Origin of the sequence: Paenibacillus vandeheii (assembly GCF_030433635.1) — a bacterium.
GTDB classification, from domain to species: Bacteria; Bacillota; Bacilli; order Paenibacillales; family Paenibacillaceae; genus Paenibacillus; species Paenibacillus vandeheii.
This window is the reverse complement of sequence record NZ_JAROCD010000016.1, coordinates 57672-115342: the sequence shown is the minus strand read 5'-3', so window position 1 is coordinate 115342 and position 57671 is coordinate 57672. Positions and strand designations below refer to the sequence as shown.

The window sequence follows — 57671 nt, the reverse complement described above, 5'->3', positions numbered from 1 at the left end:
AAGCTTCCACAAGCACTTTCCTAATAGCTCCCTTACCCGTCCAACCATCGATAAATTGAATCGGTGCACCCACTCCATGCTGTTGCCAAATATATAGAATGGCGTTCTCATCAATTCCTTTTCCTCGGATAATGGAAATACTGTAATGAGGCATATCCACGTTATATTTCATGGAAATGTAACGTTTGACCAGAATGCCAATTGGCGTTCCGGCTCGAGCGAGTGAGACCAGAACGGTATCCAAGCCCCTCTTGCGCACGATCATCTCTGCTACCGTGGCGGCAGCTATAGCTACCTTCTCCGCCGACTGGGCTAAAGTGTCGTGAAATAACTCAATATATTCATCCGTAGGGTGATACTCAACGGGTAGCATTTCCGAGTAATGCACACCCGACTGAATGGCGTGTTCACGCTCCCCGGTCTCTTTTTCCAAATGAATGTTACTTAAATCCTTTAGCAAGAAAACAACATCGGATGGGTCATAACTGCCCAGTGGCTCAGGTGGTTTAATCTTGCCCTTGATCATGCTTTTAATTGTAGATAGATTCATAGCTTGTCTTCTCAGTCCTCCTGTGGAGCACCGCAGTACACCACGTAAATTTGCTTGCATCCGAGTTGTGACAATACATCCAGCATGGGCTGCATGCGTTCTTCAGACATAAGTCGTTCCATCAGTACAAAAATCTCATCATATTGCCCTGGTGTTACATTGTAGATATAATTCCGGACAGTCGGATCTTCTGGAGAAGCGTATCCTTCACCTGCAGTAACCGCATATCCCGGACGATTCGCCGTATGGATTGGACTTCTAGTTGTGGACTGGTACATGACCCCGTCGCCCATCTCAGCTGCAATTCGCATTGGAATATGCATAAATTCCCCTGTACCCATGACAAGGGTTCGCTGGCCTTTCCTTTCCCCCCGCAAAATGGCTGCGATCCTAGAAATACCGGTACCCAGAACAGAATTATGACCTGAATGAATTCCGAATCGTCCTGTATACCGAAGATAAGGAGTCGACCAACGATTCCCCTCCGAATCCGCAGATACAGCGGCCCATGGCTCCAGTTCACCTGCTACTGACATAACACTTATCAACGATGTGGGTTCATTTACTAGTTTCTCTGTAGAAGCATTGATGGATGGTTCACCCATTACCTTAATTTTACCTTTTAACAAACTTAATGGAGTGATTGTTATTCCAAGTTCATTTTCCAGTGCAGAGAATCTCTGCTCATCTGCATCTGTGCGCCAATCTAACAAAGAAGCTATATAGTATTGTTTACGTGGATAAGTGCGCTGGATATCACGAATAATGTTCAATGTTGTATTGCCCGTTGTGATCTCATCATCAACAAGGACAAGAGGTCCACCTTCTGCGAGTGATCTGGAGTCCAATGCGTAGCAACGATGAGACATGGCATGAGAATGCTCTTCCTCGAATTGAATATCAGGCTCAATGTCAAGCAAGTACTCTCTTGTGGAATGAATATACGTTGCATGCTCAGCGAACAATTCGTACATGCTGTGTCCCAGAGCGGTAGCTGTCTCGGCGAAACCAACGAATTTCACCTCTTCAGGCAAAGGCATCTCAACATTCATTAAATACTCATAAGCCTCACGGGCTTGATCCGGATCTATCAATCCGCTAACCATTCGTTGTTTCCATACCGAAATACGCTTGTCTTCTCCGTGACTTAGATCTTCAAACAGAAGAACTGCTAGGGCAGCCCCGCTTAATAGCGAGGTATATGGATTGACGGCTATATGCTTGCCAAGCAACTTACTAACAAAGAGAAATGATCTTTTTTTATTCAAACGGGCCGCCATGGAGAACAGATTCTCCAATGGGATCTCCAGAGGATTGTGCGTGGCCTCAATAGTGACATTGAACTGATCAAGAATAGGAAACGTAAGTTTGTTCGTGTTTGGGCAGGAGCCCGACAAAATGCTGCTGTTCATGTAACACCCCATATATTTGTGATCGGATTAAAATTCGTTTAGCCCAACTCAAGTGCGGCTTGATCTCGTTCATTTTGTTGGTATACGTGCTCTTGAAAACGCCTAGACTCCCGTCGTTACGGGCTACAATACCCTGTGCATCCATGAATTCTTCATGAGTGACGACATACATCGCCTGAACGGGCTTGATATGTGTCGGATGAATGATTGTTTTTCCCACAATGCCGTTCTCCTTGTCCATCATGACTTCACGCATTAGTCCATCCATGGAGTTCGTAATATATTTCATTCTGAGATTCCGACCCGTCTTACCCAGTGATTCCTCGAATGGCGTTTGTCTTAATTGTGGCTTGAATACTCGTTCACGTTGGCTAAAATATTCCCAGACCGGACCGGATATCACATATCCATTGTCTACGCGTCCATACAAATTGATGATGTCGGATATGCAGTCACGTATGGTTGCAATATCATAAATGGTAAGTTCCGGACTTCTCCTCAGTCCAAAGAGGCTTGAGAAATCCGTCGCTCCGATCCGAATGTTCAACACATAATGTGCATACTCATCCACAATCTGTTTCAACAAGAGCAGTGTATCCCAGCGTGTCTCTCGGTAAATCACTTCCGCCGTCTCCAAAATTGGCATGGCGTATAGGATCGGATGTGCGCTATCTTTCTGTTGATTATAATCGTGAACAAGCTGCAAATAAGCACGTCCATTTTCACAGTCGAACTTTGGCAACGCAACACCTGTCAACAAGGACATTCGTTCACCTAATATTTCAAAAAGATGTTCCAACTGCTTCGGGGATCTCACCCGGACAAAAAGCAAGGGCAATCTGTTCGAAGACAACATTCCCGTCTCCATGTACTCTGCTACAAGTGTAAGTTGCTGGACCAGACATTGTTCCGCAAATTCGACTTGCTCATCTCCTACAGCATCTTCCAGATCAATAATGATGGTTGTGAGTCCTTCATGTTTACCGTTCATAATATCGTCTGCAATATGCGGACGGGTGGCTGGCATGTACAAAGCAGCCCCAACAGCGTATGCCAGTATTTCTTTGGAGGTCCGATGACTAAACGATACGGGCGAAGAAAAAAACAGTGCTTCTTCCTCCTCTGAATTCAAAAAACTAAAATATTTCAGGTTATTCTCCTCCTTGCACTTCTGACTTAAAGTCAGTCTGCATCATGAAATGAATGCTGTCGGGGTATAAAAACCAATCCCTCCGAAATGCGGAGGGATTGGTGGCAAATGTGACAAAATGATTAGGCTTGACCTTTGTTTTCTTTCTTTCTTCTCGCTGAACTGATAAGCATGGCTCCAGCAAATACAGCAATTAGTAATGAGAAGAAGATAACGTTTGAGATATGGAATCCAAAAGCACTCAGCATCATTTTCACAGAAATAATAGCAATAAGGATAAATGCTGCTTTTTCCAGTTCAGGAAACTTGTCAATGAGTTTAAGGAAAATCTGTGCGACACCACGCATCATGAGCACCCCGATAATACCTCCGAGGAAAAGCACCCAAATCTGCTCACTAATACCAAATGCGGCAATAACACTGTCAATGCTGAAGGCAATATCCATCAACTCGACCATAAGAACGGTTTTCCAGAAGGAATATTGCTTACCTTCCTGATTCTCCTCTGCCTGAGACTTGAATAGTCCTTTGTAGGCGATATACAAGAGATATAGTGCCCCGAGCACTTTGATCAAGGTGATCTTGACGAGGAACGTCCCCAGCCCGATGGCAATAAACCTGAAAATATAAGCTCCTAAAATACCATAAAACAACGCCCGCTTCTGCTGTTCTTTAGGCAAATGTTTAACCATAACAGCCAGTACCAAAGCATTATCTGCAGATAGAAGCCCTTCCAGCAAGATCAAGCTGCCAATAATCCCCCAACTTACAGGGTCAGAGAGTGTAGCCACAATCTCAGTCCAAGAGAAAAAATGACCATAGTTCTCGCTAATACTTTTGAAAAAATCGCTTAACATGAAAAGGCAGCCTCCGCTAACTCAAATTGTTATTGTTATTTACTGCCGGCAGTCCAGCGCATCCCCCACCTATGGGCTTCATCCAGAGCTCGATGTCCTTTATAGAACTGGACAATTCTCTCGATACTGAACGTCTCATCATTCACATTTTGGAACATAGCAATCCCACACATCCCCAAGGAACTGCCGTATTCATTCATGCGGACGATAATGTCAGGACCGTCTTTCTGGTTAATCGTTACGACTCCATCAGCCTGTGACCAATTCGTAACGCCCTCATAAATGTAAGTGAACACGAGTATACGCTTGATATCAGAAATACGTTCACCATTAATGCGCAGATTCTCTCCGGTCCTCACTGACCCCGTCCGGTCGTCCCCGTCCAGAGCAATGTACGGATATCGGTTCAGGGACCCGAACGATTCTCCCAGGGCCTGTATTACACCTTTACTACCGTCTTTCATTTCAAACAAGCAACCGAGATCCAGATCCACACTCTTGTTCCGCCCGAATAATCCTCGGCTGGTCTGTTGATTCCAATTGAGATTAATTAAAATCTCCCCGAGTCCGCCAGAATTTTTCTTCAGGTTGATCGTGTCGCCCTTTTTCTTCAGTTCAATCTTGTTAAGGTTCAGTTCAATCTTGGGTTGAGGCGGCTGAGCAGGTGGAGCTGGAGGCTTCGGTGCGGGCGGCTGAGGTACCGGGGGTGCAGGCTGTGAAGAAGAAGCATCACTCTCTACACTCACTCCAAAATTGCCGCACAATGCATTCAGTCCGCCAGCAAAACCGGAACCCACTGCATTAAACTTCCACTCTCCATTATGTCGGTACAGTTCGCCAATTACGATCGCCGTCTCCACTGTAAATCCACTAGCTAGGTCATATCTCAATGCTTCCTGTCCGCTAGTTGCATTCCCAAAGCGGATATAGGTATGCTGAACCTGCCCAAAGCTTTGGTTTCTGGACTCACCTTCATAAATGGTCAGACTGAACGCAATCTTCTCAATACGCGCAGGGATTTTGCTTAGATCAATATCAAATTGCTTTTTATCGGATTGCTGGGGTGTGTCTTTGTAAGTAATAAATGCTGTTGTCGGCTGGTTATAAAAGATAAAATCTTCATCACCCGATACTTTGCCGCCAACACCAAGAAGGAATGCAGATGTATCAAGTTCAAGAGCTGAGGAGGAATCCCAGCCAATCCCAACCGTAAGACGGGAAAGCCCGGGATTGGTTTTGGTTAGATCCGTCTTCTGCCCTTTGACAACAGTTACAGCCATAAATGATTCACCTTTCTTCTTCGCTTATTGGGCGTCCAATCCGTAGTTTTGGCACAGAGCAGCGAGTCCACCAGCAAAACCGCTACCGATCGCCTGGAACTTCCAATCCGTACCCGAGCGGTAAAATTCACAGAAAACAACAGCTGTCTCAGTCGAGAAGTCTTCTCCCAGGTCATAACGTAAGACCTCTCGCTCATTGGACGCATCTACGACACGAACAAAAGCATTTGACACTTGACCGAAATTCTGTGCGCGCGCTTCATAATCATAAATAGTTACTGTAATACCAATCCGGGTAATATTTGCAGGGACTTTGCTAAAATCCACAATGATCTGCTCATCATCGCCTTCTCCCTCACCTGTACGGTTATCTCCCGTGTGAGTTAAAGAACCTGCACCACCCGTTGGATTGTTGTAAAAGACAAAATCGTCTGTTCCTTTGGCTTTGCCATCTTCATGAAGCAGAAATGCTGAAGCATCCAAGTCAAAATCGACTCCACCGCTATATTTATTGGTATCCCATCCAAGGCCCACCACAACTCGTGTCAAGCCAGGGTTCGTTTTGGTTAGATCAATACGCTGTCCTTTAGCTAAATTAATTGTCATTTATTCGTCCACCTTTCTTTTTGTTGAAATCCCATTCTCTAATGAAAAGGAAAACCGCCAAATCGACGGCTTTCCTGTCTTTTATATGGTCACAAATTAATGAATTTCTATTGCAGACCGTAGTCACGCGTAAGGCCAACTAAACCGTCCTGATAACCACTACCGATAGCGCTGAATTTCCACTCGCCACTGTGACGATACAACTCCCCAACAACAACGCCTGTTTCAATAGAGAAGTCTTCACCCAGATCGAAACGGATCAGTTCTTCGGAATTGGCTTCGTTTACGATACGTACGTATGCACGGGAGACTTGTCCAAAATTCTGGCTGCGCTCCTGGGCTTCATAAATTGTAATTGTGAAAGCAATTTTCTCGATGTCTGCTGGAACGTTAGGCAGGTCGATTTTCACTTGCTCATCATCACCATCCCCTTCACCCGTACGGTTGTCACCCGTATGCACTACGGAACCATTTTCATTTTGCGGATTATTGAAGAAAATAAAATTCTTTTCTCCGTTAACCTTACCGTCTGCATTCGCACAGAACACGGATACATCCAGGTCAAAATCCTTGCCGCCATCATACTTATTGGTATCCCAGCCCAAACCTACAGTGATTTTGGCCAAACCTGGATTTGTTTTTGTTAAGTCGATCTTCTGACCTTTGGATAGATTGATAGCCATTCGATTCATCTCCGCTTCACTATAAAATTAGATGCAAAATTGCATTTTGAGGAATCACTTACTACGTATAACGACGAGCGAGCTCATCGATATGTACCGCATGAGCACCTTCACCGATTGCAGAGAATTTCCACTCTGCACCATGTCGATACATTTCGCCACAGATGAGGGCTGTCATGCCTGCATAACTGTCGGATAGATTAAACTTGACCAACTCTTGAGAGTTTTTCCCATCCAAAATGCGGATATATGCACGCTCAATCATGCCAAAATCCTGTTTGCGATTCACACAATCATAAATGTTTACAACGATAAGAATTCTATGAACATCGGCAGGTACGGAGGAGAGGTTGATTTTGATTTGCTCATCGTCTCCTTCGCCTTCGCCAGTTAGATTATCTCCTGAATGAACTACAGATCTACACAGACTCTGCTTGTTATGGAAACAGACCAGATTGGTTTCCTTCGTTAAATGACCATGCTCATCCAACAGCAATGCCGAAGCATCACAATCGATATTCGCCTGTTTCTTTCTTCCGAAGAATCCTTTGGAGGCTACAGGATCCCAACCCAAACCGGCGATGACTTGAGTTAATCCTGCTTTACCCTTGGTTAGATCGATTTTCTGTCCCTTGACCAAATTAATACCAGCCACTGATATTCACCTCCTTTCAGCATCAGATGCCTATGATGGTTAAAGACTGAATTCAGCCGGGTTCAATCCAAGAACTGTGCAAATTTCAGCTACGACTCTACGCTCCTGATCATCAAAGTTGCCGTCAGCAGCACCAATGGCACTACACACCCCTACAATGACGCGGCCGACTTCCGGCTTGGACTTAAATTTGGCAATTGCCTTCAAAGCTTCCTGTTTCCCGATCTCGGGCGAAAACTCAAAGTTATTGACATAATGATTGAAACGTTCGATGACAACCGTCATATCAAACACTTTCAATTCCTGACTCAAATTTATGTATCCCGCCATCTTGTTCTTCTCTGAAGCATCGACACTTCCATCTGCAAAAGCAACTAAGGCACAGCCTGCTACTACCGCATCCATAAAATCTTTGTTCTTGAATCGTTTAACCTGGTCCTCAAGGCCTTGTTTGGTTGAGTTAAGCCAGTTTCTGAATGAGCTCATATCCATCCCCCGTTACTAGATTCATTGCTTTTAAAACTAGCAAAATCCAATATTCATCTTTACATCCTAATTCATAGAAAAAAATAGTTAAATTATCCCTTAACTATACTCTATATTTTGTCATTTTTCTACATATAAAAACAAAAATCACTTCAATACCCTTAAGTATGTTTTAAAGGGAGATTCTCTATTATTTAAATTACGTACATTTTATTACAAATTTCGACATGTAAAAAAACACCCTCTTTACATTCCTATGTTTTGAGGTTGTTCTGGGTACAAATATACATTAATTCATGCATTAAACCTTGTATTCGGCATGACAAAAAACGGTTATTCACCTTGACCATACTCGGGGCAAATAACCGCTTTTTTACATATAAGAAATGTGTCAGTTCAGCAATGTTCCTATTCGGTTACGTTAGCAACCAATGCATTCAGGCATACTGCACCCTGTGCACGCACGTTAACCACAATAATTGGCGTATCCAGCATGCCGTGCATCCAGGACATATACTCCTCAACCTTGTCGTTGGGAAGAATCGTCAGAATGACGCCTGCGAATCCACCGCCGTGTATACGACAAGCGCCATCACCCAGCTTTTGCAGATAATTTTCAGTTAATGCCAGCGCGATGCCAATCTCCTGTTCCTTCACCGAACCGCTCTGATATACATTCTGGAGCCACTTCCAGGAAGAGTTGCCCGACGCCGTAATCAGTTTCAGGAAATCAGCAAAACGCCCCTCGCGCAGCGCCTGCACCTGACCATCCACCCGATTGTTTTCCTCCAGGAAATGCAATGCACGCAGCACCGCACGATCCCCTGCTGTTTCACGTACCTGCTTGAGATTGGCGTATATCGCCTCGGCTGTAATTTCGCGGACATATTCGCTGCCCAGCGCCTTAGCAACCGCTCTCATCTCATAAGGAACAGCAGCGTAGTCTTCTGTCAGATCCGCATGGTTCCCACCTGTGTTTACAATAACCAGTGAGTACCCGTTTTGTTGGAAATCCCATTGTACAGGTTGGATGACAGGCTCCGCCGGATTTTCAAAATCAATCGCAATCAGCCCACCATAGGCACAAGCCATCTGATCCAGCAGACCGGACGGTTTATTCCAATAGTTGTTTTCCGCATACTGACCAATCTTGGACATGACCACCACATCTAATCTGCCCTCATTGTAGAAATGATTCAGAATCGTACAGATCAGCATCTCGAACGAAGCCGACGAGCTCAGCCCGGACGCTGAGAACACGTTACTGGAGATGTACGCCTGGAATCCGCCTACTTTGTATCCAAACTCTCCAAATCCAGCAGCCATACCACGAATCAGCGCCGTTGTGCCATCGTCTTCTGTCTTCGGTGCCAGATCTGTGAGATCGATTACATATTTCTGGTCATAGCCTTCCGAATAAAAGGTAATTACCGAATCCGTCGTCGGCGCAGCCACCGCAATCGTATCAAGCGTAATACTGCCCGCCAACACCTTGCCATGGTTATGATCCGTGTGGTTGCCCCCAATTTCGCTACGTCCAGCCGCGCTGAATAACTTGCTGCCCTCTTGCACGCCAAAATACTGTTCAAATGATTCATTGAGCTTCGTATAACGTGCCGTCTGTTCTTCCAGTTGTTGCTGACCATACATTTGGGCAAGCAGCGCTTGGCCTGAAGTGGATTGGATCAGTTCCAGTGGTTGAGTGTTCATTAATAATCCTCCTATGGAAATAAAACATTTATTTTTCTATTGTGGATGATGATCGACGCGGGGAACGGTTCATGCCCGTTTATCTCCCATTATCTCAGCTTCGTTTCGGAAAAGGTAGGGCAGAATTGAAAGTTTGTAAGCGTTTTTTGAAGACATTCTTATTTTTTTATTCAACAGGTTTAACTTCAATCTGATCAACAATAAATTCATTGTCGACTTTATCGAAGGTATACGTGATATTGAAGTCACACACATATGTAGGAGATATACCAATAGAGCCAGGAAGACTTAATTTTATTTTGTGATTATCCAATGTATAAATAACAACACCGCCGAAAGCAAGCTCATCTTGATGGTAGTCTGGTGCTGGATCGAAATCATAATTGAAGTTATACTCTTGCCCTTGTGAATTCACTGTAATCGCTAATGTTCCATCATCATTTTTAGAAACACGCGATTCAATATGCTCAGCAACAATATCCTCATAACGCTGTACTTTAATTTCCGATAAGCTATCGGAGTTAACGACATGAATTTCATAGATATCCAAGCCTGTCCCTCGGCCAACCTGAGTAATTATTATAGCCTCTTCCTTACCATCACCGGTAAGATCGGTATAAAATAACTGCGGCTCCGTTCCCGAATGACGAGAAATGCTCCAATCAAAATCTTTTGCGCGCCCGTTTATATCTAGAGTCACTCTTTCAATTGCATCTTCCGTTTCTTTAACTGCATAAAGTTTTACTTTTTCATCCTCAGAAGATCCGATTAATTTCAATTTTGAGTTTGTCTCTTGTTCTGGCTTCGTTGATACCTGTTTAGTCGGAGACTCGACCCGTTCCTGCTGAACAGCACCTAACGATTCGGTTTGGCATCCTCCAAGAAGAACTACACTCAACAACATTAATGAAGCTATTTCTTTTATCAAATGCATGTCCCCCTCTCATCTAATTAGCTAAAATTAATCCAATGAACTCAACCGAATGGTTACCTTCCTTGTTTCACGATCCTTGGCATCAAACCAGTCTTTAAGTACGCTATATTCACTTGTTTCTAATGCTGCTGTTTCAATCGTGAAATGGTTATTGTCTATCCAATCATAAGAGATGATGGGCCAGATCGGTTTCAACATGAATGCTTCTTCAAAATCAGTTGATGCATATGGGATGATTTCTAATTTTTTGAGATCCACGGAAACAAGGATATGTCTCTTGACCAGACCACCTTCATCATAAGCATACCGAATCAATACCTGCTGATAATCAGAAGAAAGTTTATAATCCTGTAAAATGCCCTCAGGCATTGGCAAGCTATGTGTCCCTCTAGCATCAATTTTCACCAAAAGGGTAGAGCATGCTTTGGTTCCACAGCCATACTTTAGCATCAAATATGTTTCCGAAGAGGGCACCTCCAATACCTCCAATTGTGTACGATCTATTTCAGTTTGGAAGTCCTGTTCGTTCATTAGGTAGCGCTTATACTCTGGGACGTCGTTAAGAGATAATTGTAGGGTTGCTTCTTCATTTATGATTTTAATGGTATTGGGTAATGAAGATGCGTTGTTATGCAAGCCTGTAGAGTTGGAGTCTTCTCTCATTTCCGTCTGATATGCGGAAGATTCCAACCTATCGAACCATATTATAATTACCGCTGAAGTAACGAGTATTACAAACAGTAGCAAAAAGAACCTTTTCTTTTTCATAGCACTCCTCTTTCACGCATGGTTTCGATCCAGAACCAAATGGATTATACTACAAAGATATCCATTTTTGGTGTCGGATCGGTTTCAATGTTGTTTCATGTGAAAACCCATTATTCAGGTTAAGAGGTGCATCTATGAACGTTATTTTAAACAATGAACCAGATAAACGTCGTATAAAAGTAGCCATGCTTATGTATCTCATACTAATGATTTTATTTTATGGCATTTATATTTCCTTTGAATCGGATCGAATAGTTCAATCACAGCAGTGGACTTCTGGTGGTTTCATAAGCGAACAAGGTATTGAGTCAATGAGTCAAATGGGAAGATGGACGTCAATCACTGAATCCCTGTTTCTCGTTCTGTTCGTACTGGTAATGATCATGATGATTACGCGGTATAGAAGAAATGTAAGAAAATTGATCCCTTTTGCCTTATGGATTGTCGCTTTGTTTGTTGGGGGCGGTGCGGTCAGTCTGGTTGGTTCACAAGTGACGTCAATGTCCATTGGCAACCTGGCACAACCCATTATCGTACCTGCGTTTCTATTGGCTGGGTTGTTCATATATGTGTTGTGGGGATTAAAGAAACGTGGATAACGTGCGGGAAGATTAAACTATTCAAAAACCTTTGGCTGTATTCTTCATAGATATCTGGAGTGCAGCCAAAGTTTTTTTTACATCTTACCTTAGAATCGGATCGATTAATGCACTTGATTGTATCGCAAATTCCTCCTTGACTGTTACGTAAGGTCATACTTGATAATGGGCTCAAGTTCACCTAAAGGAGAGATTAATGATGAAGATTACCGCGTTACGCTCAGATAAAATCTATAAAGAGATCATCAAGGCTGCACCTGATGACAAATTGGAGTTATACCGCGAGCACATGATGAGTCCTTTCATGAACAAATGGAACATTCAACAGATTCCATTTCGATCAAGCAAGCCTCACGGCTTCGATGTGATTATGATGAATAATTTTATGAACATCGCTCCCGCAGATATCACGACCGAGATTAACGAATCGTTAGCAGCGATCTCGTCTGAAGCATTTTGGCAACAGTGTCATGAAGCTGTTCGTACAAGTCTATCCACCTTTACAGATCAAGGGATTGAACTGTCGGTCTCCGAATATCTATACACGATTTTATTAGGCGATAAGAACAGCCCTTCACTCACCATGAACGAAGGTATCAGCGGAGATGGTGGAATCCCGGGTTATATTATTGCGAACCTGATCCCCAATAGCTATACTCTACCTCGTATGCAATCGGTGTTGGCCCATGAATGCAATCATAACGTGAGGTATCAACATATCCAGTGGAATCCACAGATTACGCTTGGCGAAATGGTTGTTAGTGAGGGGTTGGCCGAGAGCTTTGCGACATCCCTGTATGGAGAAGAGTTGCTAGGCCCCTGGGTAGCCAAAACGGATATGGAGACTTTGAACAACGTTATCAAGCCGAAAATGAAGGACCAGCTGCATGTCACCGGTTTTGACCAGATTAATCCGTATCTATACGGAGATGAACTTGCCATAATGCAAAATTTCACGCCCGTAGGTATGCCCTATGCGGCTGGCTATGCATGCGGTTATCAATTAATCCAATATTATCTGAACAAAACAGGTATACCGATTACCGAAGCGACCATCACTCCGGCAAGTGTCATCCTTGCTGAAACAAAGGACTTTTGGAATGAAGACACCCTATTTCACCGTTAAAGATATCATTCAGATTACTGGCATCACCAAACGCGCATTACATTATTACGATAAAACCGATCTCTTAAAACCGAGCAAAGTCGAGGACAATGGCTATCGGTATTATGATCAAGAGGCGCTGGGGAATCTGCAAATGATTCTGTTGTTCAAAGAAATGAATTTCTCATTAAAAGACATTGCAGCCATGATGCAACTTTCCAAAGAAGAACAAAAAGATATCCTAAGAGAGCATCGCAGTTCACTCGTTCAACGAAAACAAAAGCTCGAAACCATCATCGACCAGTTGGACGAGTATGTAGATGGAACGGATATCTCTCATCTTCATCTGTTTGACGATTCTTCCATTTTGTCTATCGAAGAGCAGTATCAATCTGAGGCAAAGTTTGTATATGGAGATACCGAGAAATATCAGGAATTCGAAGCTAATGTGAACCAACTGTCTGCTGAAGAACAAGAAAAAGCCTACCAGCAGTTCTCGATCAACATGGAGCAGGTATTTCGGGAGTTAGCGAAGCATCAGGATCTATCTCCTAATTCTGGTGAGGTGCAAGCGTTAGTGGGTGAATGGAAGAGTTGTCTGGAGCAATTTATGAGTTGTGATGCTGAGATTCTGAGGTGTATCGCAGAAGCCTATACGACGGATCGTCGCTATGCGGTTTATTTTGATCAGTTTGGTGATGAGGATTTTTTGAGGTTTTTGTATCAAGCGATTATGGTTTTTGTGGAGGGTGAAGAAGTATAAGTGATGAGTAAGGGGATTCAAATCGTGAATTTGTTCGCCAAGTTAATTTTGGAACGAAATTTTTTTTGTTCCTTCGCTGTCATGACCCCTCCAGCTTCCAGTGTCGAGTCCATTTACCATGATCTCGTTTTCACTATCTGCTTGAGGGGTAACAGCACTGGACTCCCACAATCAAAGACCACACTGTATAGACACTTGATTATCTTCTATTTAGAAATTCTCTTTAAGTGCCTTCTCAAATACTTCATAAAATTTCAATTGCTCTTCTACATAGCTGCTTGCCTTTTTCTGATATTGCGCTTCTGATTGGTATTCCACTTGCTCAACAAAGTTAATTACGATCAATTTGTTTTTATACCTAAGAAAGTACTCATCAATCATGGGTCTATTAAGGTCGTGATACTCTTCAATGACATTCTCATTTCTTGCTTGTGAAATTGTATTTATAGTGATGAAGTCGGAATCTTCTTTGAACTCAACATCATCCAGATAAATGAAGTTGACTTTAGCAATCATGTTAGATTTTTTGGACTTGTAAAGGAGATCGTATTTGGTAGGAACTTCAGAGGTTAATGCATCTGTTTTCTCTTTATCTATAGTTACACTGTCCGGGAAAGATACCGTTCCCGCCGCGATATAGTCATCTGGAGAAATGAGTTTGAACTGTGGCGATGGATCGAAATTTTCTTTAAATGCGTAAAATTGATCTCTGTACTCCGTGTACTTATCTTCATTATTGGTTGTTGAAGTATTACTGCTAGTTAACGGTGGACTTACCGCTGGATTAGTTTGAGTATCACTACTACACCCACCCAGCATACTAGCTGTTAATAACAATGCAGTTAAAATAACTTTGACATTTTTCATTAAGTATCACTCCTACTCCTTTTATGAAAAAGTGGATCTTACGATCCCCTTGGAAAACCTCATTGGATTACTGAGACCAAGACTTCGAATGGATGTCCAAGTCATCTGATGGATAAACTTTTGCATTGATGGTAATGGTATTATATGCCTTTTTGTCCGGATTAGCTGTACTATAGGTATAGTAGGTTAAGCCTCCTCCATTTTGAGTGCCGGCATAAAACATATCAATATACCCCCATTTTTTGGGTGGTACTGTAGCTTTAGTAGAAGCGCCTACAGCTTCATTTGTAGCTCGTGTTTCTTTGTAACCTATGGAATATTCGTTTTTGAGACCACCAAAAATCCCGGCTTTAATCTCCCCACTGAAACTTATGCTACCCGAGAACTCAGATCCAACTGATGCTGATTTTGTTATGCTAACAACTTGTTCAGCTGGAGTAGAGCTTCTTGTATTATCATGGGAGAACGAAACTATTTTTTTGAACTCAGGGACACGAGTTTTATAATTGGGTTTATACGATACAAATTTAGTAACAATAACATCTTGAGTTGTAATAATTTCAGATTCTGGTATACCATTAATGGTTGTTTCGTCTCCAGGATAATAAGTTGCGGTTGAACCATTGTTGGAAATGGAGTCGTTAAGTTCTACTGCTTGTGCTCCTGCAGTAGCTGGAAGAAGTAAAGCCAAAGATAACAAACCACTTAAAATGATTTTTTGTTTCATTACCAAATTACCTCTTTCTTTTGAGTTTTATGAATTAGTTATGTAATACCTGATGTATGAATAATTCTTTTTCCTCCTTTCCTTATAGAATTAACAACTCGACGACTCACAAAGTTACACTATTTATAGAAAATTATTCAATAAATTATACTTTTATGGTTTTTACTTTGTTTAAAAGGTATGATTTTTAAAAAAAAGACCACCTTCCGCAGTGAATGTGGTCCATTGATCAGTATATATAAAATTCACAAATGTGTTCTACTACTGTCCCCGCTCAAAATACGCATGCAACCGATACAGACAAATCTCCTTCGTCCAGCGATATAGCAGCCCCTGTTCCTCCACATCCTGCACCTGCACATTCAGCGAGAACACGCCATCTTCGAACCGTGTCATACTGCCCTTCACCCCGCTCCACTTGGACATGGGCATGTCGATAATCAACTTTTCAATCTCGTTTGCCGTCCTCTCATTCCATTCCCAGAACGGGAGCTTGTCCTTGTCCGAAAAGTCCTTCCGTTTGCGATATTCCTTCTCTGTCAGATACGTATGGAAAAAGCTTACCATCTCCCCCGGCGTGATCGGGTCCATCCAGTGTGCTTCGCCTCGCTCCAGCATGTACAGCAGCACGATCATCTTGTAGCTTTTGTTCATGACCGTCTTCTCCACATCGCGCAGCCACGCCTCCTGCCGGACGTATACCTCGCCCTCATACGAGGACAGCAACTCCGCCCAATACAGAAATCCAACATAGGAGCCAAATTCGCTTCGATACCCGATACTCTTTGAGCGTCCCATCAGATGTAGCTCCACATAAGTCGGAATACGCCCCAGCTCTCGCTTCACATCCAGAAAATCCTGATGCAGCTTCTCGCGGCGCGGCAGCCGTTTGCGGCTTAGCTCCCGAAGCAGGTTCACCACCCGGGTCTCCAGATGAATCCCGCAGTTGTCTGGAACTTCAGGCACAGCCGAATCCCGGTCTCTTGCGGTTCCCTCCAGCTCCCCACGCACATCCAGCAGACTCAGCTTCACATCCGCATTGCGGTAATTCCCGATCAGGTCGATGATGACACAATGCGATTTGCCTTCCGCCAGCCGCAGACCACGCCCCACCTGCTGGGTGAACACCGTAAGTGACTCTGTAGGACGCACAAACAACAACGTATCCACACGCGGAATATCTGTTCCTTCATTGAACAAATCCACTGTAAGCACAATCTCAAGCTCGCCCGCATCAAGCTGCCGGATCGCTTCCTCCCGCGACATCTCCGATGTACGCGAATGCAGACTGAGCACCTTCACCCCCTGACTGCGAAAATACGCAGCCAAATAGTCCGCCTGCCGGATCGACGAGCAAAAGCCAATCGTTCTCGTCTGCTTGTGCCGCAGCCAGGCGGCAAAAATCGTCTCCACATGCTCCTCTTGCAACTGAACAGCCATGAGCTGTTCTTCATCATACTTCGTGCCGATCCAGCAAATCTGCGAATAATCCGTATCGTCGAATACCCCGTAATATTGAAATGGCACCAGCCAACCTCGCCGGATCGCTTCAATAAAATGCATCTGGTAAGCCACATTCCCATCACAGAGCGCATACACATCCTTGCCATCCAGTCGATCCGGGGTTGCCGTAATGCCCAGCAAGAACTTAGGCTGGAAATGCTCAATCACCGACATATACGTCTTCGCCGCCGCATGATGGAATTCGTCCACCACGATCAGATCAAATGCATCCACCGCAAATCCATCCCGGTGCTTCTGCATACTCAGCGTAAAGATCGAAGCATACACACAATCCGCCGCTCCATCCTTGTACTGTCCGTTATATATCCCATGAGTGCGGTCTGGCATGACCCGCTGAAAAGACTTCTTCGCCTGGAACAAAATCTCTTCCCGATGCGCCACAAATAACACCCGCTGGAACCGCTGGGCGAAGAAGGCCGCCAGATACGTTTTGCCAAGCCCGGTCGCCATGACGACCATCGCCTTGTCGTACTGCTCCTCCATCGTGCCATGAAGTGCTTCCAAAGCATCCAACTGCGCAAAGCGCGGTTGAATCGGCACCAGCGACAGCTCGGCGGTTTCTTCCTCTTTGTCCTCCGGTAGACCTGTCCCGAACTCAGCTTCTTCCATCTCCGTGATCCGCTGGATCATCTCCGGGTTCTTCTGGTGATATTTGCGGTACTCTTCCTCATACAGTTCAATCGAATCCGGGTTCACCGGCAAGGTTGTCTCGTGGTAGAAGCTCTGCATGAACTTGTCCAAAGCCATCTGAAACGTATACGGCTCCGCCTCCGCATTCATCGCCAGATTCCATTCATATCCCGTCTTCAGGGCAGTAAACGAGAAGTTCGACGAACCGACGATCAGCAGCCCTTCCCCGTTATCATGATCGAACAGATAGGCTTTTGGGTGAAAAGAAGTGCCCATACTTCGCCACAGCCGTGTCTCAATTCGTGGATCAACCTCACACAACGCCCGCAATCCTTCCGGCTGCGTGATATACAGATAGTCTCCCGCGAGCATCCGCACCTCGGCTCCACGTTCTGCCGCCCGCTTCAAATGCGGGGCAAGCAGCTTCACACCAGACTGCATGATAAAGGACGTCATAATATAAATCCCGGATGCATGCTGCATCCGGGTGATCAGTTCATCGGCCAGGTTGTCCGTAATTAGTTTAACGTTAAGCTTCGTCGACATCGATCAGATACACTCTCTCCTGAAATCCACCGCGTGTCTCAGCCTTGTCGGCCCGCAGCTTATCAAGCTGTGCCGCATTGGCACCGTGTACCTCTGCCAGCGCCCGGATCACTTCGAGCATGTCTGCTAGTTCTTCCAGAGCTTCCTGATCGCTTCCTGCACTCATGTACTCATCCGATTCTTCTTGCAGCTTTGTTCTTAGTTCTTTCTTATATTCCTCCGGGTCTAGAATGCGTGTGCGGCATCCCTTACCGCTGAATGTGATAATATGCGGAATTTTGTCCCGCACTAATTTGTTGTATGTAGGCATGTGGTATAACATCCTTTCTGCTGTGAGGGCCTTCGGGCTATGCGCCAGAATCTCCCTTTTCGCCATTATACCATTTGCTATGGGGAGGGATGGGTTGATTTAATAGAAAATAATTAACAAACACACCAACGGGCACGCCGTCAACAATGCCGCTGTAAAACTGATCTGTGCCGCCACTCGTCCTCCGGTAAACTCTTGCCGTGAAAAGAACATCCAGATCGAGAGGTACGTAGCGCATAGTGGGAATGAAATCTTCCCTCTAAACGTACTCGGTTCCATATAACCATTCATCATGCTTTTACCGATTAGAATTAAAGTAACCAATTCCAATACAGATAATATGAAAAACGCGATAGCAATTACTCTTTTCAAAATGTACACCTACTTTCCAGATACAAAGCAAAGGGCATCCTTAGTATCCTCTGCATCATATATCCTTTATTTGGTTGATGTCATATTGTAAGCGTAACACAGATAAATCAAACATTTAACCCAAATGATCAATTAAAAAAACATCTTACTCTGATGAATCATCGTTCAATCGAGTGGCTAACTCGTACAATATTTCTTCTGTTCGTTGAAGAAGCTTTTCGATGTTGTTCAGTTCTAGTGGCTGGTCATGTGGGTAATCTGCTTGGGAAGACATATGTTGCATAGTGCCGATGAACAAAGCGATATCCAATCCGGGTTCAGTGTCCGTATGCACTAAAGGTAAGATTTCGTTCATGGTGAGTTCCTTGGGTGGATGAACTGAATGATGCTTATAGATATATAACGCTTTGATCATGGAGGCTAGAGCCCAATCACAGAGAATCAGGCAGGCTTTGAACTGATTGTGATTACACATGATGAGGGCAAGTTTCAAATGATACTCAGCATGTTGGTGATAGGCCATTATTGTGGTATGTAGCATATGGTAAGCAGGAGTATGTTTGGACCTAGGCTGTGTGGAGATATCATGGTCTTGCAAACGTGGGGTAAAATCTACTTGGTGATTACAATGTGCTTCGGTTATGGACCAATTTCTTGCCATTGTCATCCCTCCAAAGAGTTAATACCAGTATTATACAATAAATTGATACATATAGTAATCAAATAAATTATTTGTATTCTTCGTTTGGTGTTTACCTTGAGGAAACTTGTCTACACTTTTGAACATAGAGAGGTGAATACCATGAACGAGGACAGAGAAGTTTTGAAGTTAGTCGGAGCCAGAATTCGTGCACTACGTAAAGAAAGAGGGTATTCACAGGAATCCCTCGGAGAAAAAGGTGGATTTCATTTTTCATACATAGGACAGATCGAACGTGGAGAAAAGAACGTTTCTTTGGTGAATTTGGCAAAGATCGCTGAATCTTTGGATGTTAATTTAATTCAATTATTTGCTTATATAGAAGAAGAGTTTGAGGTAACTGAAGATGAGAAACAAATCAAAGAAATTGTACAACTGCTAAGAGATTCTTCTCCTGATAATATTCGTGTAGCCAAAAATGTTATTAAAGGAATATTGATGTGAAAACAGCAAACCCTATCCTTCCATTTATGGAAGGATAGGGTTTATCTCTACTTTGCATAGTCCATGGTGCACATCATCTTGAATTTGCTCTGCTGCATAAATAATTCATCAATTCTTGATCCCTACAGTAAACATAACAACCTTTCATCCCCCGAGACATCAAGATTTTATAAATATTTTTGATAAGTTTTGTTAGTTCCTCATTCTTAAATTTAAGCCCTCGTTTTCCCATTCTATCTTTGTACTCATCATAATCTGAATAAAGTTCCATTTTATCCGAATCATATTTTAGATCATTCCCTATAATTACGCCTACATAATCAAACTCAAGACCTTGAGACGTATGAACACATCCAATCTGATCTATACCACTCTCATGGATAGCCCAAGTACTTGATATTGAACGAGCATTCCAAGGCATAGTAAAACGATGTTCTTCAATAATTACATCCGGAATTTCCCCATTACGATTACCTTCTTTATCAGCTGTCCAATTCCAAGCAAAACCTGCCAACATCCTCGCCTTATACCCCTGATCGTTTTTACCTTTGATTAGATCGTATACTTCGTTAGGCGTGTCTACTAATTTGAATTCAAAAGAATCTTGATCCCAACCATCAAAATTAGCGGTGGGACGAATCTGTAAAGCATCATCAACCCAATTCAAAAATCCTTCTGCTCCAGAACAACGGAACTGTGCTGCTAGTGAATATTCATGCACTTCCGAATCATATAGGGCAGCTAAACGTTTAATCTCGTCTATAGAACCTATATCTTCAGGACGAATACGTTGAAAATCATCTATGAAAAACACATTCACTTTAGATGCCTTTATGATATCTTCGATCTGATTCTCTCCAAGATATTGATATGCTCCTTTGCCTTTTAATCGATGCGCCTTATCCACAACTAGTACGTCATACATATCAGCTGGCTCTTTGTAAAACTGACTTGATCCCGTAAATAACATCTTTGTACGTGTCTTGTTTCTAGCTTGTCGCTGGGTCAAGGTCTCTACCATTACCGTTCGAAATGAAGCATTCGGGGCAATAAATTTCACATTCAATTTATTTTTAAGCAAGCCACCAAGTGCATTCATAGATATTACTGATTTGCCTGTTCCAGGCCCCCCTTGCACAATGATGGTTCGTTTTACATCTGTTTGTTTGGCAAGGCTCATAATGGCCTCATACACAACCTTCTGCTCATCAAGTAAAACAAAATCAGAGTTCCCTTGAAATAACCCATCAATATGATCGATTAACTTCTTGGAAGGACGAATCTTACCGTTCTCAATTAAATAAAGTAAATTAACTCCATTCCCTTGACCCACATGCTTTTTCAGAAAATCTTGAAGTTTAGATGAATCATCAGCTAGAAATAAAGGTGCTTCACGGATAATATCCTGATATTGATTATATTGGAGAGGGTCAGGTTGAACTTTTCTGTAATTATGTAGATATGCACATGAATATCCATTAATGTCTTTGGAATATACGGCCTCATTCATATCACTCAAATATTGTTTGTATGACCATGCTCGATACGAAGGATGCGGCGTTTCTCTTGTTCTACCTCCAATAAAAGCCCTCACAACATCCTCGCGATCCATAGCCTCTACTGAATCCCATTGTATTTAACTCAACGATCACAAAGTTATCATTTCTCTGTTCATCCTGACCTGCAATGATAAAATCTATCCGCTTACTTGTAGAAGGAATATTATATTCAATCAATATTCCGCAGTCATCTGCTACCTTAGAGTTGCGAATTATTTTCTCCATAAACTGCATAGAGTTGTTCCAAGCTCGTACTTCCCCTTGATTGGGTCTTTTTCCCATACGTTTAATAAATGCTTCTTCAATCTGAACTGTAATTTGGTTGTTATCAACCGATTCCCGAAAAGCTAATGCGTTACTGCTGTAAATAATCATGGTGCACCGCCTGAATTATATTAGTATTTAGTTGAACTTTAAATATAGTACTCTATTGAGTCTTCTTTGTTTTTTAGTATTTTTAAAAGATGTATTTTCTCAGAAAGTATCTTTGAACGTTCTTCTGTACGAAAGATTGTTGCATCATGTATATACTCACTATTCCCAAGTAAAAAATGCTCTTTATCAATAAGATGATAAATAAACCATTTCATGTCTTCATATTCTTGATCTAAAACGTAAAAACACTCATAATCGTACTTACTAAATTTTTCACGGAGTTGAGATAGTGTCATTATTATTAATAATACAAACATTGAACTCGCAAATAATAACGACAGTAGACACAGCGTTATATTAATTAATAATTCTCCTGTATTGTCTGTAGTTAACACTAAACTACCTTCTGATGCACTACTGGCTATGAAGCCCGGCATCACAGAGAAAAAACAGAATGTTTGTAGCAAAAGTAGACTAACTGTAAAATTAAGATTTTTGGATCTTGAAAACCTTTTATCAAAAACACTCTTTTTTGTTAAGCTAATATATAAAACAACAAAATATAAAAAAGTTCCAATGATTGAGATAACAAAAACGAGATATCCTTTCAAGTCAATCACCATATATATAAGTGTAAGAAAAGTAGAAGCAATTAAACCTATAATCACATAAAAAATGTAATTAGATATTTTTATCATAGTCCTCTTTTCTTTTGACGAAACTAACCTTTCGAACTTGGAAGAAGTTAACGAAGTAATTACCTGATTTTTCTTAAAAAAAGTCCACATAAAGCTAAGAAGAGCAACAATCCCGCCCACTCCCCCTAATTTAGATAAAAATTGTCCATCCAAAATTCTATCCCACATGACCTTGCCTCCATACATATTTTGATACTGCTAGTTTTTAAACAATACACTTATTCGCCACCGCCACCATCTTCGCAGGCATCTCTTCCCGCAGTCGCCACACGAAACTCATCGGTTTATTCCCTTCATGGCTCACATAATCCGCTTCGCCCAAGAAAACAAATGGAGATGTATAGTTATGCTCCTCCTTATACTCCCGCACGAACAGCACGATTCGGTTGCCTGTCTCGCGATGATGAATATAACGCTGCGCAGTAGCCGTACGTCTGACACCCGGCTCTGTGTCTGCCAATGGAATAGACGCTCGTTGATCGCATAATCCTCATATAGAGTAGATGGAGAGAAATCTTTGTCGGATTTGTTCAACGTAATGAAGAAAATATCCGTTTGTTCGTCCGCAAAATACTTCACGCCTTCACGGAAGGCGGGCGATTGCTGGACATTCCAATAACCGAAGGCGGCAAGCACTTGGTCCATGGAGTACATACAGTGGATATCCAGTGGACAAGTGTACGGGAACGAATTGCTTTTATCCACAAAGCGCAGATGAGCCAGATTATATTTGAAAATATCCACAAGCTCTGCTCGGAATGCCTCACAAGACAGCACACGCTGCACACCCTCTTCGATGCTGCTCAACCCTAGTTTCTCAGGTGCGGCCCGGTGGAAAGTGTAATAAAACATAATCAACATGCGCCGTTCATCAGCGTTTGTCGGTTCTTTCCCTTTTTCAATAAAGTCGATCAGGAACGTTAGCCAGCTTCGGGAGTTGATCGTCAGCACAGATGGCAATCTGCGGATGTACTCATCCTGCTCACTCTCGATTGGCTCTGTCAGTCCGGCTTCGGCCAGCATCCCCCGGAAATACCTTTTCCCCGTACGTCCACCATACAATTCAACCAGGGTCATCCCATGATGCTCTACAAAATGAGCCAAGGTCAGGGGCAGTCCGGTGTCTTGCTGGAACGTTTGCAGCTTCTGAATCAATGCTCTGCGATTACGACTCATCTGCTTCAGGTTACGCATAACGTAATCCTTCGCTTGCTTTTCCAATTGAATGAACGTGCCGCGAGGCAGGTTCGAAAAGCCGTTCTCAACGTAGTACGAGATGGAATGTTTAGTAGCGCCGATTAGGGCGCGGAATTTATCCTGGAACCTGTACTCCTGATGCGCTTGCCCGATGAAGTCGAGCACGGTCAGGCACTCTTTGCCCTCCGCCATCCGTAGTCCACGTCCCAACTGTTGCAGGAATACTGTCAGACTCTCGGTAGGACGCAGGAACATAATGGTGTTCACCTCAGGGATATCCACGCCCTCATTGTACAGATCAACGACAAAGATCATTCGCAGTTCCCCGTTCACCAACTGTCCTTTCGCAGTATGACGTTCCTGTTCGCTGGACCCGCCATGCAGGGCTATGGATGGAATGCCGGCTTCGTTAAATATTTTTGCCATATACAGCGCATGATCCACCCCTACGCAGAAACCAAGCCCCTTCACATCATCCAGATCGGTTACGTATTTGTTCAGACTTTGGATGATCTGGTTGGCACGGATTTTGTTATGGGTATAGAGCTTCTCCAGTTCGTTCAAGTCATAGCCTTTACGCGACCACTTCACCTGGGATAGATCGACAGTATCGGTGACGCCAAAATATTGAAAAGGACTCAGTAGCTTCCGGTCAATTGCATCGGTTAGACGGATCTCGGCGGCAATCATATGATCGAAGTAGGCGGTAATGTCTTTGCCATCCATCCGTTCAGGCGTTGCGGTGAGTCCAAGCAGAATCTGCGGTTCGTAGTGAGACAACAGCTTCTGGTACGAAGGCGCAGCGGCATGGTGGAATTCATCCACAATGATGTAATCGTAATAGTCTGAGCTGCTGATCTCCGTCAGCTTCATGGAGTTAAGACTCTGAATACTAACAAACAGATGGTCCAGCGCCTCTGCTCGGTGATTCCCGACATGCAGCTCACCAAAGTTCATATCCTTCAGGATATACCGGAACGTATCCCGGCTTTGCTTCAAGATTTCTTCCCGATGGGCGACAAAAAGAAGCTTAGCTCCCACATGGCTTGCCCGGAACCGCTTGTAGTCGAAGGCAGAGATGACCGTTTTGCCAACACCTGTGGCGGCAACGATCAGATTGCGGGTTCGTCCATACAGCGTACGCTCGGCGTGAAGCTGTTCCAGCACTTCCTTTTGATAATCGTAAGGCTGGATGTCGAGGTGAAAGTGGTTGGACTGATCTTTTTTACGATTCAGAGCCGCCTTCAACTGTGCCTCATGGCCTTCATCCTCAGCCATATACCGAGTAAATTCACGGTCATTCCAGTAACTCTCGAAGGTCGCTTCAATCTTGCGCAGCACATCGAGTGAATCTTTCTCTGTCACCTTGAGGTTCCACTCCATACCACTGGTCAGCGCCGGGTTGGAGAGGTTGGAAGAGCCGACATAGGCTGTAGTGAATCCGGTATCGCGGTGAAAAATGTATGTTTTGGCGTGCAACCGGGTCACTTTGGTATCATACGAAATCTGGATTTCGGTGTTAGGTAATTTGCTAAGTTCAGTGATGGCCTTCAGGTCGGTTGCTTCCATATATGTAGTCGTGATGATCCGCAGCTTCCCGCCGCCCGCGGTAAATTGCTGGAGCTGTTCCAGCAGCAGGCGAAGCCCGCTGAACTTGATAAATGACACCAACCAGTCGATCCGATCGGCGGTCACAATCTCCTTTTGCAGCTCCAGTAACATACTCGGCTCAGACTTTGCACCTGTGAACAATGAGCTTTGGGCGATGGGCGTATCTGGACGAACGATTTTGGTATCCCGGACCGCACGAATGCTGTTCAGTTTGGAATACACATGGGTCAGTACTTCCCCCTGCTCATCCAGTTGCAATTCATTGTACTCTTCTTCCCCTAGCGTGCCTTTCAGCGTAGCAATAATCTCATTACACGTTCGAATCTGCGCCAACACTGCTGTCTTATCTTCTGTCTGTTCCCGTACAATTTTGAGTGCCCGCCGGGTCACCGCCGCCAAATACGTGGATAGCAGCTTACGTGCTTCCTCTGCATCTAGCTTTTCAGTCCCAATGTTATACACATCCGGGTCCAGCGCCGAAATCTCCTGCCTGGTGATGGTGTTGATAAGCTGTTCATATATGCCTTGTTTCATGAATGTACCTCGTGTGGGTGTAGGATGGTTGTGGATAGTTCTCTATGTATATGGTGAGCTATATAATCGGTATAGATAAGTACTACTTCTACTACATTATCGTCCAGTATGGGAGAAATTTCATTAGTTGATTTGATATTAAAAAAGTGGAGTTCTTCCTATTGCCTCTAAACGGCAGGAGTACTCCACTTTGAATGTGCATCATATCTAGTATCAAATTTCATTCTTACTTACCATTCATATCTCGGATTTAGTGAGTCTCTCCATACATCATCAACGTGATTCACACTTTGTTCTTGAAAATAAACTCTATTCTCCTTCTCAAGATCATCCAAAAATTGTGACCAATCTTTTTCAATACTTCCCGTTGACTCAGGGTCACCAACAACTTTCAACCATCGATTGTTTAACTGTTGATACTCCACAATTCGTGCTTTAAGTTCAGGTGTTAAAGGGTAACTTGTGGCATCCAATCTGTCGAATGTCATTAGCATACGTTGAAGCGTTAGGGGCAACGTATCACTTAGATCTAGTACGCCTGTTAATGATTTGGCAGGTCTGGTTAGTATATTCATCTCTTCACTAAAGCTTTGATTCATCAAATTATTCTTATTAATAATCTGCATCATATTCATCAAGTTATAAGTTAGCAGCCTCGCTTGTTCTCCATCTTCTATCATCTCGTTCGTTATTTTATCATCCGCAAGTATGCGTTTGAAGTAAGATTCATTGTTTAAAATCGCACTCTTCATATCAACCATATCTTGTTGTACATTCATCGTTAAATACTCTTCATACATTCTTTTTTCTGTATAAAAGCTGTAGGTTAGAACAAGTAAGAATACAAATCCAGTGCAGCATCCAATCATTACGAATCGTTTCTTTAATATCATGGCAATTTGTTCTCCTAGGTTTAGGTTTTAAAAGAAAGAAGCACCCCTACTTTTGCTCTGGTAGAAGTGCTATATGCATTATCTGTAATTCAGTTGTAAGCTTTCGTTTATAGGTCTTTAGGATCGATGTAGCACCAATTATCATTGTAGGAAGATTTTATCTTTTTCATATCTTCTAAGGTATAAAACCAATCTTCCTCAATCCATACTCTTGCATCGGAGAATTCGCTCAGAAAAGCAAAAAGGAATTGAAATAATAAATCCGCATTATCATCAAAATCATCAGATACTACTGCTTTGAAATATTCATTTTGTGTATCATCCCATTCATAAGTAACGGTTTGAAATTCATAAGGTTCATCATATACACTAAAGCTAAGCGTCCTTGAGTAATTCTCCTTGAATGGCGTGTCGCTGATATATATTCGAGTATATTTTAATGCACCTTCGCTATTATAAGTTTTTTCATCATTATCAAAGAAAAGTTTCTCTTTTGTACATATATTATTAATAGTATTGAATAAATTATTTGCCGTATTGCTATCCCCGTGTCTAAATAATACAAAAGATGACATTCCCATTATTTCAATACTCCTCGCCGATGTCTAACCCTTATTAAAACCTCGTTATTTTCAAATGTATAAAACTAGACAATCTTTTCACTGCACCACTTCGGGTCATATGGCATCTGACTTAATTTTAAAATATCGTCAGCGGTGTAATACCATTCAGCATCATCAAACCATAGATAATCTTGAATATTATCTTTAAAGTACTCTACAACGAATCTAAAGATAAACTTGTACTCATGATTTATATTTTCAATATCTAAAGCCCAGAAGTAATTTTCGTCTTGAGTAAGCCAAGTGAAACTATCAATTGAATCTTCTTCTACTTGATTAACATTAAATGTGAAATACTTTAAATTGTCCTTATTCTCTATGCTTTTAAAAGAAGATTCATCAACTTCTGATAGTGTCCCTTCAGCAGATATAAAGAGATCATCACGGTATTTATCTTTTATCAAAATGCAAAACATATTCGCTTTTTGCGCTGCTTTCTTAAAATCCTCAATAGCTTTTTCAGGAATGTAATTTTCTATCTTTTTCAAAAAAATTAAAGAACTCACTTCTTTAAGACCTCCTCTAATTCGTTAGTAGAACTTATTATTTTTATTCCTTTATTCTGAATCATTTTAACTAGATTTTCCTGCGTTCGATTATTGACAGTAATATCTTCAATATAATATATGATTTCCTTGTTATCGTAGTTAAAGTATTTCTCATTTAAGGGATCAGTCAATTTATCAAATTGTTTTTTACTTACTGCACTTAAAGATTTCTTCACTTCAATAAGATGTGAATCTGTTAACACGTCAATATCCCCTGCTATTGTATCATCTTGCAATTTCAACTGTATTCCAGTCCCCTGCAATCTTCCTGTACCTTTTACAGTCTGTGCTACTTCACCTTCTAAAACATCACCAGCTTTTGAGCTTTTTAAATTCTTCTCGATAATAGCATCTATATCTTTATAACCTTGTTTGGTCCAAGATATCTCATTACCGAATTGATTAGGGTATATAGTTTTATTTCCTTCCATTTTTAACCTTGAGTCATTAGTTAAACCGCTACCTTTTCCCGGATCTACCTTCCCACCACCAGATCCGCCCAGATCGCTATGCTTATTCTCCACCGAACGAAGCGCCTTGCCAACAAAAGCATAGGCGAACACCTGACCCATCACAGAGCCACTGTAGTATCCAGCCCCACTCTCATCCACCTGTTTCTTCTGCTCATCCACAAATTGGCCTACATCAGACCTGGCTGTTCCGTTTCCCCAGGCTGCATCCCAAGCAAACTTAATGCCTCGCCCAACGTCGACCACTCTGCCCAAAGTCATAGCATAAGCCACACTGGTCACCGTACCGAATGGGTCATAGAAGAGCGCCTCTGCTGTCTGTCCAATTCCAGTTACGGTCTCTCCAACCGACTTGTCGAGCAATCCAACACCAAAATTTCGTTTCAGTTCTTCAGGTATATAAAGAGCAACCTCACCCGAACCATCCGCTGTCCTAAAATTCTTCGCTATAAAAATAAATTCATTCTGAATTTTATCCAAAAGACCCAATGTGGCAGGGAAAACTTCTTTCACCTGCATAAAATCCCAAAAGAACCTCTCTCCTGTCACACCCGACCATTCCGATTGCAACAGGTAAATTGATTTTTCAAGCCCTCGGACCATTCGCTCCAGTTCCTGTTTCTTTTGCTGGACCAACCTGGCTTTTCCCTCTAGTACATCGGGATGTACCTCGATTAGTTGCATTCCGTCTTCACCGCCAACCTGACCGTAGTATATGTACCTAAATTTTAACAAGTTAGAACGGGGATTGGAATCAAACGGAGGATTCATTTTCTCATCGGTTATCCGGTCGTTGGGCAACATCCCTTAGGTAGATATTTTGCGTATTAGTGCATACTTCCCTTAGAGTCGACTGTTGCCTTCTACAAAAAAAGAACGACTTCTATCTGCGATAGAAGCCGAACAAGGTAATGATGCGAAATGGTTCTACCAAGCATTAAGACACTACGAATTGCACGACAACTGGAATTCCAGCATTCAGTGCGTCTCCACCGGGAATCGTAATTGTAGTGGTTGTAACAGTGGAAGTATCTGCTGTCTGCATAATGCCGTTAATATAAAGATTGTAATAATTGAACGTGCCTGGAAATGCCGTTGCAGCTGTACCCGCGTCGCTTGTAAAAGCAGTCGCAGCAATCGCAAACGTTGCTCCAGTACCCGTTCCATCGCCAATGGTTGCAGCGAATCTTAAACTGTTCTGAAATGGTGTCACAAGTGGCATGTTTCTCACCTCCTACCTGACATAGTATATGTGGTAGATTCATAAGTAGTGAAGGCATAGTCATGAGGAGGTTCGACCAATTTTAACCATTTATTATATTTGCCTTTAGTTGAATGATCTCCAGAATGATCGGCGTTTCTGCAAAGAGTACACCACCTTGTGAGGGAAAAAACAGCATAACCTTACTTACGTCATATGAATTACCTGGCTGTACGATCCCGTTGATATAAAGATTGTAGATACTGGTAAGTCCTATTCCTGCAAATTCGGATACACTTCCACCCTCATCATTCACGAATTCCACGGCGGGAATCGTAACCGAGTCCGATAAATTAAGATCGGTGTCTGGAAAATAGAAGTAGCGGTTTACCGTAGGAATGATCTCAATTCCGGGTATGCTGCCCGGCGGACCTTGCTCGCCCTGAGGCCCAGCGGGACCTTGCGCTCCGGGCACGCCCGGGTCGCCTTGCTCGCCCTGAGGGCCAACGGGGCCCTGCGCTCCAGGCACGCCGGGGGCGCCTTGCTCGCCCTGAGGGCCAACGGGGCCCTGCGCTCCAGGCACGCCGGGGCAGCCTTGCTCGCCGTGAAAGCCAGCGGGGCCTTGCGCTCCAGGTAGCCCGGGCTGGCCAGGCTCGCCGCGCGGGCCGACGATACCTTGGGCACCTTGCTCCCCTACCAGACCTTGTGTTCCACGAGGTCCGACAGTCTTCGTTTCATGTTGTCTCGCCGGAGTAAGCCGGGGTCCGGGCTCCTGACATGCCGGGTTGACGCCAATACCCCTCGGCAAAGCAATGACTTTTTTGCCACATACTACTTTCAGTTGTCTTATTGGAGGCTTCGGTCGGAGGGAGCGATGCTTTCTCCGACAGGCTTTACGGGTAATATGGCACTTCCTGCGTTTTCCCGGGGATTTGTTTCTGCATTTCGATATTGAACGTCTGGATCTTAGTCGTTTAGGCGTAGCTATCCTCTTATTCAGATATTTCAAAACGTTCACTCTCCTTAGGCCAAAGCACACAGTGTATATGCCCTATACTATGTCCTTTGCGCAATCGGAGAGTGTGCGAATAACTAGGAAGGATGCCCAATAAAAAAGACAACAGCTCCTGCTATAGTCCTTAGTCTTACCCGTATGCGTTCTTTGTCTGCTCCTCACATAGGTTAGCTGGGAGATGGTAAACAACTCTTAAGCAGCTATTTTGCGCATTTGTGCATGTTCCCTGAGTTTAGTTAATGGTTCATTCTCCACTCACAATATCTAAGAAAGCTATGTTCTCTTCTATTTCTTTTGATAATACTTAACAATCTCTTCAGGCTGCTGTGTTATTGAACTGCTGGTCCTCACGAACATTATAAAAATTCACATTCGTAATGGAGCCTTCTGTTCTCAAGTTTTGATTATTAATATAGTCTATATTGATCTGCAATTGTTTAATGAATGAGGAGCCTCAACGAGCACAACATCCAGATTCTCTTTATCATTTAAACCTCCAAAATTCGATCGATTGGTTAATATATAGGGTATATACCCTATGTGCTATAATCTCTTTTCCTAAAGGAGCCTATACTTTGAACAAAAAGAGTATTATCATCGCCGTCATCATCGGTCTTATCTTAATCGTTCTCCCTTTCATACTCTACTTTTCCGTTAAAGTGTCAGATGAAGCGGCGTTGCCTGAACCGATTGTGCATACAGAGCTCTGAGGTAGACTAAACGAAATACTATCATTAACAACCTTCGTCTCACAGGAGCTAATGTCAAAAAATCCTGAAAAGCCTCGGCTTCACAGGATTTTTGTTTGCAGCATTAACCGTATTTACCAAAACCGCTCGCTCTCATAGCTTGGGCATCGAAAAGGTACTCCCTTCCTTCTCACACCCGGTTAACACGTAAAAAACACGTCCTTGCTCACTCTTCATCGTACCGATCCCTTTGCAGGTGTTGGTCGTCCTTCCCTGTTTGGAGCCATAAAGATCCCTTGAGTCATCATAAGCCGATTGAATGGCTTTGCCATCGTATATCAACTCATAGATAATGGCCCCACCTTCAATGGTATACTTCGTAACTCGAACCCGATCCTGATGTTTTTCCTTCACATTCTTCATAAATCTGTTCCACTTATCCCCGTTTCGTATCCCTTCGAGAAGTACAACAACATCCCCGCTTTGCTCCGCTTGCTCAGGGTTATGCGGCTCAATAATTTCAGGAAAAGAATATGTGCTCACTGGAACATTCGTTGTTTCATTGTTTGTTTCACAGGCTGTTAACAGCATTAACGCTAACGATAGGATATGTATACTTTTTCTCATTCTATCACCTCATGCTTATGACGTTACAAACTCCATACATGTTACCTATTTGTTGCTAGAAAGAATTAATAACACTCAGCGCCGATTTTTAATATAAAGGAATCTTATCAATTGTATGTAACTTCACCTCTCCATAAAGTGTTTATATAGCAATGCATCATTTACGTCCATCTCATCCGAAAAAGAGGCGATACCATGCGTTCGATTAACCCATCCGATGATAAAGTAAAAGAAAAACGACGCCCCAATTCACGCTTGAATCATAGACCTAATTGTAAAGGTAAATCGTCCCGACGGTTCGCCATCGCAATGGCTGCCGCATTAGTTGCATCAACCCTGTTGATGGAGCTGACTACTGTACCAACGACTCACGCAGCCACTAACGTACAGCATTCCGCCAGTAATACTTCTGTTCAATCGGCTGTAACAAGCGCAGAGAAGAAACTACATTATACCGCTGTAGAGGGGGCTTATTATTACACTGTTGCCTTGAGAAGTGATGGTTCGGTCTGGACCTGGGGCCGCAATCTCTTGGGAGAGCTGGGGGTGAGCGAAAAGGTTCGATATCGTCATACATCTGGTCCTACCCGCATACCGGAACTATCCCATGTAATAGCAATTTCAGCCGCTGGCGGTGGGATCAACGCAGCCGTTCAGGCGGATGGAACGGTCTGGGAGTGGGGTGCTGGTAAACTACCCAGCAAAGTCGAAAGCATCCACTCTGCGAAGGATGTGGTGACTGGTACTTTCAACGTCGCCCTTCTCCAGAACGGGACAGTCTGGTCATGGCAGCACCCGGCGGCTCAAGGAAGCGATTCTGATCACTTACGTAAACCGCATGCGATCAGTGGACTGAAAGATGTCATCCAGGTTGGATCCGCAGGTCTGCATGGATATGCTCTGAAGAAAGATGGGTCTGTATGGACGTGGAATGAGCCCGACGAACCCGGTAAAGTCCTGTCCAAACCTACCAAAATAAAAGGCCTGACCAACATATCATCGATCACAAGTTCAGATTCATCCCTGCTTGCACTGGATAAGAACGGGAAAGTTTGGGGTTTGGACGAGAAAGGGAAAGCGTTCGCCTTCCATTACGACTTCAAGGTGATTAAGATGGATGGAAATTCACAATATAGGTTATTACTCACGACATCTGGTGAGGTGTACAGCTACGGAAGGACCGTGGCTGGAAAAGAAGGAAAAGTAAACCATCTATCCGGCATTACTGATATTTCAGCAGGATATTACCACAGTCTTGCCTTATCCTCGGATGGAACCGTCTGGGGCTGGGGAAGTGATAAGTACGAGGAAGCGGGGGCACCTGCAACATCATCAGGAGGCATGGTCTACAAACCCGTCCAAGCCAAGATGGGTACAGATGTATATCTGAACGGTGAGCTGTTCCAGTCCATGTATGCGGCTGTCGAAACGCCTAAGACTGTGCAACTGCCAATCAAAGCCATCGCCGCAGCACTCGGAGCAGAATTTGAGACTCATAAGGTGGAAGGTAGCCTGGACCACTATACGTTGAAATATGACAATCGGATAATCACAATCCGACCTCACGAAACACAGTATGTTATTACTTCCGCAGATGTGTCTGGGGAGCAAGTCATGCAGCTACCTGAACCCATAAATAATTACTCGGGAGCAACTACTGTGCCTTTTGAGGTATTGCGTGGTTTGGGATTGAACGTGTCCTGGGATTCAGAGAAGGCTATGCTGACCATTGACGATGCTGATCGGAAAGATTCAGGAAGCTAAACAAGCCGCTTAACATACAAAAATCCCCTTCAGGTAAACGTTCTTCCTGTTCTTAACGAACACCGTTTACTTGAAGAGGATTGATATAAATCATCTCTGTCCCTGAACTGCTATATCCTGCTTCCTACTTCTCGAACCGGAACCAGCCAAAGTCAAACTGACTACCCGGCAGGAAGATAAAGGTCACCTTTTGCACACCTTTTACCTGCTCAAGCTCAAACACCCGCTCCTCATATCCTTCGGACTGTGTGAATTCGACCAGTTGATTGCTCTGTCCGTCCTCACCTGCAAAGCGGATATGAATCGTGTTTTTATCAATCGGGGAACGGCCATAGATCACAAGCTTGGACGTGCCTTCTTCCGTGAAGTCCATGTTTTCAAACTCCAGCGACACATTGTTTCCGATCCCTTCAACATGATCGCCCTCGATCTTGAATGTATCTCCATAGAGATGATCACAGGATGCAGCCGTATTCTGCTCGAATGCGCGGCTTTGGCGCTCGAACGAGAAGCCTTTGATATGAATCTTCTGTTTCAGTACAAAACAGATCGACGTAATCCCGCTCAACCGCTTGGACAGCTGATACATCTCTTCCTGATACACATTCCATCTGGATTCTTTGTCATACACCACATCTGCCAGCAGTGTGCTTCCCTCTTCATCCGGCATGCCTTCCCAGATCTGAATGAAGTACTCTTCACTGGACAACGCAAAGATTGGAATCGTAATGGTATCGGAGCCGTACGGCCCGAAGTCGATATTGCGGAAGCCCACATGTGTCTCCCCATCTCGGCTTGTCGCTACCCCGCGTTCATTGCCGTTGCCGACATCCCCTTTCGTGTAATCGTACAGTCCGCCTGTAATGAAACCGTATGGATCTTTGTAAGCCGTGCCCAGACCCGTTGCTTTGAACTCCAGTTGGGAGATCAGTTTTGTTTTATCCGTACCGTTGCTGCTTGTCGCGCGAAGTCTGAATTCTCCATCGCCCAGCGCCATGACCCTCACTTGGTGTTGACTTTCTCCATCCACACCTTCTTCCGTATGAATCACTTCGACCTTGGCAATGTTGGATTCGATACCCGCATCGTTCACCACTGCCCACTCAATATCCCGATAGGATGTGTTCTCCGGATACAGCTTGGCGCTCACCGTCATCTCCTGTTTCGATGGATCGAAGAGCTGTCCACCTTCACTGATGATCTCGATTTTCCGCAAAGGAATCTCCTGCGCGCGTCCCGTCAACACCGGACGTTCCGTATTACTCATGAATACGGTTTGTTCCTGAATTGCAGCGACGCCGGAATCACCGAAGGTATGATCTCCATCGCTTTCAGCAGCTCGTGATTCGAACTCGGCGACTGCACCTTCCAATCCTTCCGAAGTCACCTTGATCCGCACGGTTCCCGACTCGTTCGTTGCTCCAATGATCGCCATCAGCTTACCGCTGAACAATCTTCTGCTCAGTCCTTTGTATGGATCATAGTCCGTGCTATCGCCATTATCCAGACCCAGCAGACGGCCTGCACCTGTCACTTGGACCTGCACACGGTTGTTTGCATTTTGCACGGGATTGCCTGCTTCATCTTCCACTTGAATTTCCACGAAAATCAGATCTGTACCATCCGCTTGCAATTGCTCCCGATCGGCTTGCAGACGAACCTTCTTCGCGTCTGTGAAGGATCTTTGTACATCCGATGCAATAACGTTACCGTTCTCATCATACGCGATCGCTTTGAGCTCACCCTCTTCATATGGCACTTTCCACCAACCTGCCAACTGGGTTCCCTTCGCATGGTCGATATCATACGTCCCGATCGTCTTGCCATTCAGCTGTAATTCAATCTTCGGCGCATTACTGCACACGCGTACATCGATCAGCTGACCAGGGCTGAAATCCCAGTATGGGAACAGGTGAACCATCGGACTTTTCTTGTAATCCGTCCAGGCTGCTTGGTATATATAGTAGGAATCTTTCGGGAACGTTGCTGTATCCAGCTGTCCAAAATATGAATTCTTCGTATGATATGGTGTCGGCTCTCCAATATAATCGAATCCGGTCCACAAGAACTGCCCCAATGAATACGGGGTATCCCGTTCTGCCAAAATGCAGTATTCTGCCGACTTCGCGCCCCAGCTTGTTGTACTGTTACCCAAAGCCGAGCACTGCTCATCATCGTCTGCCAGAATGGATTGCTCAAACGGGAAGTGATAGATCCCACGGCTCTGCACTACAGACGACGTTTCACTACCGTAGATAATCCAATCCGGATGTTCCTCGTGATGCTTGTCGTAGTATTTTTCCGCGTAGTTATAACCTGCGAGCTTCACGATATCAGCGCATTTTTGCGCGTTTTCCCACGGCATGTAATTCGAACCGATGGTCACACCTGCATTCCCTTTTGGATCGAATTCAAGTACATATTCCATCAGCATGCGAGTGACTTCCTGTCCCCGTTCATCCGCGTGGGTATCATAAATTTCGTTACCAATACTCCACATGATCAGACTGGCATGGTTACGATCCCGCTTCACCCAGCTCTTCACATCGGTATGTGCCCATTCCGGGAAAAATCTTGCATAGTCGTAAGGAGTTTTGGCTCTCTCCCACATATCGAACGCTTCTGAAACAATCAGCATGCCCATCTCATCCGCAAGCTCCATGAACTCTTTGGCAGGCATGTTATGAGCTGTTCGAATGGCGTTGACGCCCATTTCCTTCAACAACCCGAATCTTCTACGCAGCGCCGTCAGGTTAAAAGCAGCCCCAAGCGCCCCAAGATCATGGTGTTCACACACGCCGTTCAGCTTCATTTTGACCCCATTCAGATGGAAGCCTTCGCTTGCATCCAGCTTGATATCCCTGAAGCCAATACGCTGTGTGACGGTCTCAATCGTCTCATACCCCTGCACACCTGTAGCCACTTGCAGCTCCGTTACCAGCTCATATAGATTCGGTTCATCCGGACTCCATAAGTTCGGTTGATCCACTTTCAGCAGTTGGCTGTTGGATTGTATCTCTCCTTGTCCAGCGTCTTTACCCGCTGTAGTCATAACGTCAGCTTTGCTGGTTATGATCTGCTTACCCTGATACCAAATTGTATGCACAAGCTGTGCGTTCTGGTCGAGATTCAGCTCCGTATCCACTTCAACCTGCCAACCTTCTGGCTGCTGCTGAATGGATATATAGGTACCGTCTGTGACGATGTGATTACGATCTCTCGTTTTGAGCCATACATTGCGGTAAATTCCGGCCCCGGAATACCATCTGCTGTTGGGGCTCTGATGCACAACTTTGACTATAATTTCGTTGCCGCCCTCCACCAATGCACTCGTGATCTCGTGTTCGAAAGCAGAGTATCCATACTTCCATTCCCCCACAAGCTGCCCGTTCACATATACGGAAGAATCCATGTACACGCCGTCAAAACAAAGCAGAAGCTGCTGCTCATCCTTCGTATACGGGAATATCTTGCGGTACCAACCAATGCTGTCCTCATACAGTTCAAGCGTATTATAGATCAGCCAATCATGAGGAAGCTCCACCGGTTCAAACGTTAACCCCGCAGGCTCCGTAACCTCCAGCTTACTTTTCGCAAACTGCCATCCATCTGTAAAAAGCCTTTTCTGATTCATCTCAGCTCTCACTTTCTGTGTGTTTTATGATTGCGGTTACAAACAAAAATATACTTCTCACCGAAAACCTTTTCGGAACTATTCTGGTGAGACCATAACCTTCACTCGATTATATCATCTGACCGCTCTCTGTACGTCCATTTTGGGCAGATTTAATTAAAAAAAGATCCCGCTCTCGATTGATTCAAGTAGGGACCTTACGAATTCTATTTTTATTCATCTAACTACATTAATCATTCATTAGAAAATATGGCACTGCTGTCTGAACTCCTATTCTTCCCTTTTTGTTAATTCAAAACAAATTATAGATTCCATGTCTGTCAATCGATTCCTGTAATTTCTTGTCGTGCTATGTTAGATTATCCATTGGAATAATATCACATATATAGATAGGGGAAATTAGAACGTGAAGAAATCATGGGTACTATCAATCATTATGAGTTTTGTTTTGCTCGGCGGGGTATTCACAACTGCAGGGTCGTATGCCGCTGCTGCAGATGACTCAACCACTACATATTCGGAGGACGCCTACTCCGAAGTTGACACAACAGAAGAAGAGCCGGAACTTACAGTCGAGGAAGAGGATTTCCTGAACTACCTGGATCAACTGGATAGCGCAGCGGTATATGAGGAGAAAGCCTTCGATGCTATGGCTGGCAGCTCATATATTACGTCTTCCAATCGCAAGTCCGTTTTCCTGAAATTGACCAACACAGCCATTCCAAACTACACCAAGTATGTATCCAAGCTGAAACTGATCAAGCCGCAAAATGCGGAACTACAAAAAATCCATGCCACTTTGATCAAAGGAAGCTATACACAATTGGAAGGATTCCAACTCGCTAAAAAAGCTGTCTCCAAAACAACGGTAAACAGTGCAGTCCTGAAACAAGGCAACGCCAAAATTGATGCAGGCAAGAAAAGCATCGAAAAATATCACAAAGAACTGTCTGCCTATGCCAATAAACTTGGGTATGAATTTTAGTAAATAGACCCCCAAAGTGTGTGTTGATTTTGAATCATTCTACCCTCACACATGAAGCGGGACACACCATTCGTTCCAAAATAAACAAATTGAGAATTCAGGAAAAAAAAGTGTTTTCTTTTTCCAAATTAGTTCGTATAATAGCACTATAATCAAAAGGCTATGCTGCCGAAAGGTACAACCTCGTAAACATTGGGGTTGTGCCTTTTTTGCGTTTATAGCCGTATGATCCATCCCAACCAAGGAGTGAATGTCATGTTACTTGAAGCTATTTATCATCGTCCCAAAATGAATTGGTCCTACGTATACGACCGTTCGACCATGCACCTGAGACTCCGTTCCAAACGCGGCGATCTGGATGCCGTTATCGCAATTGTCGGGGATAAATATGCCTGGGAGCGTACGATCCTCCATCTTCCTATGCGGATCTTTGCCCGTGATGCCCTGTTCGATTATTGGGAAGTGGAAGCGCAACCACCCTACCGCAGATTGCGCTACGGCTTCCAGCTGATTGAGGGCGAGGAATCCGTCTGGATGACCGAACGCGGATTTGAGCAGGCCCTGCCCGATCATCCGCTGGAATTTTTCGATTTTCCATTTATGAACCCGGTAGATATCTTCGAACCGCCAGCTTGGGTTAAGGATGCGGTGTTCTATCAGATTTTCCCTGAACGTTTTGCCAATGGTGATCCTTCGATCAGTCCGAAGAACGCAGAGCCCTGGGGCGGTGAACCGACACCTTTCAATTTTTTCGGGGGTGACCTGCAAGGCGTTCTGGACCATCTCGACCATCTGAGTGCGCTTGGCATTAACGCCATTTATTTCTGCCCTGTGTTCCAGGCTACAACCAACCATAAGTACAATACCGCAGACTATTTGAGGGTCGATCCCCACTTTGGCACCAACGAGAAATTGAAGGAACTGGTGGATGCGTGCCATGAACGTGGCATACGGGTTGTTCTGGATGCGGTGTTTAATCACTCCGGGAGAGAGTTTCTTCCATTCGTGGATGTGCTTGAGAAAGGGGCCGCTTCCCGTTATGCGGACTGGTTCCATGTCAGAGAGTGGCCGGCGCGTATTGAGGATGGCATTCCCACATACGAAACCTTTGCCTTCGAACCCCTTATGCCCAAACTGAACACGGAGCATCCCAAGGTCAAAGAATATTTGCTGGAGGTGGCTCGCTACTGGATTCAGGATATGGGCATCGACGGTTGGAGGCTGGATGTTGCCAATGAGGTAGACCATCAATTCTGGCGTGAATTCCGGCAAACGGTCAAAACCCTTAATCCGGATGCCTATCTGCTCGGCGAAATCTGGCATGATTCCATCATGTGGTTGCAAGGAGACCAGTTTGATGCGGTTATGAACTACCCATTCACCAATTCCGTTATGGATTATGCCGTGCTCGGCAAGCTCGACGGTCTCGAGTTCGCCAACGAGATTGGCAAACTGCTTGCTGCTTATTCCCAGCCTGTAACCGAGGCAGCTTTCAACCTGCTTGGCAGTCATGACACGCCGCGACTCCTCACCCTATGTGAAGGGGATGTACGCAAAATGAAGCTGGCTGTCATGCTGCTGCTTACGTACCCAGGTGCTCCTTGTATTTACTATGGTGATGAAGTAGGGCTTGATGGAGGTTATGATCCAGGTTGCCGCAAATGTATGGAGTGGGACGAACAGAAGCAGAACAAGGATCTGCTCGACTTCTTTACCCAAGCCATTGCCCTGCGTAAACAACACGCTGCATTGCGCGGTGCGGATATCACGATGATTTACGCTGAAGCCGGAGATCCATGCATTGCTATTGGACGCAAGGATCAGGAGACCGGGGAACAATTCGTGCTCGTCCTGAATGCAAGCGAAGAGCCACGCAGTATAGAGTTACCACTACACCAGGGGACTTGGCGTAATGTATTCTCAGCCACAGCCCGGGAAACTCAGCAGAACAAGCTGAAGCTGGACTTGGAAGCGTACGGTTTCTCCCTGCTGCAGCTGGATGTGAAATCACACGTGAAAGCATAACATCTTGCTTCATTCTAAATCCTTCTTCCGATGAGACTCTTAATACGTCGTATAAGGATATCTAACATTAAATTGTGTAAAAGGTTATCTCTCGTACGAATCACTTCGAATCTGTTCAACAAAAGGGGAACCGTTGATGCGTAATGCATCCAACGGTTCCCCTCTCCAATTACAACTCACTATTTCCCATCCTGCAGTGTCATTCATGAGTCACTTACATTTATACGTCCATTCATTCTTACGTCCCTTCCGAATAGTCCTCCATGCTTGCCGCAACCTCAACCCGAACGGAGAAGCTTGGACCGGGATTTCTTATTTTCTTCATTCTTGGGCTTGTTAAGGTTTCATGAGTAACGACGATCTTTTGCGGGATTTTGTATGGTGGCAGCTTGTCCTGGCAAAAATCCCAGATTTGTCTGCGCAGTTCTGTAAGAGACTGCTCACCTGTAAGTCTGACCGTGGCCTTAACCATCTGCCCCGTAATTCCACTCGGCTCCCCGCTGATGACAGCCGTTTCAATGGAACCCATTTGCTCCAGAACGTTCTCCACTTCCGCAGGATAAACCTTACGTCCGCCTACATTAATGATCTCCGAGCGGCGACCCAAAATGCGAATGTAACCATCCTCCATCTCCGCTTCATCCCCGGTCTGAAGCCAACCATCTTCCGTGAAAGGAGATGGAGCGTTCAGATACCCGATCATGGCCGTCTCACTCTGGATCTCAAGCAACCCGTCTACAATCCGATAACGGACTTCTTCGTCACGCACCGTAAATAGCAATGAACCCGAGTCTTTGGAACGTGTCGGCAGAATGCCAAGCTCAGACATGCCATAAGCTTGCACCGTGCGTACATGCGGGAACTGTCGATTCCATGCTGCAAGCAGCGCCTCTGGCATAACCTCTGACCCATAGGAGACCACTCCGAGACTGGATAGGTCGAATTCCCGATAGATTTCACTAAGGAGCATTAGATTCATGAACGTTGGTGAGACCGGCAGCGCCTGAACGCGATACTTTTCAATGGTTCTGCATACTTCGACGGGTGAGCGATCCGATATGATACATAAACAGCCGCCGCTGGACAGAGATTGCAGCATCGTGTTTAAGCCGCCAATATGGTCAAACATCATGAAAGGAATGGTACAAAGTGGCCGAACTTGCCGCCTGAACCCGTTCAGCAGACGATCCGCGCTGTGAACAGCAGCTTTGCTTCGTCCTGTCGATCCGGAGGAGAAGATCACCAGACCTGCTTTCTTTTCCTGACCGAGCCTTGCCAATATCGGAGATCGACTAACTTGCACGGAGCAGCGTCTGGCTATAGCTTCCCCTTCTGCAACACTCATGCACCATTCTGCCTGAGCGAGCGATGTATATTCATTCCGTTTAGCCTCAACCAAGTGTCGATCCAGCGGAACCACAATACAATTCCGTTCCAGAAGAGCGATTAATGCCGCTGCCGCATAAGGAGAATAATCCTCTTCAAGCACAACGATTGCCCCTTCAAGCCCTTCTCTGGAAATCCACTGACTAAGGGTCTTCACCTGATCCAATAACCAGCTATAACTATATTGCTCGTCCTTCCATATCAACGCAGGGCGATAATCATACCCAGCGAACCGTTCCAGAAGAAAAGTGATATTCAACCCTCATCATCCTTCGAGCAATATTTTAATTGCGCCTCCAAATATTCAACCAGCGATTCCACCGTTCGGTATGGACTTTCGGGCATGGAAGCAGCGGCTATTTCCGCAAGAGTTATCCCTACACCAAACGTATCTTCTACCCCTTGCTCTACAACCGCAAGTAAAGTGACAAGTTCAAGAGAGTCCAGTCTCCCCCGACTTCCATATAGGGGCGCCTGCAAACCACGCTCCAGAGGAATGGACGCGTTATGGTACCGGTTAATCTCATCGCAGCTATCCAACACAATCCGCTCAATAACTTCCCGTTGTGAAGGCGCGGGGTTCTCTGCAGTCGATGAGGTCTGTCTGAATCGATCAGCATGCTGATGTGTCGTCATCAGGGCTTCGTACCAGCGCAATTCGTCCGCCGCCAATTGTTCGATAATATCCGTTAACTGCTCCCGCCATTCGGGGCTTCGTTTCATTCTGGCGATCTGCAGCAGCTTGTGCGCCTGTTCCCAGCGAGCTATCAATGCACCGAATTCCGCAGCATATAGATCATGGGGAGAATCAAGCCATTTGGCGGCCTCTTCCAGCAAATCGCGGAAAAAGTAGCGGCTCCAGCGCATGTCAAACAGGAACGCGGAGATGGCTTTCTCCTGCTCCCGATCCACCTCGGCATCCGGGTGCAATCTTTGTAACAATTGTGATGTGACAGCCTGTCCAAAATAATAGCTTCGATTGCCCTGCCAGACGGTTCTGCCCGTGATGAATTCATGGGCTTGGGTCGCCAGCGCAGAACGCAGCATGTTCCGGTAGCCTGCAGAGTCGAGTGTTTCCACCGCACGGATCTCCATCGTGCCATAGGTCCGTAATGTTTCTTTTCGCCGGGCTATTTCCAGCTCAGAGATATTTTTATTTCCTTTCCAGAACTCCTGGAAATCAGCAGCCGATACAGCTCCCATGTATTTGGAGGGAACAGGATCATAGATATAGAACTGCTCCTCATCCATCCCGTACACAGCCAGCCAATGATCGACCAGATGCAGGCGCGAGCCTTGTTTAACGAGCTTGTGAATATATTCCGGATTTCGATAATCCTCCCCGTAAGGCAAACAATAACTTGTGCCTGTGACGATCAAAAGGTCCTCATGTTCAAGGCGCTCCCGCATATATGCCTTTCCTTGTTCAAAGCTGTCAAATTCCCGTTCTCCAAACACTTCCCACATCGGCTCCCCATAATCCAGCTTATGAAAATAAGGCTTGATCAGGCCACGATCCGAACAGGAAGGCAGACTATACAAGCGGCTGGAAGCCAGCAATCCGAGACTGCTTAATGAGCCCTGACGCTGAAGGATTTCATGAATCAAAGGAAAATTGCAGGGATAATAATACGGAATATCCATCGGTGGTTGAAATGGTTGACTAATCATGGCTACCTCCTGTTCCCGGCCTTGGCAGCTGTGCTGCCCCAAGACTGGATTTTGTAATGAAGAGACAGGTTATCACGCGCACGAAACACCCGATTGGGCAGTGCCTTGCCATCTGCATCGGTCTCAAACTGCCGGAAACCTCGCGTGAACCTGAACCGAAATCCGCTGTCACGCGGAACCTCGAAGCAGCCCTCATAACGGCCGCCGCCTGTGTGCAGAAGCTTCATGCCCATGCCTCCGTAGATCGAGTCATCATACATGTCCTGATACGGTACCTCCGCACTCATGCAGACTGTCACGTGACCCGATAATTCTTCCACAACCGTATACATGCGTGATGCCGACAACGTTCCCACCGTCAGGGTAACCACTGCATTACCCGTCTTGACAGGAACCAGTTCCCCATTGGGTCGTACCTCAAGAACATCGGGTTGACCGGACCTATATTCCCCTTCAAGCACACTCATGGTGAACCCACTATCATGATGAAGCAGCGCATTGATGTGACTGGTCATTCCGCCCTTCAAACCAATAACGTCCCTTCCTTTAAGCTCAAGAGAGACCGGATTACCGATTCGGCCAAACATGTATAGTAGCGGAAGGTGAACCCGCTCTCCCCAATCCGCTTCCTGATGACCTGCATCCGGCTGTTCCAGAAATGCGATGTCCTTGCCAGGTTTATACCCCAGTTCAAGCATCTGATGAGCTATTTTCCTTACCTGGGAAGGCAGAAACAATCCTTCGGCGTCCCCAATATCCATCCACATTTGAATCGGAGCACTGCTCTCAGGCATGAGATACATGTCCTCTTCCAGAAGCCTGCTGTCCGACGCTTCGTCCAGCTGTACGTCCACGAAGAAGGGAGAGAGCATGATTAATTTGCCAAAAATTTCGGGATGACGTGTTCCCATATGAAAGGTGCTGAGTGCCGCTGCGGAAGAACCAAGCAGTCCCGTATTGTCCTTGTCCGGAAGTGTGCGGTAATGCTCGTCAATGAACGGTTTCAGTTCATGAATGATAAAGTGTTCATAATCCAGGCCGGAGCAGCCCACACTCACCACTTCTCTTGCAGGCGCAATGAAATGATAGAATTCATTGTGTGTAACTGGACGAACATGGGCAATTCCGACAATGATCAGCCCATCCATCAAGCCTTGAGCGATCAGTTGGTCTGCTGCCTGATCTACGTGCCACGTTTCATTTCCCGCAGTCGAAGAGCCGAAGGCTCTCTGACCCGCATGCATGTATAACACCGGATAACGATGATCCACATGCTCCTTATAATCTGGTGGCAAATAGACAAAAATCTTTCTCGTGTTGTCCAGCCTGGATGCCTTGAAACCTTCCACGCATTCGATGACAGAATGAGTGTTCACTGAGCCATCAACCGCCTCTCCTATAGATTCCCCTTGTACACACTGGTTTTTTCCGGTTATGCCTGCCCTGTTCTTCCTTCGGCTACATCGACAAACAACCCCGTCTCTGAAGAGACGGGGTTGTTTTAAAACACCGAAATGTTCTAAAATGCATAGCCCTTATATTGGTGGGTCTGCGAATAGTTTAAATCTGTTAAGCCTGATTGTAAATATAGAAATAGAAAATAAATGCTCAGGAAAAAGTTATTGACAACCAAACCATTATTTAATTATCATAACGTTGTGATTATAACTAGAGGGCCATGCTTTTAAACCCAATCGGTTTAGGACAACCCCGGTAACTCCATCAGGAGGTGCCGGGGTTGTTGGCATTCACAAGGAGGGGATATTGTTTAAGAATAACCTGCCAATGGCTGAATTGAAAGCGCTTTTCTAATTAGGGAAGAGAACACACATCTATATAAGTTGAACTAAACATTTACACGAGAACGGAGAGGACAGAAATAACCTGAAGAAGTGCAACGTTCGCCTTTATCCCCGGATTTTCCCCTTTGAAAAAGGGAATCAAAAAAAATCTGGGGATAACAGCGATCGGAAGGTTGTTCTGTCATCGGAGTGGTAAGTGTAAATATTCTTTAGTTCAATTTATATAATAAACGAAGGGTGGATTACCATGTTCAAATGGACCAAGCGAATCATCCTCAGTACCACGCTGAGCTTCAGCTTGCTGGCCGGAAGTGCACTGCCAATATTCCCGGCGGCCTCCGTATTCGCTGATGCGGATACGGCTGTAACCAACAAGCAGAACTTTAGCACCGATGTTATTTATCAAGTATTTACCGATCGCTTTCTGGACGGCAATCCCTCCAACAACCCTACCGGAGGGGCCTATGACGCCTCCTGTTCCAACCTGAAGCTCTATTGCGGGGGCGACTGGCAAGGACTAATTAACAAGATCAACGACAATTATTTTACCGATCTCGGCATTACGGCACTCTGGATTTCCCAGCCTGTGGAGAACATTTACTCGCTGATTAATTATTCCGGTGTCAACAATACGGCTTATCACGGCTATTGGGCACGTGACTTCAAGAAGACCAATCCTGCTTTCGGTACGATGACCGATTTCCAGAACCTGATCAATACGGCACATGCCAAGGGCATTAAAGTGATCATTGATTTTGCTCCCAACCATACCTCTCCTGCCATGGAAACCGATACCTCATTCGCAGAGAATGGAAAGTTGTACAATAACGGCACACTGCTTGGTGGCTACACCAATGATACGAACAAATACTTCCATCACAATGGCGGCTCTGACTTCTCCACACTGGAGAACGGTATCTACAAAAACCTCTATGATCTCGCTGACCTGAATCACAACAACAGCACGATTGACACCTATTTCAAAGATGCGATCAAGCTCTGGCTGGATATGGGCATTGACGGAATCCGGGTGGATGCGGTCAAGCATATGCCGATGGGATGGCAAAAGAACTGGATGTCCTCCATCTACGGCTACAAACCGGTGTTTACGTTTGGTGAATGGTTCTTGGGTTCCTCGGCTTCAGACGCCGACAACACCAACTTCGCCAACCAATCCGGCATGAGTCTGCTCGACTTCCGTTTCAACAATGAAGTACGTAACGTGTTCCGGGACAACACATCCTCGATGGTTGCCCTGGATGCCATGATCACCAGTACTGCGGCTGATTATGCCCAGGTGAATGATCAGGTTACCTTCATTGATAACCACGACATGGACAGATTCAAAACAAGTGCCGTCAACAACCGTCGCCTGGAACAAGCTCTTGCATTTACACTTACTTCGCGCGGCGTGCCAGCTATCTATTACGGTACGGAACAATATTTGACGGGTAACGGAGATCCTAATAACCGGGCGAAAATGCCTTCATTCTCCAAAACAACAACCGCTTTTAACGTCATCAGCAAACTGGCACCATTACGCAAAACCAATCCAGCTATCGCTTACGGAACTACCCAGCAGCGCTGGATTAACAATGATGTGTATGTGTATGAACGTAAATTCGGCAACAACGTGGCTGTCGTAGCGGTTAACCGCAATCTCTCGAATTCCACTTCCATCAGCGGGCTTACTACATCGCTCCCTTCTGGAACATACAACGATGTACTTGCAGGTGCGCTAAACGGTAATAATATTACCTCTACAGGAGGAAATGTATCCACCTTTACACTTGCAGCAGGAGCCACAGCGGTCTGGCAGTATACAGCCAATACCACAACGCCAACCATCGGGCACGTAGGTCCTACCATGGGTAAAGCCGGTAACACCGTTACTATTGATGGTCGCGGATTCGGTACTACCAAAGGCACGGTCTATTTCGGTACAACAGCTGTGACCGGTTCAGCCATTACATCATGGGAAGATACTCAGATCAAAGTGACCATCCCTGCTGTTGCTGCCGGCAACTATGCAGTTAAAGTCGCAGCCAGCGGAGTCAACAGTAACACCTATAACAATTTCACGATTCTTAGTGGCAATCAGGTTTCCGTTCGTTTTGTGATCAACAATGCATCCACCACGCTTGGTCAGAATCTCTATCTGTCAGGTAGTGTCGCGGAGCTGGGCAACTGGTCCACAGGTCCTCTCGCCATTGGTCCAGCGTTCAATCAGGTGATCTACTCCTATCCAACCTGGTACTATGATGTCAGCGTACCTGCTGGAACAAAACTGGAATTCAAGTTTTTCAAAAAGAACGGCTCTACTATCACGTGGGAAAATGGCAATAACCATACCTTCACCACGCCAACCAGCGGAACGGCAACCGTTACAGTGGACTGGCAATAGTCATTCCTCCACCGTCCTATCAACAACCCGGAGTCAGACGCGATAAGCGCCTGCTCCGGGTTCTTCGATTAGGCTTGTCTTACCTTTGACATGGCATGCTAGCTATCGATAGGTCCGAATGGATTTTAATCCTGCTGAAGCGATCACCCCTACCACCAACAGCAACGCGCCCAGGCTCTCCAGCACCGCTTGGGCACCCCATTGATCAGCCAGAACCGAAATCACCGTTAATCCCAGGATCGGGGCTGTACTTGTTATGGTACCGAGCACACCGTAGATTCTTCCCTGCAGCTCATCAGGAACCTCGGCACGCATCATGATCTGGGTTAACATCGTACAGCACGCAAACATGGCTCCCCCGGCAATAATCAGTGGCAAGGCCAGCAATGGAGAGGATACCTTGGATAACAGCATATACAGTGGACCAAGGACCAGTAAACCGATAAACACCCATCGTCCTCTTCGTTTCAACCGGTTGCCGGAGGCAATCAGAATCCCGGAACCCAGCATATACCCCAGAGGAATACACGTCTCGATCAGTCCGAACTGGACAGGATTCGCCTGCCATACTTTGACGGCCATGACCTGAACAAGCATGATGGCTGACATGAAGAAGAGAATCAGCAGCGGATTAAGAATGACGATGGAGCGAATCAGGGGATGTGTAAAGATGTAGGAGAACGAGCCACCCCACTCCTTGACGAACGATCCTCTATGTATGGAAGAACGTTGTACATCCGGGAAACGCCCGGCCAACATCACACATATCGCAGACAATAAAAAGGTCACACCCGTAATCACGATGGCCGTAAACCCTCCAAATGCAGAAACTGCAATCCCCGCTGCGGCCAGTCCGCTGATACGGGCAATATTATCGACCAGATGAATGGTTCCTGTAGCTTGCTGCAGATGCTCCCTCCCCACCAGACTGGTTACCGAAGCATGAAATGCAGGCGCCTGAAACAGGCTGGAGAACATCGAAAGGGAAAGCATGAGCAGCACGAGTGGAAAAGGAGCGTGCAGCACAAATAGACTCACTGCGATGATAAACGCCATGGCTCCACGAAACAAATCCGACGACAGCATCAGTTTTCTGCGATCCAGCCTGTCGGCAAACGTACCCGCGAATGATCCGAACAGAAAACTGACGACCATATTACATACCTGCACAGCTGCCATGCTCTTGGCACTTCCCGTGGTCTGCAACACCCACAGACTGATGGCAATGCCGTTGAAGCAATCACCGAATACAGAGATGCCGTAGCCGCACAAAATTCTGCGATAAGCAACATTGCGCCAAAGCGCCCTATTGGCCATTTTCTGACTCTCCGCTGCAGTGCGAGCCCCGTTTGGCCCCAATTCGGGTTCTGGGGACTGTAGCGTTCCCATCGATCTTTTCCTCCTTTTATCATTCGGTCTCAAACAGCAGACAGGCGCTTCCGAAGCAGTTCCAGCGATGAATGGAACCTCTCAGAAGCGCCTGATTGGTGGTGGCCTGGGTATGTTCTACAGGCTGTCTATGCGGTTAATTGTTTATATCCTTTATCATTTTATCCTTTGGAGGCGCCAGAGGTCAGCCCCTGCACAAGGAAACGCTGCAGGAATACAAACAACAACGTAATCGGAATGGCGATCAGTACGGCCCCGGCAGCAAACATCGTAAAGTTACTGTCCTGATACCGGCTCACCAGATCCCACATGCCGACTGCAAGGGTCCAGTTCTCTTTCGTCCGAAGCACCAGCCGGGCAAAGATAAAGTCCATCCACGCACCAGTAAAGCTGGTTAAAGCTACATAGGTCAGCATCGGCCGGGACAACGGCAAAATGATACTGGTGAACACGCGCAGATGACTGGCACCGTCAATTCGTGCGGCTTCATCCAGACTGCGCGGGATGGTATCAAAGAACCCTTTGACAATAAATCCACCCAGCACAGCCCCGGACGAATAGACCAGAATCAACGCGGCATGGGTGTCCAGCAATTTGATTTGAAGCAAAATAATATAAATGGCGATCATGCTCATGAAGCTGGGGAACATCCCCAGGATCAGCATGGTGGATAGAATGGTCTTCCGACCGCGAAACCGGAACCGGGATAAGGCATACATGCCCAACGTGACCATAAGCGTTGAGAAAATCATCGTGAAAAAGGCAATCTTCAACGTGTTTAGATACCACGTACCATACATGAACGACGGGTTGGTAAACAGTTCCCCGTAATGGGCCAGCGTGAATGCTTCAGGCCACAGACGTTCACTATATAGCGCTGCCCCTGGACGAAGTGACGAGAGAAATATCCACAAGACGGGATACACCGATACGATGGCAATGATGACCAGCAGCACATAACTGAGCGTCAGACGCATGGGATTGTTGCGCTTCTTCATTGAATCATGTCCTCCTCCTTGAACGATTTGGAACGACGGAAATTCCAGATGGAGAACGACGCAATAATCAGGAAAATGATGATGCCGACCGCCGAAGCCATGTTGAACTTGTTGTTATCCAATGTCAGTTTGTACAACCAGGTCACGAGAAGATCGGTTGATCCCGCATATTGATAATCGCCACGCAGTGGATTACCGTTCGTCAGCAGGAAGATGACATTAAAGTTGTTGAAATTTCCGGCAAACTGCATAATGAGCACCGGTGTTGTAGCGAACATGATGAAGGGAAGCGTAATGATACGGAATTTTTGAAAGCCGGACGCACCGTCTACCTCAGCCGCTTCATACAGATCCCGAGGAATCGCCGTCAACACGCCCAGTATGAGCACCATGCTGACCGGGATTCCGATCCACATATTTACCAGGACGACGGTAACTTTCGCCCAGAACGGATCGGTTAACCACGGCAGCCCCTCAAGGCCAAAAGCCTTCATATACGTATTAATGGGACCAAACTGCCCGTTGAACAAGTTGCGCATCAAAAGCAGGGAGATAATCTGCGGAATGGCGTAGGGAAGAATGAATATCGTCCGCCACAGCTTTTTGAAGCGAATACCCTTCTGTTCAATGAGAAGCGCAACCAGCACGCCACCGAAATACGTGGTGACCGTTGCCAGAATGGCCCAAATCACCGTCCACGTTAATACCCCAAAGAAGGTATGGCTCCACGATTTAAGCTGGATCAGATCCGTGAAAGTCTTAAATCCCACCCAGTCCACCAGCTTGGCGGGCGGAATATGATCCGGTGCCGAGTAGTTGGTGAAGGCCAGCGTAATCGTAAATAAAATCGGCATAATCGTGAAAAACAGAATGCCGAGGGCTGGAATGGACAAGAAAAGATACGGGAATTGTTTATCGAGCAAATATCTCAGGGAAGCAGAAGCTCCGGTGGCCTGCTTTCCTTCCTCTCTTAATTTTCCCGTGAGATACGCGTCCCGGATATTGAAGATATATAGAAGAAGAAAAACGAAAAACACCAAAAGAACAATAATTCCATTGAGCAGCAAAAAAATGGAGTGGTCGCCTTGTTGCAGTACCGTTGATCCATTCACTTTGACAAAACGCTGCGTCTGCTCGCCCAGCGTCCATACACCCCATACAGCCTGATTCAAACGGGGAATCAGATATGCGAGCCCAATTCCCTCCAGGATCAGAAAACAGATTCCCTTGATCCATTGACGGTTATACAATTGTCCAAGTCCTTGCAGGACCACGGACAATACAGCCGCTGTCATGCGATGCTGCCTTTCTCTATTCGGCTTGACAGTGACTGGAACATGCTGCTGTTTCATTCATTCCTACTCCTTCCCGGCAAGCGAAGTTACCGATCAGTTATAGCAGAGTGCAGAGGAAATGTTGGCTTCCTCTGCACCTGCTCTTTCTTTATTTATTGGACAGTTGCAAGGCTCTCCTTGACTTGGTTGACTGCGTTATCCAGAGAGGTTTTTACATCCTTGCCTCCATCCCATATGTCGGTAATTGCCGCGCTGATAGGCCCCCAAACGCTGTCCATTGCAGGAAGCGAAGGCATCGGGGTGGAGTTGTTGAATTGCTCAAGGAATGCCTTCGTAATTTCATCCCCCTGAATCTTCGGATCTGCCGCGACCTCTTTATTGGCCGGGAGAGTTCCGTTCATCTCAAAGTTGACCATCTGAGATTCGGCACTGGAGAGATATGCCGCAAACAGCTTGGCAGCATTCGGATACGTTGTAAATGCATTGACATAATAGGCCTTGACTCCAGAGAAGGAGGTCATCGGTTTACCTTCAATCGCCGGGAGTGGAGCAACACCGAAGTCTATGCCGGCATTGCGATAATCGGCGATGGACCAAGGTCCGTTAATATCCATGGCCAGTTTCCCGCTAGAAAAGAGGCCTTTCTTGATGTCATAGTTCACATCGCCCATTTTCACAGGCAGTACTTCCGATTTCAGCGTTTGTAAGAACTGACCGCCCTTGATGGCTCCCTCATTGTTGAGGCCGATATCCTCGCTGTTCATGCCTTCATCGCCAAAGATATATCCGCCCTGGGAAGCCAGATAAGCGAAGTTGTAATAGAACTGCTGGAGCTCCCACATCAGAGTGTACTTGTTGTTTTTGGTGTCATTAAAGGTTTTGGCAAAGCTGATAATGTCCTCAAATGACTTCGGTGCTTCGGGATAAAGCTTTTTGTTGTAGAACAACGCATAGGTTTCTACGCTGTAGGGATAGCCGTATAAGATGTCCTTGAAGGTTACGGCTTTAACTGCATTGTCACTGGATGATTGTGTGGTCTTTTGCTCAAAAATATCGTTCGGCAAGATCAGTCCGGCTTCTGAAGCGCTGCCAATCTTGTCATGCGGGAAAACGACCACATCCGCAGCCAATCCCGCGGGTCCGTCCGTTGTCAGCTTGGTCACCTGATCGGTCGGCGGCAATTCCTCGATCTTTACAGAAACACCGTACTCCTCTTCAAATTTCTTCGCTCGCTCCTCGATAAAGCTCCGCTGATTTTTATCCTCCCATATGACAAGGCTTGCGCCCTCTTCTGGCTGAATATTTTCCGCGGTCACTGTTGTTTCACCAGTCTCACCGCTGTCTGTTGTGGTTGGCGCAGCGCCTCCACCTCCGCTTGAACATGCGGTAAGTGTGAGTGCCATGAATCCTGCAAGTGCTGCTTGCTGCCATTTTCTCATTGAAATTCCCCCTTTTCGTAGTCATGATCGATGCTGTACTTGCGCTTTTCACCCGTTTTTCTGTGTACTGTTCCTGTATTCTGAGGTTCGGCATCTATCCGTTCGAAAGTAATACAAACGTTTGCTCATATTAACCTCAGATTGGTCCAATCCTTATGTAATCGGGATGAATTTTCTTAGATGTATGTGATTCAAGTCATGTAAGCGCTATAATAACAATCACATCATACAATAGCTAACTTTATTTGCACAAACGTTTGCACAAGTCATTTTTGCTCATTTTCCTTCATTTTTGCGACATATGTTCCTGTAATTTCCGATTTCCTTGATCTCCCGCCGTCTTCCTTTATTTCGCTACCTCTTCTTTCTCATGATGCAGTTAGCAATTGATTTATCAAAGTCTTTGAATTAACATAGGAGACATGTTGAAATGCTTGTACAGAAGGGATTTTTCACATGATTACAATCAAAGATATAGCCAAATTGGCGGGTGTATCCCCTTCTACGGTCTCACGGGTTATTTCCAACCATCCCAGAATCAGTTCGGAAACGTCACTCAAAGTGAAGCAAATCATGAAAGAACTAAATTATCATCCAAATATGATGGCCAAAAGCCTTGTTTCCAAAACGACTCATACCCTGGGTATCATGCTGCCCCGACCTGCTGAAGAGCTGTTTCAGAACTACTTTTTCGGAGAATTGCTTCGGGGAATCATTACGCATGCCACCCGCATGAATTATGAACTTCTTCTCTCCACCGAAACGTCTTCCAGCGATGAATTGAATGCCATATCCCGCCTGGTGCATGGGCGACGCGTGGATGGTATTTTGCTGCTTGGCTCCAAACGGGAAGACCCGATTATTTCATTTTTGGAGGCGGAAAAGTTCCCCTTTGTACTAATTGGTCGCAGCGAAACACATCCCGATGCACCGATGGTGGACAATAACAATGTACAAACGGCATTCGATGCAACTACACATCTGATTGCACAAGGACATAAACGAATCGGATTTGTGAGCGGACCACCGGATTTGACGTTGTCTCATGATCGCATGCGAGGATACAATAATGCACTTAAAGAAGCGGGTCTTGATGCTAACAATGACTGGATCGTGGAAGGAGAATTCCTGCAGGAAAGCGGCTTCCGGGCGATGTCCCTGTTCATGTCGCTGCCAGACAGACCAACCGCCCTCGTTGTCATCGACGACAATGTTGCCTTCGGAGTGCTTCGTGCTCTGGCCGAACTGGGATATAACGTTCCTGAAGATATAAGTGTTGTGAGTTTTAATAATATTGCCTTATCAGAGCTTGCTTCCCCGCCGCTCAGTTCCATTGATATCGGAACTTATCAGCTTGGTTATACTGCGGTTCAGGTATTGTTGAAAATTTTGCATGGTGAACATCTGCCTCAAAATCCGGTTATTATCCCGCACCGCTTAATTGTTCGGGATTCGTCCCTCTTTACGTTATCCGGGAATGCGTAGACACGTTTGTGCAAACGTTTGTCCTAATGGTTTGATGTCCCGCATTCCTGCCTGTTATGAACATACAAAGAAGCCCATACACCTGTATGAGCTTCTTTGCATGTTTCGGTTATTTAACAACGATGCTTAGTAGGAACTCCAACCTGCATCTGCCGTAATGACGGTTCCGTTCACAAAGCTGGACTCATCCGATCCAAGGAACAGTGCCACCTTGGCAATCTCTTCACTTGTACCTATACGTGGGTTAATCGCCATCCCCAACTGCTGACGACCTGCACCGAACTGGCTGAGTCCAGCCATCGATGAACTAATATTGGTCGCTACCGCCCCTGGAGCGATAGCGTTACAGCGAATGCCTTGCTCAGCGTACATGAAGCCAGTATTTTTGGTGAATCCCACCACTGCATGTTTGGAAGCTGTGTAAGCTGCACCCGCTCGTCCACCGTTTAAGCCACCTGCTGAAGCGATGTTGACGATGACTCCTTTTTGTTTCTCCAAGAAGATTGGCAGCACTTTACGTGTCGCACGCATAACACTGGTGGTGTTGATTGCAAATACTCTCTCCCATTTGTCATCCAGAACATCAGCAGCCGGCTCCATACCATCCATAATGCCAGCATTGTTCACCAGAACATCCACCGTTCCGTAGGTGCTAACCGCCGTATCAATCAGGTTCTGGATATCTTCTTCTTTTGCCACATTGGCAAGCACCACAATGGCTTCGCCGCCCTGTGCCTTAATCTCATCCACTACCGTCTGTGCGGACTCTGCATTAATATCCGATACAACGACCTTTGCCCCCTCTTGGGCATACAGTGTTGCAATTGCTCTACCCATACCCGAACCTGCACCTGTTACGACAGCCACTTTATCTTGAAGTTTCATATTGTATCATCCTCCATGTATTCGTTTACAATAAGTTAACAAACAAATGTTCATTAACTCTTATCCTTAGTATAATAAGTCATAGCATTCCTGTTCAATCAGTAAAAGTCTGCCCAAACGTACGTTATTCAACACTTTTAATCATAAATGTACTTTAATTTAAAAACACGTACTTACAAGGAGTCTGCATATGACTAAACTTCCGAATTCCATGGACCGAAGAATCAAGAAATCCAAAGCGGCTCTGAAGGATGCCCTCATCCAATTGATGCAAAAGAAGCCGTTCAAGGAAATATCCATTACGGATATCGTGCAGCTCGCGGATCTGAATCGGGGTACTTTTTACAGACACTATCAATACAAGGAAGACTTGTTCAATGAGATGATCGATGACGTGATCAAGGATTTGGTAGCTTCTTTCCGTGAACCCTATCAGGATATGGAACTATTCCGAGTAAGTCATATGCCTTCTTCCGCGATCAAAATATTTGAACATGTGCATCAACATGCACAATTCTACACGCTTGTGGTGAAGTCCGAGGCTGCGTCCAACTTTCAACAAATGATCTGTGAGGTCCTTCGTAACCTTGCCTTGCAGGATCTGACTGAGGTTTTTCCTTCTCACATCAACCAGGAACTGCTAGCCAGCTATCAATCTCATGCGATTTTTGGCATGATCTTGGAGTGGATTCGGCAGGAATTCATACACACCCCCGCCTATATGGCAGATGAGTTATTCAAAATCATTAATTTCAAGCCCGCCAATGCGGTGGTCCAGTCTAACCTGAAATGAGTTCATTAGGGTAAAATTATCCAATATATTACATCTTAAAGAATTCCAAAAAGCGACCATTCCCGAGTGCTTAACAAGGAACGGTCGCTTCTTCTAATTATAGAAATGGAAGATATCAATTAAATACGTAATTTTTGCTTTCTTCTGATTACAGTCCCAGCTTCTGGCCTTTCTCCAACCGCTGAATCTGCTGCTCCCCGGTATCCGCAAGTTCACGGAACTGGTTAATCGTCTCGCGCATTCTAGGCAGAGCTTCCTGCTTATAAAGACTGATCGAATCGAGCGCAGACAGCACATCGGTGAACGCCTGTTTCATCGTATCCACGGAGATGCTGGCTTCATACGCCTGCTTTTGGATGGCAATTCCCTGATCCTTCAGCATTTTGGACGTACCTGCGATCAGGTCGTTGGTCGTCCGGTTGAGCAGTTCAATTTTCTGCAACACAATCTTCTGATTGTAAAGTGCACTCGCGACAGTAACGGCAATTTTCAATGCCGAGATTGTGACGTTTTTGGCCCGATCCACACCGCGAATCAATTCTTTGTTATTGCGGATGACGACTTCAATCGCCATGATGCCCTGCTGGTTCACTACCAGCATTTGCTGCAAATCCATGACCCGCTGACGGAGCGGGAACAGCACTTCTTCGGTAATGAAGCGGACTTTCTCCGGGTCCTCGTTACGGACTTTAGCAGCTTCGATCTGCCCGTCGATTGATTCATCCATCAGCACCCCAAGCTGTATTTCCTTTTGCAGCCGTTTGGTGAGTTCCCGTAGGTTCTGCTGTTCAATCTCCAGTGTTGTGTTGTCGTTTCTTAATGTGGATCTGCCTTTATCCAGCGAGGTTACAATGTCGGCGATGACCGCGTCAGCCTTCTGGTATTTCAGGAAATAGGCCCGCAGCGGATTGAACAATTTGCCGAGGAACCCGGTCTTCGCGAAATCGACCACGCTTGGGTCGAGATCCTTTAGTTGCATATGCAGCTCGGTCAAGCCTTTGGCGACCTGACCGCCCTCGTCTCCCGTCTTGGACAGATGTCCAACGGAGACTTGAAGCAACGCGTTTTTCTCGGAAGAGGATCTCATCGTGTTCATGCCAAAGCCGTCAATGGATTGCAGTATCTCTTTGCGTTTCTCCAGCGATTCGAGATCCAGTGTCATGATCATCTCCACGTTGGCATTCGCCACTTGCTGCAGCTCTGCCACCTCGGCAGGTACGGGCTTTATTTCCTCCTCAATCACCTTCTGAATTTCCTTCTGGCTAGGTATCTCCATCGAAAACGACATCCAAGTTCCCCCTTCAATTTACGTGCTGCATAAATGAAATAATGAATAATGTAATATGTCACACACGGCCACTTCGAGTGCAGTACCCTTGTTACATCTGCACGTTAAACAGGTTACCGATTTTGTACACAACATCGTCGGTGTCCGCATTAATGCTCGCCGCTTCGTTAATACTGGAGATGCTCTCCAAAGCTTTGATGTCCGCGTTGTAACCAATGGTGTAGATCGGCACTTTGTACGTCTCGACCAGATCACGAATATCCTTCAGAGTATGACCTTCGTTGGTCTCGCCATCACTGAGGACAAAGATCAGCGGCTTCACATTCGGATTGGTCGCCATATAATCTTCCAGCATCTTCATCGCCACGACAATACCATCGAAGGTTGCCGTGCCGCCACCCGCTTGCAGGCTATCCACTGTACCGACAAACATGGACTGCTGATTCGTATCATACTTGGCAATCGGCAGGTTCACGGTTACCCCGCTGGAGTAAGAGACGAGGCCGATACTGTTGTCTGTGCCCAAGAACTTCTGGCCTTTGCGCAAGGATTCCTTGAGTCGGTTTAGCGGTTCCCCGTCCATGCTTCCGGATACGTCGGTGACGAATACGGCTGCGATCGGTTTGCTGCCATTCTTTTTCTCTTTCCATACTTTCTGCGCGGACAACAAGGTGCCGCCATCCACTGTGCTCAGTTCTGACTTGTAATCC

At 45.4% G+C, this 57671-nt stretch carries 49 protein-coding genes and 1 pseudogene (2 of these 50 cut by a window edge); 10 read left to right on the top strand and 40 right to left on the bottom strand.

The features are described from left to right. The 12 genes from P5G61_RS26945 to P5G61_RS26890 all read right to left on the bottom strand — a co-directional run. Positions 1–550 carry the 5' portion of a cysteine protease StiP family protein gene (locus tag P5G61_RS26945; RefSeq protein WP_301249306.1) on the bottom strand. The gene continues 602 nt to the left of window position 1, outside the view, so 550 of the gene's 1152 nt are visible here — the first part of the coding sequence; it begins with the start codon at positions 548–550; the stop codon falls past the left edge of the window. Positions 551–561: 11 nt separating this feature from the next. Continuing rightward, positions 562–1962 carry a phosphoribosyltransferase family protein gene (locus P5G61_RS26940; protein WP_301249305.1) on the bottom strand — a complete coding sequence of 467 codons (1401 nt, stop codon included), beginning with the start codon at positions 1960–1962 and terminating at the stop codon, positions 562–564. Next, positions 1898–3094 (bottom strand): HpcH/HpaI aldolase/citrate lyase family protein, encoded by a 1197-nt coding sequence (locus tag P5G61_RS26935; protein WP_094937152.1) that lies wholly within the window; start codon positions 3092–3094, stop codon positions 1898–1900. Before P5G61_RS26935 ends, P5G61_RS26940 begins: the two co-directional genes overlap by 65 nt. A 140-nt stretch (positions 3095–3234) precedes the next feature. Next, complete coding sequence (locus P5G61_RS26930; protein ID WP_090997407.1) at positions 3235–3969, bottom strand: TerC family protein; 735 nt, start codon at positions 3967–3969, stop codon at positions 3235–3237. Positions 3970–4004: 35 nt separating this feature from the next. Next, positions 4005–5249, bottom strand: a complete 1245-nt coding sequence (locus P5G61_RS26925) for a TerD family protein (protein ID WP_301249304.1) — start codon at positions 5247–5249, stop codon at positions 4005–4007. Positions 5250–5273: 24 nt separating this feature from the next. Further along, entirely contained in the window at positions 5274–5855 is a 582-nt protein-coding gene (locus P5G61_RS26920; RefSeq protein WP_301249303.1) for a TerD family protein, read from the bottom strand. A gap of 107 nt (positions 5856–5962) precedes the next feature. Beyond that, entirely contained in the window at positions 5963–6538 is a 576-nt protein-coding gene (locus tag P5G61_RS26915; protein WP_090997397.1) for a TerD family protein, read from the bottom strand. 61 nt (positions 6539–6599) lie between these two features. Then, positions 6600–7193 (bottom strand): TerD family protein, encoded by a 594-nt coding sequence (locus tag P5G61_RS26910; RefSeq protein ID WP_094937156.1) that lies wholly within the window; start codon positions 7191–7193, stop codon positions 6600–6602. 39 nt (positions 7194–7232) lie between these two features. After that, a complete protein-coding gene (locus tag P5G61_RS26905) occupies positions 7233–7679 on the bottom strand; it encodes a tellurite resistance TerB family protein (protein WP_301249301.1) in 447 nt (148 codons plus the stop codon). A gap of 408 nt (positions 7680–8087) precedes the next feature. Further along, on the bottom strand, positions 8088–9389 hold the full coding sequence (locus P5G61_RS26900; protein WP_301249300.1) for a galactokinase: 1302 nt from the start codon (positions 9387–9389) through the stop codon (positions 8088–8090). A 166-nt stretch (positions 9390–9555) separates the two neighbouring features. After that, positions 9556–10317, bottom strand: coding sequence for a hypothetical protein (locus P5G61_RS26895; RefSeq protein WP_301249299.1), 762 nt, complete (start codon positions 10315–10317; stop codon positions 9556–9558). Between the two features lie 33 nt (positions 10318–10350). Next, complete coding sequence (locus P5G61_RS26890) at positions 10351–11091, bottom strand: hypothetical protein (protein ID WP_301249298.1); 741 nt, start codon at positions 11089–11091, stop codon at positions 10351–10353. 134 nt (positions 11092–11225) lie between these two features. Here P5G61_RS26890 and P5G61_RS26885 point away from each other — a divergent pair, with 134 nt between their 5' ends. The 3 genes from P5G61_RS26885 to P5G61_RS26875 all read left to right on the top strand — a co-directional run bounded on the left by P5G61_RS26885 (position 11226) and on the right by P5G61_RS26875 (position 13558). Further along, positions 11226–11690: a hypothetical protein gene (locus tag P5G61_RS26885; protein WP_301249297.1), complete on the top strand. Its 465-nt coding sequence runs from the start codon at positions 11226–11228 to the stop codon at positions 11688–11690. Between the two features lie 199 nt (positions 11691–11889). Beyond that, positions 11890–12816 carry a DUF2268 domain-containing putative Zn-dependent protease gene (locus P5G61_RS26880; RefSeq protein WP_301249296.1) on the top strand — a complete coding sequence of 309 codons (927 nt, stop codon included), beginning with the start codon at positions 11890–11892 and terminating at the stop codon, positions 12814–12816. Then, complete coding sequence (locus P5G61_RS26875) at positions 12791–13558, top strand: MerR family transcriptional regulator (protein WP_301249295.1); 768 nt, start codon at positions 12791–12793, stop codon at positions 13556–13558. The genes P5G61_RS26880 and P5G61_RS26875 overlap by 26 nt, the downstream gene beginning before the upstream one ends. A gap of 210 nt (positions 13559–13768) precedes the next feature. On the opposite strand, the gene P5G61_RS26870 is transcribed toward P5G61_RS26875, so the two are convergent. From P5G61_RS26870 to P5G61_RS26845, 6 genes are all read right to left on the bottom strand, one after another. Continuing rightward, positions 13769–14425, bottom strand: coding sequence for a hypothetical protein (locus P5G61_RS26870; RefSeq protein WP_301249294.1), 657 nt, complete (start codon positions 14423–14425; stop codon positions 13769–13771). 67 nt (positions 14426–14492) lie between these two features. After that, the gene (locus tag P5G61_RS26865) at positions 14493–15152 is read right to left on the bottom strand and encodes a hypothetical protein (RefSeq protein WP_301249293.1); all 660 of its coding nucleotides are present in this window, start codon (positions 15150–15152) and stop codon (positions 14493–14495) included. A gap of 261 nt (positions 15153–15413) precedes the next feature. After that, positions 15414–17852 carry a DEAD/DEAH box helicase family protein gene (locus P5G61_RS26860; RefSeq protein WP_301249292.1) on the bottom strand — a complete coding sequence of 813 codons (2439 nt, stop codon included), beginning with the start codon at positions 17850–17852 and terminating at the stop codon, positions 15414–15416. Continuing rightward, positions 17836–18162: a nucleoside triphosphate pyrophosphohydrolase gene (locus tag P5G61_RS26855; RefSeq protein ID WP_301249291.1), complete on the bottom strand. Its 327-nt coding sequence runs from the start codon at positions 18160–18162 to the stop codon at positions 17836–17838. The genes P5G61_RS26860 and P5G61_RS26855 overlap by 17 nt, the downstream gene beginning before the upstream one ends. Before the next feature lie 37 nt (positions 18163–18199). After that, positions 18200–18400 (bottom strand): hypothetical protein, encoded by a 201-nt coding sequence (locus P5G61_RS26850; RefSeq protein WP_301249290.1) that lies wholly within the window; start codon positions 18398–18400, stop codon positions 18200–18202. A gap of 279 nt (positions 18401–18679) precedes the next feature. Further along, positions 18680–19195, bottom strand: a complete 516-nt coding sequence (locus P5G61_RS26845; protein WP_301249289.1) for a HEPN domain-containing protein — start codon at positions 19193–19195, stop codon at positions 18680–18682. Between the two features lie 141 nt (positions 19196–19336). On the opposite strand from P5G61_RS26845, the gene P5G61_RS26840 reads away from it, so the two are divergent. Further along, a complete protein-coding gene (locus tag P5G61_RS26840; protein WP_036606225.1) occupies positions 19337–19678 on the top strand; it encodes a helix-turn-helix domain-containing protein in 342 nt (113 codons plus the stop codon). A 73-nt stretch (positions 19679–19751) separates the two neighbouring features. Here P5G61_RS26840 and P5G61_RS26835 read toward each other — a convergent pair whose 3' ends face one another. From P5G61_RS26835 to P5G61_RS26785, 11 genes and pseudogenes are all read right to left on the bottom strand, one after another. Beyond that, on the bottom strand, positions 19752–21290 hold the full coding sequence (locus P5G61_RS26835; protein ID WP_301249285.1) for a DUF2075 domain-containing protein: 1539 nt from the start codon (positions 21288–21290) through the stop codon (positions 19752–19754). Further along, positions 21250–21612, bottom strand: coding sequence for a hypothetical protein (locus tag P5G61_RS26830; RefSeq protein WP_301249284.1), 363 nt, complete (start codon positions 21610–21612; stop codon positions 21250–21252). The genes P5G61_RS26835 and P5G61_RS26830 overlap by 41 nt, the downstream gene beginning before the upstream one ends. 38 nt (positions 21613–21650) lie before the next feature. Beyond that, on the bottom strand, positions 21651–22478 hold the full coding sequence (locus P5G61_RS26825; RefSeq protein ID WP_301249283.1) for a hypothetical protein: 828 nt from the start codon (positions 22476–22478) through the stop codon (positions 21651–21653). A gap of 37 nt (positions 22479–22515) precedes the next feature. After that, positions 22516–25652, bottom strand: a pseudogene (locus tag P5G61_RS26820) (DEAD/DEAH box helicase). Positions 25653–25882: 230 nt separating this feature from the next. Next, entirely contained in the window at positions 25883–26545 is a 663-nt protein-coding gene (locus P5G61_RS26815; protein ID WP_301249282.1) for a hypothetical protein, read from the bottom strand. 107 nt (positions 26546–26652) lie between these two features. Then, positions 26653–27126 (bottom strand): hypothetical protein, encoded by a 474-nt coding sequence (locus P5G61_RS26810; RefSeq protein WP_301249280.1) that lies wholly within the window; start codon positions 27124–27126, stop codon positions 26653–26655. Between the two features lie 65 nt (positions 27127–27191). Next, the gene (locus P5G61_RS26805; RefSeq protein WP_285077642.1) at positions 27192–27674 is read right to left on the bottom strand and encodes a hypothetical protein; all 483 of its coding nucleotides are present in this window, start codon (positions 27672–27674) and stop codon (positions 27192–27194) included. Then, positions 27671–28990: a WXG100 family type VII secretion target gene (locus P5G61_RS26800; protein WP_301249278.1), complete on the bottom strand. Its 1320-nt coding sequence runs from the start codon at positions 28988–28990 to the stop codon at positions 27671–27673. Before P5G61_RS26800 ends, P5G61_RS26805 begins: the two co-directional genes overlap by 4 nt. A 133-nt stretch (positions 28991–29123) precedes the next feature. Further along, positions 29124–29408 (bottom strand): DUF4183 domain-containing protein, encoded by a 285-nt coding sequence (locus P5G61_RS26795; protein WP_301249277.1) that lies wholly within the window; start codon positions 29406–29408, stop codon positions 29124–29126. Positions 29409–29490: 82 nt separating this feature from the next. Beyond that, positions 29491–30195, bottom strand: coding sequence for a DUF4183 domain-containing protein (locus P5G61_RS26790; RefSeq protein ID WP_301249276.1), 705 nt, complete (start codon positions 30193–30195; stop codon positions 29491–29493). A gap of 1049 nt (positions 30196–31244) precedes the next feature. Then, on the bottom strand, positions 31245–31718 hold the full coding sequence (locus P5G61_RS26785; RefSeq protein ID WP_301249275.1) for a DUF4362 domain-containing protein: 474 nt from the start codon (positions 31716–31718) through the stop codon (positions 31245–31247). 195 nt (positions 31719–31913) lie between these two features. On the opposite strand from P5G61_RS26785, the gene P5G61_RS26780 reads away from it, so the two are divergent. Then, positions 31914–33482, top strand: a complete 1569-nt coding sequence (locus P5G61_RS26780) for a stalk domain-containing protein (protein ID WP_301249274.1) — start codon at positions 31914–31916, stop codon at positions 33480–33482. A 124-nt stretch (positions 33483–33606) separates the two neighbouring features. Here the strand turns inward: P5G61_RS26780 and P5G61_RS26775 are convergent, their stop codons facing one another. After that, on the bottom strand, positions 33607–37116 hold the full coding sequence (locus P5G61_RS26775) for a glycoside hydrolase family 2 TIM barrel-domain containing protein (protein ID WP_301249273.1): 3510 nt from the start codon (positions 37114–37116) through the stop codon (positions 33607–33609). 406 nt (positions 37117–37522) lie between these two features. On the opposite strand from P5G61_RS26775, the gene P5G61_RS26770 reads away from it, so the two are divergent. Together P5G61_RS26770 and P5G61_RS26765 are read left to right on the top strand one after the other, a co-directional pair. Next, a complete protein-coding gene (locus P5G61_RS26770) occupies positions 37523–38101 on the top strand; it encodes a hypothetical protein (protein WP_285077610.1) in 579 nt (192 codons plus the stop codon). 255 nt (positions 38102–38356) lie between these two features. Next, positions 38357–40126 (top strand): alpha-glycosidase, encoded by a 1770-nt coding sequence (locus P5G61_RS26765; RefSeq protein ID WP_301249272.1) that lies wholly within the window; start codon positions 38357–38359, stop codon positions 40124–40126. Positions 40127–40364: 238 nt separating this feature from the next. Here P5G61_RS26765 and P5G61_RS26760 read toward each other — a convergent pair whose 3' ends face one another. Genes P5G61_RS26760 through P5G61_RS26750 form a run of 3 tightly spaced genes read right to left on the bottom strand, consistent with a single transcriptional unit; the run spans position 40365 to position 44559 of the window. Next, positions 40365–41771, bottom strand: coding sequence for an ANL family adenylate-forming protein (locus tag P5G61_RS26760; protein WP_301249271.1), 1407 nt, complete (start codon positions 41769–41771; stop codon positions 40365–40367). Further along, the gene (locus tag P5G61_RS26755) at positions 41768–43183 is read right to left on the bottom strand and encodes a hypothetical protein (protein WP_301249269.1); all 1416 of its coding nucleotides are present in this window, start codon (positions 43181–43183) and stop codon (positions 41768–41770) included. Before P5G61_RS26755 ends, P5G61_RS26760 begins: the two co-directional genes overlap by 4 nt. A gap of 2 nt (positions 43184–43185) precedes the next feature. Continuing rightward, positions 43186–44559 (bottom strand): alpha/beta hydrolase, encoded by a 1374-nt coding sequence (locus tag P5G61_RS26750; protein ID WP_301249268.1) that lies wholly within the window; start codon positions 44557–44559, stop codon positions 43186–43188. Positions 44560–45232: 673 nt separating this feature from the next. Between P5G61_RS26750 and P5G61_RS26745 the strand changes: the two genes are divergently transcribed. Further along, a complete protein-coding gene (locus P5G61_RS26745; protein ID WP_301249267.1) occupies positions 45233–47389 on the top strand; it encodes an alpha-amylase family glycosyl hydrolase in 2157 nt (718 codons plus the stop codon). A gap of 102 nt (positions 47390–47491) precedes the next feature. Here P5G61_RS26745 and P5G61_RS26740 read toward each other — a convergent pair whose 3' ends face one another. From P5G61_RS26740 to P5G61_RS26725, 4 genes are all read right to left on the bottom strand, one after another. Further along, complete coding sequence (locus tag P5G61_RS26740; RefSeq protein WP_301249266.1) at positions 47492–48778, bottom strand: MFS transporter; 1287 nt, start codon at positions 48776–48778, stop codon at positions 47492–47494. A gap of 161 nt (positions 48779–48939) precedes the next feature. Next, the gene (locus P5G61_RS26735; RefSeq protein WP_301249265.1) at positions 48940–49776 is read right to left on the bottom strand and encodes a sugar ABC transporter permease; all 837 of its coding nucleotides are present in this window, start codon (positions 49774–49776) and stop codon (positions 48940–48942) included. Next, the gene (locus P5G61_RS26730) at positions 49773–51128 is read right to left on the bottom strand and encodes a carbohydrate ABC transporter permease (protein WP_301249264.1); all 1356 of its coding nucleotides are present in this window, start codon (positions 51126–51128) and stop codon (positions 49773–49775) included. Before P5G61_RS26730 ends, P5G61_RS26735 begins: the two co-directional genes overlap by 4 nt. 95 nt (positions 51129–51223) lie before the next feature. After that, positions 51224–52510, bottom strand: a complete 1287-nt coding sequence (locus P5G61_RS26725; protein ID WP_301249263.1) for a sugar ABC transporter substrate-binding protein — start codon at positions 52508–52510, stop codon at positions 51224–51226. A 456-nt stretch (positions 52511–52966) separates the two neighbouring features. On the opposite strand from P5G61_RS26725, the gene P5G61_RS26720 reads away from it, so the two are divergent. Then, positions 52967–53995, top strand: coding sequence for a LacI family DNA-binding transcriptional regulator (locus tag P5G61_RS26720; RefSeq protein WP_301249262.1), 1029 nt, complete (start codon positions 52967–52969; stop codon positions 53993–53995). A 126-nt stretch (positions 53996–54121) separates the two neighbouring features. On the opposite strand, the gene P5G61_RS26715 is transcribed toward P5G61_RS26720, so the two are convergent. Beyond that, positions 54122–54880, bottom strand: a complete 759-nt coding sequence (locus P5G61_RS26715; RefSeq protein WP_301249261.1) for an SDR family oxidoreductase — start codon at positions 54878–54880, stop codon at positions 54122–54124. Between the two features lie 190 nt (positions 54881–55070). Between P5G61_RS26715 and P5G61_RS26710 the strand changes: the two genes are divergently transcribed. Continuing rightward, positions 55071–55673 (top strand): TetR/AcrR family transcriptional regulator, encoded by a 603-nt coding sequence (locus tag P5G61_RS26710; RefSeq protein ID WP_301249260.1) that lies wholly within the window; start codon positions 55071–55073, stop codon positions 55671–55673. Positions 55674–55821: 148 nt separating this feature from the next. Here the strand turns inward: P5G61_RS26710 and P5G61_RS26705 are convergent, their stop codons facing one another. Both P5G61_RS26705 and P5G61_RS26700 read right to left on the bottom strand, forming a co-directional pair. Next, on the bottom strand, positions 55822–56961 hold the full coding sequence (locus tag P5G61_RS26705; RefSeq protein WP_301249259.1) for a toxic anion resistance protein: 1140 nt from the start codon (positions 56959–56961) through the stop codon (positions 55822–55824). 91 nt (positions 56962–57052) lie between these two features. Further along, positions 57053–57671 carry the 3' end of a vWA domain-containing protein gene (locus P5G61_RS26700; RefSeq protein WP_301249258.1) on the bottom strand. It continues 1070 nt past the right edge of the window, so the window shows 619 of its 1689 coding nt (coding positions 1071–1689); its start codon lies beyond the right edge, outside the window — the gene reads right to left on this strand; it ends in the stop codon at positions 57053–57055.

Coding starts and splice junctions, on each gene's coding strand:
- P5G61_RS26780 (WP_301249274.1), top strand. CDS start 31,914: ATGCGTTCGATTAACCCATCCGATGATAAAGTAAAAGAAAAACGACGC.
- P5G61_RS26855 (WP_301249291.1), bottom strand. CDS start 18,162: ATGCCTACATACAACAAATTAGTGCGGGACAAAATTCCGCATATTATC.
- P5G61_RS26785 (WP_301249275.1), bottom strand. CDS start 31,718: ATGAGAAAAAGTATACATATCCTATCGTTAGCGTTAATGCTGTTAACA.
- P5G61_RS26865 (WP_301249293.1), bottom strand. CDS start 15,152: ATGAAACAAAAAATCATTTTAAGTGGTTTGTTATCTTTGGCTTTACTT.
- P5G61_RS26830 (WP_301249284.1), bottom strand. CDS start 21,612: ATGATTATTTACAGCAGTAACGCATTAGCTTTTCGGGAATCGGTTGAT.
- P5G61_RS26755 (WP_301249269.1), bottom strand. CDS start 43,183: ATGATTAGTCAACCATTTCAACCACCGATGGATATTCCGTATTATTAT.
- P5G61_RS26940 (WP_301249305.1), bottom strand. CDS start 1,962: ATGAACAGCAGCATTTTGTCGGGCTCCTGCCCAAACACGAACAAACTT.
- P5G61_RS26875 (WP_301249295.1), top strand. CDS start 12,791: ATGAAGACACCCTATTTCACCGTTAAAGATATCATTCAGATTACTGGC.
- P5G61_RS26800 (WP_301249278.1), bottom strand. CDS start 28,990: ATGTTGCCCAACGACCGGATAACCGATGAGAAAATGAATCCTCCGTTT.
- P5G61_RS26815 (WP_301249282.1), bottom strand. CDS start 26,545: ATGATATTAAAGAAACGATTCGTAATGATTGGATGCTGCACTGGATTT.
- P5G61_RS26840 (WP_036606225.1), top strand. CDS start 19,337: ATGAACGAGGACAGAGAAGTTTTGAAGTTAGTCGGAGCCAGAATTCGT.
- P5G61_RS26930 (WP_090997407.1), bottom strand. CDS start 3,969: ATGTTAAGCGATTTTTTCAAAAGTATTAGCGAGAACTATGGTCATTTT.
- P5G61_RS26725 (WP_301249263.1), bottom strand. CDS start 52,510: ATGAGAAAATGGCAGCAAGCAGCACTTGCAGGATTCATGGCACTCACA.
- P5G61_RS26925 (WP_301249304.1), bottom strand. CDS start 5,249: ATGGCTGTAACTGTTGTCAAAGGGCAGAAGACGGATCTAACCAAAACC.
- P5G61_RS26860 (WP_301249292.1), bottom strand. CDS start 17,852: ATGTCGACGAAGCTTAACGTTAAACTAATTACGGACAACCTGGCCGAT.
- P5G61_RS26920 (WP_301249303.1), bottom strand. CDS start 5,855: ATGACAATTAATTTAGCTAAAGGACAGCGTATTGATCTAACCAAAACG.
- P5G61_RS26705 (WP_301249259.1), bottom strand. CDS start 56,961: ATGTCGTTTTCGATGGAGATACCTAGCCAGAAGGAAATTCAGAAGGTG.
- P5G61_RS26915 (WP_090997397.1), bottom strand. CDS start 6,538: ATGGCTATCAATCTATCCAAAGGTCAGAAGATCGACTTAACAAAAACA.
- P5G61_RS26905 (WP_301249301.1), bottom strand. CDS start 7,679: ATGAGCTCATTCAGAAACTGGCTTAACTCAACCAAACAAGGCCTTGAG.
- P5G61_RS26825 (WP_301249283.1), bottom strand. CDS start 22,478: ATGTGGGATAGAATTTTGGATGGACAATTTTTATCTAAATTAGGGGGA.
- P5G61_RS26870 (WP_301249294.1), bottom strand. CDS start 14,425: ATGAAAAATGTCAAAGTTATTTTAACTGCATTGTTATTAACAGCTAGT.
- P5G61_RS26775 (WP_301249273.1), bottom strand. CDS start 37,116: ATGAATCAGAAAAGGCTTTTTACAGATGGATGGCAGTTTGCGAAAAGT.
- P5G61_RS26835 (WP_301249285.1), bottom strand. CDS start 21,290: ATGGATCGCGAGGATGTTGTGAGGGCTTTTATTGGAGGTAGAACAAGA.
- P5G61_RS26850 (WP_301249290.1), bottom strand. CDS start 18,400: ATGCGCTACGTACCTCTCGATCTGGATGTTCTTTTCACGGCAAGAGTT.
- P5G61_RS26715 (WP_301249261.1), bottom strand. CDS start 54,880: ATGAAACTTCAAGATAAAGTGGCTGTCGTAACAGGTGCAGGTTCGGGT.
- P5G61_RS26765 (WP_301249272.1), top strand. CDS start 38,357: ATGTTACTTGAAGCTATTTATCATCGTCCCAAAATGAATTGGTCCTAC.
- P5G61_RS26795 (WP_301249277.1), bottom strand. CDS start 29,408: ATGCCACTTGTGACACCATTTCAGAACAGTTTAAGATTCGCTGCAACC.
- P5G61_RS26710 (WP_301249260.1), top strand. CDS start 55,071: ATGACTAAACTTCCGAATTCCATGGACCGAAGAATCAAGAAATCCAAA.
- P5G61_RS26735 (WP_301249265.1), bottom strand. CDS start 49,776: ATGAAGAAGCGCAACAATCCCATGCGTCTGACGCTCAGTTATGTGCTG.
- P5G61_RS26900 (WP_301249300.1), bottom strand. CDS start 9,389: ATGAACACTCAACCACTGGAACTGATCCAATCCACTTCAGGCCAAGCG.
- P5G61_RS26880 (WP_301249296.1), top strand. CDS start 11,890: ATGAAGATTACCGCGTTACGCTCAGATAAAATCTATAAAGAGATCATC.
- P5G61_RS26845 (WP_301249289.1), bottom strand. CDS start 19,195: ATGGCAAGAAATTGGTCCATAACCGAAGCACATTGTAATCACCAAGTA.
- P5G61_RS26745 (WP_301249267.1), top strand. CDS start 45,233: ATGTTCAAATGGACCAAGCGAATCATCCTCAGTACCACGCTGAGCTTC.
- P5G61_RS26720 (WP_301249262.1), top strand. CDS start 52,967: ATGATTACAATCAAAGATATAGCCAAATTGGCGGGTGTATCCCCTTCT.
- P5G61_RS26890 (WP_301249298.1), bottom strand. CDS start 11,091: ATGAAAAAGAAAAGGTTCTTTTTGCTACTGTTTGTAATACTCGTTACT.
- P5G61_RS26885 (WP_301249297.1), top strand. CDS start 11,226: ATGAACGTTATTTTAAACAATGAACCAGATAAACGTCGTATAAAAGTA.
- P5G61_RS26730 (WP_301249264.1), bottom strand. CDS start 51,128: ATGAAACAGCAGCATGTTCCAGTCACTGTCAAGCCGAATAGAGAAAGG.
- P5G61_RS26740 (WP_301249266.1), bottom strand. CDS start 48,778: ATGGGAACGCTACAGTCCCCAGAACCCGAATTGGGGCCAAACGGGGCT.
- P5G61_RS26810 (WP_301249280.1), bottom strand. CDS start 27,126: ATGGGAATGTCATCTTTTGTATTATTTAGACACGGGGATAGCAATACG.